This is a genomic window from Streptomyces sp. NPDC047022 (assembly GCF_040644155.1).
GTDB lineage: Bacteria > Actinomycetota > Actinomycetes > Streptomycetales > Streptomycetaceae > Streptomyces.
This window is the reverse complement of the sequence record NZ_JBEYVV010000010.1, coordinates 1-56152: the sequence shown is the minus strand read 5'-3', so window position 1 is coordinate 56152 and position 56152 is coordinate 1. Positions and strand designations below refer to the sequence as shown.

Here is a 56152-nt window from a genome sequence, read left to right as displayed (position 1 = left end):
ACCACGGCCTTCTCCGGCGTGGTCTCCAGGAAGTCCAGGTTCAGGGTCCTGGCCATAGGCACCGTGGCGGCGAGCATCTCGCCGATCGACATCTGGTCTGCGCTCATGGCGCGATGTTACCCACGAGTAGTCACCTCTGGCCAGAGCCGCACGGTCGGCCGCCGTATCGTTACCGCCCATGTGGCCAGGAGAGCAGCCGCCGGGGGGCGGGCAGAGCCCGCAGCAGCCCACGGACGGACAACAGCCGAATCCGTATCAGCAGCCCGGCTATCACCAGCCGAATCCGTATCAGCAGAGCCAGCCGTGGAACACACCGGGCTGGACGCCTGGAATGCCCGGACCCGCTCCGGCAGGCCGCGGCCCGAACCGGACGAAGATCGTCTCGCTTGTCGGGGCGGCGGCCGTCGTGATCGCCACCGGTGTGACCGGTTTCGTCCTACTGGGCGGGCAAGGGCGCGGCGGCGTGGACCCCGGCCCCACCAAGTCCCCCTTGCCCTCCCCGAGCCGGAGTACGGACAACCCTCGTCAGGCGGACGGCAAGCACCCCATGATCAAGGGCTGGAAGGTCGTGGTGAACCCGGACGCCGGTATCGCGTTCGACGTTCCGCCGCAGTGGGCGCTCAAGGCCCCGAGCTGGGTCGACTATGTCACCAAGAACGGGGACTCCAGCGACAATCCGCTGATCGCCATGCAGGCCCCCGCGGCCCTCGAGGAGAAGTGGTGCGCCTCGGACGAGAACAAGGACGGCACCATGGAGTACACGCCGCTGGCCGAGGCGGGATCCCGGGGCAACAGGGGAGCCAACAGCCCCGAGGAGATAGCGGGCAAGGACCCGGAGACCTGGGTCTACGGGGCCTACACCCAGCCTGACAGGTCGAAGGTGAAAGCGGGCCCCGTGAAGTCGTTCACCTCCGCTTCCGGCCTCACGGGCAGCCTGGGCTCGGCCTGGTCCGTGGGCGTGAAGAAATCGAAAAAGTGCCAGACGGACGGCAAGGCTTGGACGTTCGCCTTCAAGACCCCTCAAGGTGACCTGTCCTCCTGGTCGTTCGTCGGGGTCAAAGGTGCATCCGAGGGCGTACCGGACGCGACCGTGGAAGAGATCGCCTCCACGGTGCGTCTCTTCAAGGACACCTCGGGCGGCTGAACACCGGTTTCCGGTACGGGTCTGACGATGGGCAGTGACCGAAACGTGTCTCAGGCGGCACTAGGGTTACTGCCCATGTGGCCAGGACAGCAGCCGCCCGGGGGCGAGCAGAACCCGCAGAACCAGAACGCGCAGAACCAGAACCCCTATCAGCAGCCGGGGTATCAGCAGCCGAACCCGTACCAGCAGCCGGGGTACCAGCAGCCGGGGTACCAGCAACCGAACCCGTACCAGCAGCCGGGGCAGGCGCAGTGGGGCTCGCCCTCGCCCCTGGGAGCGCCTCAGCCGCCGAACGGCCCGGGGGGCGGGAACCGGACCAAGTTCATAGCCATCGGGGCGGCAACGGCCGTGGTCGTGGCCGCCGGTGTCACCGGCGCCCTCGTTCTCGGCGGCAAGAAGGACGACAGCGCCGGCGGCAACAAGCCCTCGGTGTCCGCCAGTTCCTCGAAGCAGGCGTCGCCGTCCTCGACGTCGCCGTCGGCCAACCCGCGCGGGGACGAGACGGACAAGCCGACGGTCGCGGGGTGGAAGGTCGTCATCAACCCCAAGTGGGGAACCGCCTTCGATGTGCCGCCGGACTGGAACGTGCAGTCGCCGGACACGCTGATGGGCTTCGACGACTCCAAGAAGAAGTCCGGCAACTCCGCGATCGTCATGTCGGCGCCCGCGGTCCTCAAGGAGAAGTGGTGCACGTCCGACGAGGACAAGAACGGACGGGTCGACAACACCGCGCTCGCCGTCTCGGGCACCAAGGGCGCCAGCGGCGCGAAGAGCACCGATGAAGTCGCCATGAACACGGTGCCCTGGTGGGTGTACGGCGGCTACACCCAGCCCGACACGAAGAGCATCACCGTCGACAAGAAGACGAAGCCGTACACGACCGCGGCCGGCATCAAGGGCAGCCTCGCCTGGGCCCGTTCCAAGAACACGCCCCAGAAGGGCAAGTGCGACAGTGACGGCAAGGCCGTCTCGTTCGGCTTCAAGAACTCCAACGGCGACTTCGTCTCCTGGAACTTCTACGGTGCCACAGGCGTGAAGGACGAGGTCGCCGACGCGACGATTCTGAAGATCCTCAGCACGGTACGCCTCCACGGCACCCCCACGGAGGGGTGAGCACGCGCCGGGTGCCGCGAGGGCTCGGCACCCGGCAGAAGCGTCCCCCGCCTCAGATGTCCCCGTCAGCCGATGGTGAAGGCCCCGTCGGGCGGTTCGGGTGACGGGACCGCGTTCTCGTCGTACACGGGGTCGGCCCCGCCGAGGAGCCGCGTCAGCGCGGCGCCGTGCTCGACACGTGCGGGGAAGACGTCCGCCGCGGTGCGCCGGGCGACGGGGGCGATGTCCAGCGGCCGGTGGGCGGCGATCAGCACGGCGTTGCCGAAACGGCGGCCACGCAGCACGCCGGGTTCGGCGATCACCGCGAGCTCCTCGAACACCTCGGCGAACGTGGCGAGTTGGGAGCGCAGGAACGCGAAGGGCGCGGCGTCGGCGAGGTTCGCCAGATAGACGCCGCCCGCGCGCAGCACCCGGTCGACGGCCCGCGCGTAGGGCACCGTCGTCAGGTGGGCGGGGATGCGGGCGCCGCCGAAGACGTCCGCCAGGACGACGTCGGCGAAGTCCGGCGCGGCGGACTCCAGCCAGGCCCGGGCGTCGGCCGCGTGCAACGTGACACCGGCATCGGCGGGCAGGGGCAGATGCTCCGTCACCAGTTCCAGCAGACCCCGGTCGGCCTCGACCACATGCTGTCGTGAGCCCGGCCGGGTCGCGGCCACATAACGCGGCAGGGTGAGGGCGCCACCGCCGAGGTGCAGCACGTCCTGCGGCAGCCCCTCGCCCGCCACCGAGTCCAGGACATGGCCGAGCCGTCGCACGTACTCGAACTCCAGATGCGTCGGCGCGTCCAGATCCACGTAGGACTGCGGCGCTCCGTCGACCGTGAGCAGCCACGCCCTGTCGCGGTCCACGTCCGGCATCAGTCTGGCGGTGCCGTGGTCGACGGTGCGGATGACGGGTATGGGCTCGCTCACCACTCCATTGTGCCGGGGCCGGACGGGTGGGAGGCGCACCCCCTCCCCGTCCAGCCCCGGACCGCGCCCTCAGCCCACGGACGTCACGGTGCCCGCGCCGACCGTACGGCCGCCTTCGCGGATCGCGAAGCCGAGGCCGGGCTCCAGCGGGACCTCACGGCCCAGCTCCACCGTCACGGTGACCGTGTCGCCGGGCCGCGCGACGGCCGTCTCGCCGAGGTCGATGTCGCCGACCACGTCCGCCGTACGGATGTAGAACTGCGGCCGGTAGCCCGTGGACACCGGCGTCGTACGGCCGCCCTCCCGCGCCGACAGCACGTACACCCGAGCCGAGAAGCGGCGGCTCGGCACGACGCTGCCGGGCGCGGCGACGATGTGTCCACGGCGCACCGCGTCGCGCGGGATCCCGCGCAGCAGCAGCGCCACGTTGTCACCGGCCTGTGCCTCCTCCATGGGCTTGCCGAAGGTCTCCAGGCCGGTCACCACGGACTCGAGACCGGCGCCGAGCACCTCGATCCGGTCCCCGACGCGGACCGTGCCGCGCTCGACCGCGCCCGTGACGACCGTGCCGCGGCCGGTGATCGTGAGCACGTTCTCCACCGGCAGCAGGAACGGCGCGTCCAGATACCGCTCGGGCAGCGGCACATAGGTGTCCACCGCGTCCAGCAGTGCCTCGACGGCCGCGGTCCAACGGGGGTCCCCCTCCAGGGCCTTGAGCCCGGAGACCCGTACCACCGGCACGGAGTCGCCCGGGTAGCCCTGGGCGGTCAGCAGGTCGCGGACCTCCAGTTCGACCAGGTCGGTGAGTTCCTCGTCGCCCGCGTCGGCCTTGTTGAGGGCGACGACGATGTGGTCCACGCCCACCTGCCGGGCGAGCAGCACGTGTTCGGCGGTCTGCGGCATGATCCCGTCGAGCGCGGAGACGACGAGGATCGCCCCGTCGAGCTGCGCGGCCCCGGTGACCATGTTCTTGACGTAGTCGGCGTGACCCGGCATGTCAACATGCGCGTAGTGCCGGGTGTCGGTCTCGTACTCGACGTGCGCGATGTTGATGGTGATGCCGCGCGCCGCCTCCTCCGGGGCCCGGTCGATCCGGTCGAAGGGGACGTAACGGGTGTCGCTGCCGGTGCCCCGCTCGGCGAGGACCTTGGTGATGGCGGCGGTCAGGGTGGTCTTGCCGTGGTCGACATGGCCCATCGTGCCGATGTTCAGGTGCGGTTTGGTGCGTACGTATGCCGTCTTGGGCATGGCTGTACCTCAAAGCCTGTCAGTGGTACTGCGTGACAGCCCCGGCGACGGTTCGATCCGGCCGGGACGGGGACCCCGAGTTCTCACCGACCCTCCCCCTGCGGGGTCCGCCGGACGATCCGGGAAGGGTCAGCTTCGGGCGCCGTCGGCGGCGGCCATGAGGAACAGGACGGCAGCCTTCGGAGCATCCGCGGCGGCGGATGCGGCGTGAAGGAAGGCGTACCGGAACATGTCGTAGATCTTCGCCGAATCGCCCGGCCGCGTCGAATGGTTTTTGACGCGCCTCAGGCATCCAGGATTCAAGGGCGCCGGCTGAACCGCGCACCGCGGGCCCCGGTCCCGCGGGAGTCGGCCGGCGGGACCGGGGCCCGCGGTGCGCCGGGCGTCAGGTGAGCATCAGTTCCGGCTTGTACATGTCCAGCCACAGTGCCAGGTTCACGGTGCGCTCGAGACCGCGCCGTGAAGCCAGTGTGACCTGCGGGGTGTCCCGGTGGGCGGCCTGGTGCACCCGTTCGCGGTCGAGCAGGTCGAAGACCGGGTGGGAGGGGCGGGCGAGGATGTCCTTGACGTGTTCCTGGATGGCGACGGCGTACTTCGGGTCCTGGGTCGACGGGTAGGGGCTCTTGGTCCTGTCGTACACGGACCGCGGGATCAGGTCCGCGGTCGCCTCCCTGAGCAGGCTCTTCTCCCTGCCGTCGAACGACTTCAGCGACCAGGGCGTGTTGTAGACGTACTCGACGAGCCGGTGGTCGCAGAACGGCACCCGCACCTCAAGACCGGCCGCGATGCTCAGGCGGTCCTTGCGGTCCAGCAGGACCCGTACGAACCGGGTCAGGTGCATATGGCAGATCTGCCGCATCCGGTACTCGAAGTCGCTCTCACCGTCGACGCGGTGGACGTCCAATTCGGCGGTCCCGTAGCTGTCGGCGACATACGACTTGAGGTCCAGGGCATCGCTCAGCGCGCGATTCAGTACGTCTGAATCGCTGCCCCAGCGCTCGGCCTGGGCCATCCAGGGGAAGGTGTCGGCGCGCCGGGCATCCTCGTCGAAGAACTGGCGGTAGCCCCCGAAGACCTCGTCGGCCGACTCGCCGGACAGCGCGACCGTGGAATGTTCACGGATCGCCCGGAACAGGAGATAGAGCGAGGAGTCCAGATCGCCGATGCCCACGGGCAGATCACGTGCGCGGATGGTCTCCGCCCTTATGTCGAGGTCGGCGAGGGACTTCGCATCGAGGACGATGTCCTGGTGCTCGGTGCCGGAGGCGAGGGCGACGTCGTGCACGTACGGGGTGTCGGGCGTGGCGCGCAGTTCGTCGGCGATGAAGTTGTCGGTCTGCCCCACGAAGTCCACGGCGAAGCTGCGCACCTTCTCGCTGTGCTCGGCCAGTTGGCGGGCGGCCAGGGCCGTCATCACCGAGGAGTCCAGACCTCCCGACAGAAGAGTGCACCGGGGGACGTCGGCCACCAGTTGGCGGCGGACGATGTCGTCCAGCAGTGAACGCACCGTCGCGATGGTCGTGCCGCGGTCGCCGGTGTGCGCACGCGTCTCCAACTGCCAGTAGACGTGTCGGCGCATGCCCTGCCGGTCGACGGTGACGACGGTGCCGGGCTCGAGTTCGCGCATGCCGTCCCAGATGGCGTGGCCGGGCGTCTTGACCATCGTGAACATGTCCCGCAGTCCGTCGAGACGGATCCGGGAGGGGGCCAGCGGATGGGCCAGGATCGCCTTGGGCTCGGAGCCGAACAGCACGCCGTCGGAGGTCGGGTAGTAGTAGAAGGGCTTGACACCCATGCGGTCGCGGACCATCACCAGCCGGTCGCGGCGGCCGTCCCAGACCGCGAAGGCGTACATGCCGTTCAGCCGTCCGGCGAGCGCCTCGCCCCATTCGAGGTAGGCGTGCAGGACCACTTCGGTGTCGGAGTCGGTCAGGAAACGGTGGCCACAGTCGGTGAGCTCGCGGCGCAGCTCGGTGAAGTTGTAGGTCTCCCCCGAGTAGACCAGCACCACGGTGCCTTCGGGTGTCGAGACACTCATCGGCTGCCGGCCGCCGGGAAGGTCGATGATCGCGAGCCTGCGGTGGCCGAGGGCCGCGGGTCCCTCGGCCCAGGTGCCGTGGTCGTCCGGACCCCGGCAGGACATGGTCTCGGTCATCGCCTCCAGGGTCGCCCTCTCGCTCCGCAGATCACGATCGAAGGACACCCAGCCGGTGATCCCGCACATGTGGCACCTCCCGCGTTCGGACTCCGGGGCGAGCCCGATCACCTGCGGCTTCCTGCGGCCTCAGCCGCTCCCGGCGAACCAGTCGTAGTAAGCAGCCATGTCGAGCGTGCGTCACGCGCGGAAGGCGGTCTGTCCGTCCGCACGGGCCTCGCCCTGGCGGCGGCCGCCGAATTCCGTGCCGCGGCCGTCGGATCTCGGCCCGCTGCAGAGAAGTACCCAAGATCACGGGCGGTGCGTCCGGCCCGGCTGCTTTCGCCTTCTTTCGGCGGATGCGTCGGAGCCTGGATCCGGGAGAAAGGCACCGGATCCTTCGGCCGCCCCGGCCGCGGTACGGGCTTCGACACGCGGGAGTTCACCGATCACATGGATCACGGCCACAAGAATCACGGCCACAAGAATCAACCGTCCCGTACCGCCCGCGACGCGGACCATACGGCGATCACACACCCGTGTCGGTTAGGGTCGCCGAATGCTCGATGCCACCACCCTCCCTGGGGGCACCGCCACGGCCCCTGCCCGGGCCGCCGCCACGGAGCTCACCGCTACGCCGTCCGCCGACACCACTCCCGGAGCGACGCCCGCCGAAGCCGTCGCACCCGGTTTCCTGGCACGCAGGACCGGAGCACTGCTCTCCCCCTGGTCGCGGCTCGCGCTGCTGGTGCTGCTGCTCGCCACCGCCGCCTCCTGCGTGCTGCTGTTCCAGCCGCAGAGACTGCTGACGCAGGGCTGGCCGCCCCAGCTCGGGGGCACCGCGGCGGCCGTGGTCTTCGCGGTGGCGTACGGGCTGTGCACCGTCGCGTTCGTGCCGCGTCCGCTGCTCAACCTGGCGGCGGGGGCGCTGTTCGGCTCGCAGCTGGGCACGGGCACGGCGCTCGCCGGCACCGTGCTCGGGGCCGGGGCCGCCTTCGGGCTCGGCCGGGCGCTCGGCCAGGACGCGCTGCGCCCGCTGCTGCGGGGCCGCTGGCTGAAGGCAGCGGACGGGCAGCTCAGCCGGCACGGGTTCCGCTCGATGATGGCGGCCCGGCTGTTCCCCGGGGTGCCGTTCTGGGCGGCGAACTACTGCGCGGCCGTCTCGCGGATGCGCTGGAGTTCCTTTCTGCTGGCGACGGTGCTCGGGTCGATTCCGAACACCGCCGCCTACGTCGTCGCCGGCGCCCGTGCCTCCCGTCCCACCTCACCGGTGTTTCTGCTCGCGATGGCCTGCATCGCGGTGCCGGCGCTGGCCGGGGCGGTGGTGGCGTGGCGGGGGCGCCACCACCTGCGCGGCGACTGAGGCGGCCTGGTCGAGGGCCTCGTCAGCGAAGAGCCTCCAGGATCATCGCGTTGGCGAGTCCGCCCGCCTCGCACATCGTCTGAAGGCCGTAGCGCGCTCCTCGCGCGCCCAGCGCGTGGACGAGGGTGGTGGTGAGGCGGGTGCCGCTCGCGCCCAGCGGGTGGCCGATGGCGATGGCGCCGCCATGGACGTTGACCTTGGAGAGGTCGGCGCCCGTCTCCTGCTGCCAGGCGAGCACCACGCTGGAGAACGCCTCGTTCACCTCGAAGAGGTCGATGTCGTCGATGGTCAGTCCGGCCTTGCGCAGCACCTTCTCGGTGGCGGGGATGACACCGGTGAGCATCAGCACCGGGTCGGAACCGGTCACCGCGAAGCTGTGGAGCCGGGCGAGGGGGCGCAGGCCGAGGCGGGCCGCGGTATCGCCCGACATGATCAGAACGGCCGAGGCGCCGTCGTTGACGGGGCTGGCGTTGCCCGCCGTGACGTTCCACTCGATCCCCGGGAACCGCTCGGCGAAGCCGGGGTCGTAGTACGCGGGCTTGAGTCCGGCGAGGATCTCGGGGGTGCTGGAGGGCCGGATGCTCTCGTCGCGCGTGAGGCCCTCCAGGGGAGCCGTCTCGGCGTCGAAGAGGCCCGCGTCCCAGGCGGCTGCCGCCTTCTGGTGCGAGGAGACGGCGAAGGCGTCCATCCGCTCTCGGCCGATGGACCACTTGGAGGCGATCAGTTCGGCGCTGATGCCCTGCGGGACCAGGCCGTCCGGGTAGCGCGCGGCGACGCCGGGTCCGAAGGGGTCCTTGCCCGCGGGCACGTTCGACCACATCGGCACGCGGCTCATGGACTCCACGCCGCAGGCGACGACGATGTCGTACGCGCCCGAGAGCACACCCTGCGCGGCGAAGTGCACCGCCTGCTGGGAGGAGCCGCACTGGCGGTCCACGGTGGTCGCGGGCACGGTCTCGGGGAAGCCCGCGGACAGGACTGCGTACCGGGTGGTGTTCATGGCCTGCTCGCCGACCTGGTCGACGGTGCCGCCGATGACGTCGTCGATGAGCGCCGGGTCGATGCCGGAGCGCTCGACGAGGGTGCGCAGCGTGTGCGCGAGGAGTTCCACGGGGTGGACCTGGGCGAGGGCGCCGTTCGGCTTGCCCTTGCCCACCGGGGTGCGTACGGCTTCGACGATGACGGCGTCGCGCATGGTGCGGGCCTCCTTGTCCGGTGTGCCACTGCGGCGGTTACCAGTGAGTAGGAAATCTGGATCCACCATAACGCGAAGGGTTGGAAAAGCAAACCCTCGCTAAGCTGGGCTCATGGCCGCCTCAAAAGACCCGCGCCCCTGCTCGATCGCCGACACCCTGGCTCTCGTCGGCGAGAAGTACTCCCTGCTCGTGCTGCGCGAGGTATCCCTCGGCAACGGACGCTTCGACCAGCTCGTGCGCAACATCGGCGCCCCGCGCGACATCCTGGCCGCGCGCCTGAAGCGTCTGGTGGACGCGGGGATCTTGACGAAGAAGATGTACAACGAGCGCCCGCAGCGCTACGAGTACCTGCCCACGGCCGCGGCCTGGGAGCTGTATCCGGTCCTGATGACCCTCATGGCCTGGGGCGACCGCCATCTGCGCGACCACGGCGACCGCCCCATGGTGATCGAGCACGCCTGCGGCAATGACCTGGTCCCGGTCATGACCTGCTCCGCGTGCGGCGACGCGGTCCATCACTCGGACGTCACGGCGCACCCGCAGGCACCGGGCTGGACCGTCTCGGGCCCGGCTCCGACCGCGGCATAGCCATGGCGGAGCGGAAAAGGGCGCGCTGCGCACGCGGTCCTCTCGCTACACTCAGCCTCATGATCACGCCTTCGCCTCAGCACCGCATGATGCCCCGCCGACGGGGCTGCTGAGCACGGACGCGTACCGAATCCGAGGCCCCGGGACGGGGCCTCGGCCGTTGTGCGACGACGGGCCCCGCCACCCGGCAAGGAGGACCGATGACCGCACGACGCCACTACATCACCACGACCATTCCGTACGTCAACGCCCGCCCGCACCTGGGCTTCGCTCTCGAACTCGTCCAGGCGGACACGCTGGCCCGTCACCACCGCCACCGGGGCGAGCGGGTCCGGCTGCTGAGCGGAACCGACGACAACTCCCTCAAGAACGTCCTGGCCGCCGAATCGGCCGGCGTCGACGTGCAGTCGTTCGTCGACCGCAACGCCGACGCCTTCGCCGCGCTGCGCGACCCACTGGCGCTCTCACTCGACGACTTCATCCGCACCAGCAGCGACCCGCGTCACCGCGTCGGAGTCGAGCGGCTGTGGCGCCAGTGCGCCGCGTCCGGCGACCTGTACCGCAAGGAGTACGAGGGCCTGTACTGCGTCGGCTGCGAGCAGTTCTACACCCCCGGTGAGCTGGTCGACGGGCGGTGTGCGGAGCACGGCACCGAACCCCGACTCGTGGCGGAGGAGAACTGGTTCTTCCGGCTGTCCCGCTACGCCGACCGCCTCCACGAGCTGATCTCGACCGGCGGCCTGCGTATCGAGCCCGCGGCCCGCCGCAACGAGGTGCTCGCGCTGATCGAAGGCGGCCTGCACGACTTCTCCGTCTCCCGCTCCCACGATCGCGCCCGCGGCTGGGGCATCCCCGTGCCCGATGACCCGGGCCAGGTCATCTACGTCTGGTGGGACGCCCTCGGCAACTACGTCACCAGCCTCGGACACGGCACCGGTGACGGTGCGTACGACGAGTGGTGGGCGACCAGCGAGCGCCGCGTCCACCTGGCCGGCAAGGGAGTGGTGCGCTTCCACGCCGTCTACTGGCCGGCCATTCTGTTGTCGGCCGGGCTCCCACTGCCCACCGACATCCTGGTCCACGACTACCTCACGGTCGACGGTCGCAAGATCAGCAAGTCCGGCGGAGCCACGGTCGACCCGGCCGCGCTGGCCGCGGCGTACGGGACCGACGCGGTGCGCTGGTGGCTCCTGCGCGACGTACCCCGGGTCGGGGACGCCGACTTCACGCCCGACCGCCTGACCGCACGCGCCGACGCGGACTTCGCCGGAGGGCTGGGCAACCTGGTCCACCGCATCGTGACGATGGTTCACCGCTTTCGCGCCGGGACAGTGCCCGCCTCGGCCGTCGGCTCCTCCCCCGTGAAAGAGTTGGCGGACGCCTGCCGCAAGGCTCCCGCCCTGGTCGATGCCGCCCTGGCCGACTTCGACTTCCGGCGCGCCATCGGCGCCGTCTGGACGATCGTCGAGGAGGCCAACCGGTGCATCGACACAACCCGGCCCTGGGAACTGTCGCGGGAGGAACGGCGGGGCGACGGTGAAGCGGCGAAACGCCTCGACGCCGTGCTCCTCACCCTTGTCACCGCGTGCCGCGCGCTGGCCGACGAGCTGAGCCCGTTCGTTCCCGACGCCGCCGGCCGGATCACCAGTCAGCTGACACCGGCGGCCGACGGGCGCCTGCCCGCCTCACAGCCGCTCTTCCCCCGCCTTCAGGACGCGCGGCCGGACTGAGGGCCCGGAGGGGGTGCCGCCGACTGCGGCGGGGTGGACGACCGGCTTCCCCACTAGACCGATCGTCTGATTATGCGGCGTGTCTGCCGTCAGGGCCGCCGAGCGCGGCGAGGGCTGCCTGAGGGTGCCCGAAGAGGACATCCCCGTCCATCCATTCGCTTTCTCCGAGGAGTAATTGGACATGAGCGCTGAGAACCGCGCCCGGACCGGCATGGGGCCGCTGCCCAGGCAGGGCAGGTGGCGCGTCGTCGGTGCTGCGGCGTCGCTGGCTGTCGTGGTGCTTGGTTGTGCCGAACCCGCGCTTGCGACCCCGTTGGGCTCTCTGCCGGCGCACACGACCTCGGTCCGTGGCGGCGGCGATGACTGCCGGGACGGCAGGAGTGATCGCGGTGGCCGCGGAGACCACGACAAGTGCAGGGTCGGACCGACCGGGCCGACGGGCACCACCGGAACCGCCGGACCGACCGGAGCAACGGGCGTCACCGGACCGACGGGCACCACCGGAGACACCGGACCGACGGGCGCAACCGGAACCGGAGAAACAGGTGCCACCGGAGCGACAGGCGTCACCGGACCGACGGGACCGGGAACCGGAGCAACAGGTGCCACCGGAGCAACAGGCGTCACGGGACCGACAGGCGTCACCGGACCGATGGGACCGGGATCATCCGAACCGGTCCTGGGCCAGTTCCTCTCGACTCAGATCGTGCATGGCGTGACGCTTACTTGTACGAGCACCAACACGACCGCGACCACTTCCGAATGTGCGGGGCCAAGCGCCAACGGTGCCGAGATCGGGCTCACGAATGCCACATTCATGGAAATCTGCAATGCCGTCACCGGCATGAACTTCTTTAGCGTGGGCGGGGACGGTCCCCCCACGAATCCCTACTTCGTCTGGACCGGCACGACGTGGGCGCTCAGCTCGGCCGCCGGCCCCTCGCAACTCACAGACCTCACCTGCAGTCGTTGAGCGGCGAGGCCGGCGGTCGGCAAACCGCCCGTCGGTCGTCTCCGACGGGCGGGCCCGGCTGCCGACGGCCCGCGCCGGTCGCCCCGTCCGCGGGTCCAGCCGGGCCGCGCGGCCCCGGGGTCGGCACCGGGACCTCGGTCCTCGCCGGGAGGTTCGCTTCGGCCTTTGCCGGGTCCGGCGCGATCGGCGTCTTGCCTGCCCCCTCCACACGAACGACCGTGACCGAACCCATACCGTGCGCGTAGCCGTTCGGTAGCGCACTGTCAGCCCTTGCCCCTAGGCTGTCCGCATGTTCCCCGACGCAATGCGCCCTGGTTCCGCGCTGTCTGCCGACGACTTAAACGAGCGGATTCGTGCGCTGTGGCTACGCGCGGGTGGCTCTCTGTCGGCGCAGGAGCGCGCGGAATACGAGCTGTTGGTGGTGGAGTGGGCCGCGGCGATACGCTGCCAGGTCATCGAGGCGGCCTGAACGCCCGGACTTGACGTACCGTCGAGGCAGGCAGGGGACGCGATCAGGCCGTCATCCCTGGAAGTCACCGCCCACCTGCGACTCTGAGCACCGCTCCCGTCGCATACGAGGACTCCGGCGACAACAGCCACGCGATCGCCGCCGCGATCTCCTCGGCCCGGCCCGCCCGGCCCAAGGGAATCGTGGCGGCTGCCCGCCGTGGCCGGTCCGCATCGCCCATCGCCGCATGGATCCCGGTGTCGATCACCCCTGGGGCGACCGCGTTGACGCGGATCCCTTCCGGGCCCAGCTCCTTGGCAAGACCCACCGTCAAGGCGTCCACCGCGGCCTTGCTCGCCGCGTAGTGGACGTACTCCCCGGGGCTGCCCAGCGTCGCCGCCGCCGAGGAGACATTCACGATGGCACCGCCCCCGCGCTCGGACATCTCCTGCGCGGCACGCCGTGAACACAGCAGTGTGCCCAGAAAGTTGACCTCCACGACGCGGCGAAGCGCGGCGGGGTCCGTGTCCACGAGCCGGCCCAGCCGTCCCGTCACCCCGGCGTTGTTCACCAGGCCGGTCAGCGGTCCGAGCGCGTCGGCGGCCGTCGTGAAGAGCCGGTCGACGTCGATGTCGTCGGAGGTGTCCGCCTTCACGGTGAGACACCGCGCGCCGGTGGCGCGCACGGCAGCGGCGGTCCGTTCGGCCGACTCGTCGTCGCTCACGTAGACAAGGGCGACATCGTGGCCGTCAGCCGCGAGCCGCAGGCATGTCGCGGCACCGATCCCCCTGCTGCCACCCGTGACCACGGTGACGGGGCGCGTCATGGTTGTCTCCTTCCGCCGCCGCCCGTTCTTGAGGTGGATCTTGCCAGAGACCGCGGGCGTCAGCCCGGCACGCGGAATCGGGGCACGCACCTCGACACGCCGTAGGGATTCACGATTACACCCGTCCGGCCCACTGTCATCACTCCGCAGCCATATGCGATATGACAGTAAAAATGGCTATCAGTACCTTAGTTGGAGATCGGCTGCACGGCCGGCGTCTCAGCGACAGAAGGAACCGACATGCCCACGCGTACCATCGCCGTGAGCGCCGCAGTGAGCGCGGCGATCCTTGTCACCACCGGCATCACCTACGCCTCGACCCTCGAATCCACCCACGCCGCCCCGGCCGTGAAGCAGATGGCCAAGGCCGCGCCCAAGGCAGCCGCCCCCGCCCGGAAGACCATCCCCGTGTCCGCGAGCCCGCTCGAGGCGGCCCCGCTCGGAAACGGCAGTTCTCAAGGGGGAGGAGACCAGAACCAGGGAGAACAGGGAGACCGCGGCGGAAACGGCAGCAAGGGGGACCGTGGCGGAAACGGGAACCGCGGCGAAAGCGGGGACCGCGGCGGAAACGGGGACCGCGGCGGCAACGGGGGCCATGGAGGCGGGGACGGCTACGAAGGCGGCCGTGGAGAGGGCGGCTACGACGGAGGCCACGGAGGCAGGATCTACTTCAACGACCGCGAGTTCTCGGCCTGGTCGGACGGCTGCATCGTCGCGGCGAGCGGCCTGGGCTCCAGCAGCTTCAGCATCGACAACGACAGCGACAGGATCGTTGAGGTCTTCCGCGGATTCACCTGCGACAACGGCGCCCCGGTCGCGACCGTCGGCCCCCACGGCAGCACGTTCGGCGTCGTGACCGGCGGCAACCGGGACGACGGCCTACGCCTGGGCGGCGTGCGCTTCGACGACGCCGCCGTGGGCAGCTTCCGGGTGGTCGGCCGCGACGAGTGGTGACGGCGGCCCAGGAGCACACGGACCGCCGACCCGCCGGAATCGGGCCCGCGGCCGCGTCTCCCGGACGGGGTGGCCGCCTCCGGCCGACCACCCGGAACCGAAACACCTCGCACACCCCTTGGCGCCGCGCCTCCCGTCCCCAACACTGAGCCGATGACCCAGCGTGTGGAGCTCGCCACCATGATGGACCGGCTGGCCGTCGACGGACTCGTCACGGAGTACGCGGTCACCGTGGACGACGGTGACTGGGACGCGTACCGGGCGCTGTTCACCGCGGACGGGCGCGCCGACTACCGCTCGGCCGGTGGTATCCAGGGTGACGCGGGGCAGGTCGCCGACTGGCTGGCCGAGACATTGCAGCTGTTCCCGATGCGTCAGCACCTCATCGTCAATCGCCGCACCCGGTTCGGTGTCCTGGAACACGACGTCGGCGACACCGCCCGGATCCAGGCCGACTACGTCAACCCCATGCGGTTCGCCGCGCGGGAGGGGCAGGACGGCGGCACGTCCGAGCCGGACTTCGTCTGCGGCGGCCGGTACACGTTCGCGTTCTTGCGTACGGACGACGGCTGGCGGCTGCGCGAGGTGGCCGTCCACGAGAAGTGGCGCCGCCTGCCGCTTCCGCCCGCAGCGGACACCTAGGGTCCGACAGAACACCGGCGTCCGAGGAAGCGCCGCTCCCCCTCACACCTCCACACCCCCTGTCGTAGATCGTCCGGGGCGCGCACACTGGAGATGTGTACCGGGGAGGGAGGCGTTCAATGAGGATGCCCGGCGACTGGCTCACCCACCGCTGGAGGCGTGCTCTCGTCGCCGTGTTCGCGGGTGCCCTGCCCGTGTTCGCCTTTCCGGCACCGTCCTGGTGGTGGTTCGCGTATGTCTGCCTGGTCCCGTGGATCCTGCTCATACGGTCGGCGCCGACGGGACGGAGGGCCGCCTACGACGGCTGGCTCGGCGGCTTCGGCTTCATGGTGGCCGTGCATCACTGGCTGATCCCGAGCCTGAACGTGTTCACGTTCGTCATAGCCGCGCTGCTGGGCGCGCTGTGGGCGCCCTGGGGCGGGCTGGTGCGGCACTTCCTGGCCGGGGCGCCCAGCCGCCCCCGTGTGGCCGCCGCTCTCTTCGTGCTGCCCTCGGGCTGGCTGCTGGTGGAACTCGTACGCTCCTGGCAGGGGCTCGGCGGCCCCTGGGGGCTGCTCGGGTCGAGCCAGTGGCAGGTGCACCCCGCGCTGCGGCTCGCCTCGATCGGCGGGGTGTGGCTGCTGAGCTTCCTGGTGGTGGCCGTCAACGTCGCTCTCGCGGTGCTCGTGTCGGTGCGCGAGGCGCGCGTCCCCGCGCTGGCCGGGCTCGTCGCCACGGCCACCGTGACCTCGTCCGCCTGGGCGTGGGCGCCGAGGCCGGACGTCGACGGCCGGGTGCGGGTCGCCGTCGTCCAGCCCGGCATGGTCGACGGTTCCGACAGCGCCATGCGGCGCTTCGGCCTCGAGGAGTCACTCACCCGCCGGCTCGCCGGACAGCATGTGGACCTGGTCGTCTGGGGTGAGAGCAGTGTCGGGTTCGATCTCGCGGACCGGCCCGATCTGGCACGCCGCGTCGCGGAGCTGTCCAGGGTGGTGAAGGCCGACATCCTGGTCAATGTCGACGCCCGCCGCTCCGACCGACGCGGCATCTACAAGAGTTCCGAGCTCATCGGCCCAGGCGGCCCCACCGGCGACCGGTACGACAAGATGCGACTCGTGCCGTTCGGTGAGTACATACCGGCGCGGTCCGTGCTCGGATGGGCCACCTCGGTCGGCAGGGCGGCCGGTGAGGACCGCAGGCGCGGCAGCGAACAGGTGGTCATGGACGCCGGGCACGGGCTGCGTGTGGGGCCGTTGATCTGTTTCGAGACCGCGTTCCCCGACATGAGCCGTCATCTCGCCGAGGACGGCGCGGACATGCTGGTCGCCCAGTCCTCCACATCGACGTTCCAGCACAGCTGGGCGCCCGAGCAGCATGCCTCGCTGGCGGCGCTGCGCGCGGCGGAGACCGGCCGCCCGATGGTGCACGCCACGCTGACCGGCGTCTCCGCCGTCTACGGCCCGGACGGTGAGCGCATCGGCTCCTGGCTCGGTACGGGTCGCAGTACGTCGGCGGTGTACGACGTCCCGCTCGCGCACGGCGTGACCCCGTACGCCCGCTTCGGCGACTGGCCGGTGTACGGTGCCCTGCTGATCCTGGCCGGCATGTGCGCGGCGGAGGGGCTGCGGGCGTTCAGAGTACGACGGGGCGCTCCTGTACCGCAGTCACCACCCGCTCGCACAGTTCATGAGTCTCCAGTGCGTCACGGGCACTGAGCACCTTTCCCGCACGCGCCGCGTCGAGGAAGGCGAGCGCGGCCTGTTCGATGCCCCGCTGCCGGGCCACCGGGACCCAGTCCCCGCGCCGCCGCAGGGTCGGCTGGCCCTTGTGGTCGATGATCTCGGCGAGGTTGAGCACCTGCCGCTTGGTGTCCTGACCGGAGACCTCCAGGATCTCCTCCGCGGACCCGCTCAGCCGGTTCATCACGCCCAGCGCGGTGAAACCGTCGCCTGCCAGTTGCAGGACGACGTGGTGCAACAGCCCGTCCTGGACCCGGGCCCGTACGGTCACGTCGTCCACCGGGCCGGGCACCAGGAACCGCAGTGTGTCTACGACGTGGATGAAGTCGTCGAGGATCATGGTGCGGGGTTCCTCGGGCAGTCCGATGCGGTTCTTCTGCATCAGGATCAGCTCGCGGGGGTGCTCGGCACAGCGCATGTATCCGGGAGCGTGACGCCTGTTGAAGCCGACCGCCAGGCTGACACCACGGTCCTCCGCGAGCCGCACCAGCCGTTCCGAATCGGCCAGCTCGTACGCGAGGGGCTTGTCGACGTAGGTGGGTACGCCCGCCTCCAGCAGACGTGTGACGATCTCCGGGTGGGAGGGGGTGGGCGCGTGCACGAACGCCGCGTCCAGGTTCTGGGCGATGAGCGCGTCAAGGCCGACGTGCCGCTGTGGTCCGGGGAGGCGCAGAGTGTCGGCCACGCGGTGGAGCGTGGCGGGGGTCCTTGTCTGCAGGTGCAGTTCGAGCCCCGGCTGCATCCCCAGCACCGGCAGATACGCCTTCTGCGCGATGTCACCGAGTCCGATGCAGCCGACCTTCACGGGGCCTCTCCTGGGAATTCTGGGAATCGCCGACGGGTGCCTCGTCGGAAGCATGCGGCTGTCGCGGGGGCCGCCAGTCGGCGATGCCGTCGAAGCCGCGCAGCAGCAGCGCCGGCGCGGCCTTGGAGACAGCGGTGATCGAGGCGTTGCGTACGGCGATCGGCACCCGACCGGTCGTCATGGTCAGGCGGGCGGCCCGCACGGCCCGACGGGTGATGGCGGTCGTCCGGGGCAGCCGGTCCGCCGTGTAGGCGGCGAGACCGTCGATGACGGACGTCCCGTCCCCTTCGCCCGGACCAGGCCGGGGCCCGCGCAGGGCGAGCACGATCGCGTCCTCGATGGCCTGGTTGCCGCCCTGGCCCAGCGTCGGCGGCATGGCGTGCGCGGCGTCTCCCACCAGGGCGACCCGGCCCCGGTGGTAGGCGGGCAGGGGCTCGGCGATGTGGTGCACGTCGTGGCGCAGTACGTCCGTCGGACGGGCGGCGGCGAGTACGGCCGGAACCGGATCGTGCCAGTCACCGAATAGTCGTACGAGTTCGGCCTTCTCGTCGTCCGGTGCACGGCGCCCGGCGGGCACGACGGCTGCGGCGTACGCGTAGACCCGGCCGTCGTTGAGCGGGTGCGTGCCCCACATACGCCCCCTGCCCCAGGTCTCGTGCGAGTCGAACTCCGCGCCGGGCACCGGTATCACGACCCGCCAGGTGGTGAACCCGGAGTAGACGGCCCCGGGGTGGCCGGGGAACAGGGTCCGGCGGACCCCGGAGTGGATGCCGTCGGCGGCCACGACCAGGTCGGCCTCCAGTTCGCCGTCCGCCACGGCGACCCGGGCCGGGCGGTCCGCATCGCCTGGATCGATGAGTTCCGCCCGCGCGTCCGTACGGATGGCGGCGGGCGGGATCCGGGACATCAGGCTGTTCACGAGTGTGGCCCGGTGCAGCAGGACGAGCGGGCCGCCGAAGCGCTCGGCCGCCGCGGCGGCGCTGGTACGGGAGAGCCAGTGGCCGCGCGGGGTGCGCAGCCCACCGCCGCCCCGCCAGGCGGCGAGGTCGCGGATCTCCTCCCCGACGCCGATGACGTCCAGGGCGCGCAGGGCGTTCGGGGCGAGCGAGATGGCGGCGCCGACCGGCTCCAGGGAGCGGGCCCGCTCCAGCACGGTGACCCGCAGCCCGGTCTGATGCAGGGCCACGGCCGCGGTGAGCCCTCCGATACCGCCGCCGATGACCACGGCGTGCGACGGCTGTGCCATGACTCCTCCTGAGTGCGTCGTCGGCCACCACAACGGCACTACAGATGTAGTCGACCGTCGCGCCGACTGTACTACGGATGTAGTCGCACGGGTAGGTTGAGCTCCATGTCCGCACGCACCACGGGCGCCTCCCGCGCCGACCTCATCGCCGACAGCGCACTCGCCCTGCTCGCGGAGCGGGGCATGCGCGGGCTGACGCACCGGGCGGTCGACGAGGCCGCGGGGCTGCCCACGGGCTCGACCTCGAACCTCGCACGGACCCGCTCCGCACTTCTGGAACTCGCGGTACGACGCCTCGCCGACCGGGAGGCCAGGGTCCTCGGTCCGCTCGAGACCCCTGGGCCCGGCGACGGGCTGGGCGCCGTGGTGGACGGCCTGGCTCTGGCCGCCTACCGCTCCCTGACGCGTAACCGTGAACTGACCCTCGCCCGCTACGAGTTGGCGCTGGAGGCGACGCGCAGGCCAGAGTTGAGGCGCTACTTCGACGCGACGGGCGCCCGCTTCCGTGACCAACTGGCCGCCCTGGTCACGGCCTTGGGGTCGACCGCCCCGGATCGCCATGTGCTGTCACTGGTGGCCTGGCTGGACGGCCTGATGTTCTCCTGCGTGGCCGGTTCCTTCACCGCGGACGTGCCCAGCCTCGACGAGGTACGCACCGGCCTGCGGGAACTGCTCGACGCCATGCTCCGCACATGACGGCCCACCACAAGCGCGCGGCGCCCAGCGTGGCGCAAAACGTCACCTCCGGCGAATTCGCGTCCCTCCGTCCGGGGCCGTAGATCACCCGTGCGGGGCATCCTCCGCCTGTCCGCTCCCCAAACCGACCCTGACCCAGCAAAGTTGCGCAGGTGCATCGAACGACGACGACCGCAATCCTCCTGGTCACCGTGGCCGTCTCGGCCCTTACCGGCTGTGTGAGCGTCGAGGGCCCGCTCGCTCCCGACCCGCCGCCGGCGCCCTCGAAGCCCTCGGCGCCACGTCCCGACGGGAGCTCGAGTCCCCGAGTCGTGCAGGCCCCGGCGCGGGAGGCACTGGGGATGGTGCCGCCCTCCGCGGGCTCCTCGCCCGCAGCTGACGCCCTGGACGGCGATCACGCTCCCCTGACCGGCCCCGGTGCGGGGCCTCGAGCGGGAGGGCGCCTGCCGGAGGCCCTGCCTCCGGAGCAGCCCCCGTCCTGGCCGCATGTCGCGGTTCCGCCGACCGTGTCCGGGAGAGTCCCGAGGAATGCGGATGTGTGCGCGCTCGGCCGCCGATACGGCGGGTGGCGGCCCGACAGCCCCGCGGCGGTCATCTGCGGCAGGGTCTACCGGCGTTGAACCCGGGTCCTTGAAGGCCCGGCCGATTCCCGGGCGGCGCCCCTTCCGGAGGCCGGACGGATGACCCCGTCCTACGGGTACCTGCCATACGGGTATGGTCCTACTCCCTACGGGTAATGCCTCTGCGGCCCCAGACCGTCCCCGCCCGGGCCGTCCGCCGGCCCTGGCCGGCCCCCGGGTGTGCCGCCCCCCGCCGGCCACTCCTCGACCAGCCGCCGCTCCAGGCGTGCGATCGCCGCCCTGATGCCGTCGCCGTAACGGTCGTCGCCGAGGATGCCGACCGCACCGCGCGCCTGGCACAGATGGACATGGGCGGCGTCGGAGCGGCCGAGCTTCACATAGTCGGCCGCGAGGTTGAGATGCAGCGAGGGGTAGAACGCGCGTATGGCGAGCGCGCCGTCATGGTCGGCGACGCCCTCGTCGGTGAATTCCTCGGCGGCCGAGAGCGCCCGGAGATCCCAGGCGAGCTCGTCCGCGGGGTCGTCCTGGGTGTCCGCCATGTAGTGCGCGAGGGTGCAGCGATGCAGCGGGTCGCCGTCTTCTCCGATCTCCGCCCACAGGCGCAGGAACCGGTCCCGGGCCTCCTCCCGGTCTCCGCCGTGGTGCAGCATGACACCCTGACCGATCCGGGTCAGGACGGCGTCCGGCACCGCCTGCTCCTGTCGCTCCACCATCGCCGCCTCCGTGCTCGTCGCCCTCCCCCACTCCCGGCTTCGCACGAGCCACGAGCGGGGGACGCCATCCACGACGCTAACCGCCGCCACCCACTCTCGCGATCAGAGGGCTCCGTACGCGCGCTGGGCCAAGACGGTGACGGAGCCGGGCTGGCGGCGCCGAGCGTGCGGGTCCGGTCCCGGCCTGCTGTGCGGCCCGGACCCGCCGAGGGGCCTCAGCCGAGGTCGGGGATCGTCCAGTCGACCCGCTCGTGCCCCTGCCGGGCCACCGCCTCGTTGATCTGCGTGAACGGACGGGAACCGAAGAACTTCTTCGCCGACAGGGGCGAGGGGTGGGCGCCCTTCACCACGACGTGGCGCGTCTCGTCGATCAGTGGCAGCTTCTTCTGCGCGTAGTTGCCCCACAGCACGAACACCGCCGGGTCGGGGCGGCCTGCCACGGCACGGATCACCGCGTCCGTGAACTTCTCCCAGCCCTTGCCCTTGTGCGAGTTGGCCTCGCCGGCGCGGACCGTGAGCACCGCGTTGAGCAGCAGCACGCCCTGCTCGGCCCACGGCATCAGATAGCCGTTGTCCGGCACCGGTGTGCCCAGCTCGTCCTGCATCTCCTTGTAGATGTTCCGCAGCGAGGGCGGGGTCTTCACTCCGGGCCGCACGGAGAAGCACAGGCCGTGTCCCTGGCCTTCGCCGTGGTACGGGTCCTGGCCGAGGACCAGGACCTTCACCTTCTCGAACGGCGTGGCGGCGAGTGCGGCGAAGACCTCCTCACGCGGAGGATAGACGGGACCCTTGGCGCGCTCCTCCTCTACGAACTCGACGAGTTCCTTGAAGTAGGGCTGCTGCAGTTCGTCGCCCAGGACGCCGCGCCAGGACTCCGGCAGCATGGCGATGTCGGTCACGTCAAGTTCCTCCGATGTGCGGTCACTTCCAGGCCTCAGAACCTACAGGTGGCCACTGACAACGGGGGCGCGAACCCGATCGGGAGGGTGCCTACCAGCTGGTCTTGCGGGACAGCTCCCACATCAACATGATCGTCGAAGGGTCGAGCGCCCGCTCCCCGCCGGAGATGTCGTCGCTCTCCGCGACGAACTGCTTGCCCTGCCACAGCGGGAGCAGCCGCGCGTCGTTCACCAGTATCTGCTGGGCCTGCTCGAACGGCTTCACCACCTTGGCGCGGTCGCTCTCGCGCCGGGACTGCGGCAGCAGCACGTTCGTGATCTGCGGCGACTGATAGGGGGTGCCGAGTGCGTTCTGCTGCCCGACGAACGGGGAGATGTAGTTGTCGGGGTCCGGGAAGTCGGGGAACCAGCCGCGCCCGAACACCGGGTACTCGCCCTTCTGGTAGCCCTCCACGTACGTCTTCCAGGGGCGGCTCTTCAGCGTGATCTGGAAGAGCCCGGAGCTGTCGAGCTGCCGCTTGATCTCCTGGAACTCGGGAGCGGTCTCGGAGCCGTACCGGTCGGTGGTGTACCAGAGGGTCAGCGGGACACGCTGGTGGATGCCCGCGTCGGAGAGGATCTTCCGGGCCCTGGAGGTGCTGGGATCGCCGAAGTCGTCGAAGAAGTCGGTGGTGTGCCCGGTGAGCCCGGCCGGGACCATGGAGTAGAGCGGTTCGACGGTGTCCTTGTAGACGTTGTGCGCTATCGCGCCCCGGTCCAGGAGCTGGGACACGGCCCTGCGGACGGCGAGCTTGCCGGCCCACGGGTCCTTCGGATTGAACACCAGGTAGTTGATCTCGATGCCCGAGTTCTCCACGAGCTGGATGGAGTTGCCGGATGAACGGCTCTGCAATGCCACGATGTCCCCCGCGCCCAGACCGCGGTAGGTGATGTCGATCTTCGCGCTCTTGAGGGCACCGACCATGCTGGCGGAGTCCTGGAAGTACCGGATGGTGACCGCGTTGTTCTTGCGCTCGGCGTACCCCTTGTAGCGGCTGTTCCCGACGAGCCGGGCCTCCTTGCCCTCCTGGTAGGACTGGAGTGTGTAGGGCCCGGAGCCCGTTGTTCTGCCGTCCTTGCGTATCTGTGTGGCGGAGTAGTCGGCCGGGTCGACGATCGACATGGCGGGTGTGGCGAGGATGAACGGGAACGTGGCGTCGGGCTCCTTCAGATGGAAGACGACCTCACGCTCCCCCTTCGTCTCGACGCTCCCGAGGCTGCCCAGGAGGCCGGCCGGCCCACCGGGCACGTTGATCCGCTTGATGCGGTCGATGGAGTACTTCACGGACCGCGCGTCGAGCTTGTCGCCGTTGGAGAACGTCAGACCCGGGCGCAGGACACAGCTGTAGGACAGGCTCGTCCCGTCGGTGAAGGCACAGTGCTGAGCGGCGTCGGGGCCGGGCTCGGTGGCGCCGTCGGGGTAGTTGAGCAGGGTCTGGTACACATTGCGGAACAGCTCCCAGGAACTGTCCCAGGAGGCCGCCGGGTCCAGCGTGCTCGGCGAACTGGTGGTGCCGACGACGATCGGTCCCTTGTCGTCGGAGGACCCCGAGGAGAGCGCACCACAGCCGGCCACCAGGGACAGGGACGTGATCGCCGCCAGCTGACGCAGACAGCGGTTCCGGTTGAACACCCGCGCACTCCTCGATCTGCCGTTCCAGGGGTTGGCGGCAGACCCTACCGCAGCCCAGGGCCGAGAGGCCTGGTTCACGGAGGGGTACTTGACCAGGGTGTGGATGACGTCGTTGTCAGTTGTCCTTTTGTCCGGTACGCCTCGACACGGGCGCCGCTTCTGTCCACGCGGCGCCCGTGTCACGGGTCCGGCTCAGCCGACCCCGGCGTTCAGGAAGATGCCGCCGTCGACGACGAGCGTCTGGCCGGTGATCCAGTCGGACTGGTCCGAGGTGAGGAACGCGGCGGCGCCTCCGATGTCGGAGGGCACGCCGAGCCGGGCGAGCGGGTAGGCCGCGGCGGCCTCCGCCTCCCGGCCCTCGTAGAGCGCCTGCGCGAACTTGGTCTTCACCACGGCCGGTGCGATCGAGTTGACCCGCACCATGGGCGCGAACTCGTGCGCCAGCTGCAGGGTCAGGCTGATCATGGCGGCCTTGCTGATGCCATACGCGCCTATGAACGGCGAGGCCGAGAGGCCGGCCACGGAGGCGATGTTGACGATCGCCCCGCCGTTCTCGCTCTGCCAGGCCCTCCAGGTCTGCTGGGCGAAGCCGAGTGCCGAGACGACGTTCGTCTCGAACACCTTGCGGGCCACATTCAGGTCGAGCTCGGCGATCGGGCCGAACACCGGGTTCGTACCGGCGTTGTTGACCAGGAAGTCGACGCGGCCGAATGCCTCCATCGTGGCTTCCACGGCAACGGCCTGGTGGGCCTCGTCGTGGGCCTTGCCCGCGACGCCGATCACGCGGTCGGCGCCGAGGGCCTCGACGGCCTCCTTCAGGGCGTCCTCGTTGCGGCCGGTGATGCAGACGCGGTCACCGCGGGCGACGAGCGCCTCGGCGATGCCGTAGCCGATGCCGCGGCTGGCGCCCGTGACGAGGGCCACCTTGCCGGAGAGTTCGGGCTGTGCGGTCATGTTCGTTTCCCGGCCCTAGTCGAGCGGTCCGCCGGCGACGTACAGCACCTGGCCGGAGACGAATCCGGCCTGCTCGCCCGTGAAGAAGGCGATCGCGTTGGCGATGTCGTCGGGCTCGCCGACGCGCTGCACGGGGATCTGGGTGGCGGCGACGGCCTTGAAGTCGTCGAAGCCCATGCCGACGCGGTCGGCCGTGGCCTTGGTCATCTCGGTGGCGATGAAGCCCGGGGCGACGGCGTTGGCGGTGATGCCGAACTTGCCGAGCTCCTTGGCGAGGGTCTTGGTGAAGCCCTGCAGGCCCGCCTTGGCGGCGGAGTAGTTCACCTGGCCGCGGTTGCCGAGCGCCGAGGAGGAGGAGAGGTTGACGATACGGCCGAAGCCCGCGTCCACCATGTGCTTCTGGAGCGCGCGCGACATCAGGAACGCACCGCGCAGGTGCACGTTCATGACGGTGTCCCAGTCCGAGACGCTCATCTTGAACAGCAGGTTGTCGCGGAGCACGCCCGCGTTGTTGACGAGGATCGTCGGCGCGCCCAGTTCCTCGGCGATGCGCGCGACGGCCGCCTCGACCTGCGCCTCGTCCGAGACGTCGCAGCCCACGGCGATGGCCTTGCCGCCGGCGGCGGTGATCTTCTCCACGGTGTCCTTGCACGCGGCCTCGTCGAGGTCGATCACCGCGACGGAGCGGCCCTCGGCGGCCAGTCGTACCGCGGTCGCGGCGCCGATGCCGCGCGCACCGCCGGTGACGACGGCGACCCGCTGCTCAGTGGTGGACATTGCTGGTTCTCCTCGCCCTTGGAAAGCGTGGAACGCCTTCGTAAAAGTCTGCGGCTCCCACGGTACGCCCAAAGGTGAGCGACCGCTTAGTACCTTCAATAGACGTGACGCTAGAAGCCCTGGCACCCGGTGTCAACGGTGCATGCGGTCCATGTGATCCATTACCTCACAAGGAGGTCCAGCAACCGCTCCGCCTCGACGGCCGGGTCCGCGGTCAGTCCGGTGTGCACGGGCCCGGGCTGCACGACCGTCGAACGGGGCGCGATCAGCCAGCGAAAGCGGCGCCCGGCGTCGTCGTGGGCCGCCTGACCGGCCGCCGCGCCACCGGCGCACACGCCCTCCACGGCGCTCAGCGCGGCGCGCACGCCGGCCACGTCCGCGCCCGGATCCAGCGCCAGCAGCCTGCCCTCGTCCAGATGCGTCCGGGCGGCGACGTACGACCTGGCCCGGCAGTACACCAGCACGCCCGCGTTGATGCACTCGCCCCGCTCGACCCTCGGCACGATCCTCAGCAGCGCGTACTCGAAGACGTCACGCCCGCTCACTTGTCCCCCTCGAGGGCCTCGACGCCCCGGATGCGTTCATGGATGTCGGCGGCACGGGCCAGCAAGGGCCGCGCGTAGGCACTGCGCAGCTCGTCAGGGGTGCCGAAGCCCGGCTCGCCGGTCAGCCACTCGTCCGGGATCGCGGCGGTCACCTCGGCGAGCAGCTGCTCGGTCACGAGCGGTGCCAGCTCGGCGGCGGCCCCGGCCACGTCCGGCGCGAACGGAGCGAGGGCGTGGTCGGACGCGTCGTAGGGCCGGGCGGCGGATACCTCGGCACCGGGCCAGTTGTGGTGCCAGATCATGGTGGCGCCGTGGTCGATGAGCCACAGGTCACCCCGCCACATCAGCAGGTTGGGATTGCGCCAGGAGCGGTCCACGTTGTTCACGAGCGCGTCGAACCAGACGATCCGTCCGGCCTCCGCGGAGCCGACCGTGAAGGCGAGCGGGTCGAAGCCGATCGCGCGGCTGAGGAAGTCCATGCCGAGGTTGCGTCCGCCGCTCGACTTGAGCAGCTCCTGTACCTCCTGGTCGGGCTCGCCGAGGCCCAGCACCGGATCGAGGCCGATCGTCACCAGCCCTGGCACCCGCAGGCCCAGGCGGCGGGCGAGCTCCCCGCAGACGACCTCGGCGACGAGCGTCTTGCGGCCCTGCCCGGCGCCGGTGAATTTCATGACGTACGTCCCGAGGTCGTCGGCCTCGACAAGCCCCGGCAACGACCCTCCCTCACGCAGCGGCGTGATGTAGCGGGTCGCGATGACTTCCTTCAGCATCGCCCCAGGTTACTGACGCGTCGACGGTCCCGGGACACGGCCAGGGGATCGGTTGTGTCCCCCTGACAGCCGAACGGCAGGCGTGTTTGACGGATCCCCCATGCCGGAGAGGCCAAGATCACGACGTTGCCTGAACGGCCACCGGCCCCGGTCCGTACCACCGGACAGACAGATCTGCGAAGGCAGTTCGAGAAGTATCCGTGGAAGGGAACGTCAGCATGACCAGCGAATCGCTCCAGCCCGCTCCGGGACCGGCCCGCCGCACGGTCATGGCGGCGGCAGGCGCTTCGGGCCTCGCCGTCGCGCTGACCGCGTGCGGGAACTCCGACGACGCCACGTCCACCGGCTCCTCCCAGAACGACAGCACGGCGACCAAGGGCAGCGCGCCCAGCGGCGGGACGCAGGGCAGCAGCAGTCCCGGCGCCGGCTCCGGCGGCACCGTGCTGGCGAAGACGTCCGAGATCCCCGAGGGCGGCGGCAAGGTCTTCGCCGACCAGGGGGTGGTGGTGACCCAGCCGACCGCGGGGTCGTTCAAGGCGTTCTCCTCGAAGTGCACCCACCAGGGCTGCGCGGTGAAGGACATCGCCGACGGTGTGATCATCTGCCCGTGCCACATGAGTGAGTTCTCCGCGACCGACGGCAGTGTGAAGAAGGGCCCGGCGAACCAGCCGCTGCCCACCGCGAAGATCACCGTGTCCGGGGACGAGATCAAGCTCGCGTGAACGCGGGTGTGCCGCTGCTGAGGTCCGCCGCGTCCGGCGCGGCGGCTCAGCGCTCCGCCTGGTGCCGCGGTCCGAGACAGGCCAGGACCTGGTCCGTCGTCGCGACCGTGGCGACCAGTGCGAGAGTGTTGCTGATCATCGCGTGTGTGTAGTCGGAGGGCACCCCCGCGATGGCATCGGCGGGCACGACGGCGGTGTAGCCGTGGTTGACCGCGTCGAACACCGCGTTGGGGATGGCCACATTGGCGGAGACGCCCGTGACGACCAGCGTACGGCAGCCCAGGTTGCGCAGGAGCGCGTCGACCTCGGTGCCGGCGAGGGGCGACAGGCCGTGCAGTCTGCGCACGACGAGGTCGTCCCCGGTCACCTCGATGGGTGCGGCGACGCGTACCGCCGCGCTGCCGGACAACTGCTGGACGGGAAGCCGTTCCGCCGCGCGGAAGAGGCGCGCGTTGCGGCTGGCGCCCCTGCTGTCAGGGCGGCGCTCGGCGACCGCGTGGATCACCTGCACCCCGCAATCGTGGGCGGCGGCGACCAGCCGGGCCACATTGGCGAGAGCGCCCGAGGAGCGTGCCTCACCGGCGAGTTCGGGCAGCGCGCTGTCCGGGCCGACGACGCCCTGCTGGCATTCGACGGTGAGCAGCACGGTACTCGGCGGGTCGAGCAGTGCGCTGAGACGTTCCTGCGACGGCATGGCACCCCTTGTCGCCGACGGTCGGGGCGGCGAGATTAGCGGGCGTCGCGTGCGGAAGGAAGAACGCTGTTGCGGGCGGACGACGGACGGCTCATTCTTCTCTGACGTGGTGTCAAACAGGAAGAGCGAGGGGGATGACCGGATGACCGGTACACAGCGCCGAGGGCGCAAGATCATGATGACGCCCGGAGAGCTGGACGACTTTCTCACCACTCAGCGCACCTGCCGTGTGGCGACCGTGTCGGCCGACGGCTTCCCGCACGTGAGCGCACTGTGGTTCGCCTGGGACGGGGTCTCGCTGTGGCTGTACTCAGTGGTGCGCAGCAAGCGCTGGGCCGATCTGCGCCGTGATCCGCGCATAGCCGTCGTGATCGACACGGGCGAGGAGTACGAGCAGTTGCGGGGCGCGGAGCTGTCCGGCAGCGCGGAGTTCGTGGGCGAGAGCCCCCGCACCGGAGAGCTGTGCGCGGAACTCGACTTCCCGGAAACCCTGTTCGCACGCAAGAACTTCGGGCTCGAGGAGATGCCTCACGACGGCCGCCACGCGTGGATCCGGCTGAAGCCCGAGAAGATCGTCTCCTGGGACTTCCGCAAGCTGGGGCTGGGATAGCCCGCCGCCGCCGTACCTTTCGTCGCCGCTCACCCGCCCGGCTCGGCCGACATGTCCTGTCCGGCCGACCGCAGCGCATCCACTGCGGCACGGATGGAGGGGCGGCGGTCGGCGTCGGCCCTCCAGACGACGTAGACGTGCCTACGTACCCGCTGCCGCACGGGCACGGTCACCACGCCCGAGGGCATCGGATGGCGCCCGAGCAGCGGGGCGATACACACCCCGAGCCCGGCGGCGACCAGGTTCAGCTGCGTGTGCGTCTCGGCGGCGCGATGGGCGATGCGCGGCTCCACGCCCTTGGAGCGCAGGGTGAACATCAGCCACTCGTGGCAGAACTCGCCCTCGCCCCAGGTGATCCACTCGTCGTCGGCGAACTCCCCGAGGTCCACCTCGGTCCTGTCCGCGAGCCGGTGCCCCACGGGCATCGCGACTTCCGCCGGGTCGTCGAGGATCGCCGCCTTCACCAGGCCCTCCGGTAGCGGCATCGGCTTGTTGTACCAGTCGAGGACCACCGCGAGATCGAGGTCGCCGCGCACCACCGCGGCCACCCCTTCCTCGGGCTCCAGCTCACTGGAGCGCAGCCGCAGGGCCGGGTGGTGATTTCGCAGCGCGGCCAGCGCCTTGGGGAAGAGTCCGCGTGCCGCCGTCGGGAAGGCCGAAAGCCGCAGCTCGCCGGCCACCTGCCCACGCTGCGCCTCGAGGTCCGCCTGGGCGAGAGCGGCCTGTGACAGGATGCGCGCCGCATGCTCGGCGAGCAGCCTGCCGGCGTCCGTGAGCCGCACTCCGCGTCCGTTCTTGGCCAGGAGCTGCTGCCCGACCTCCCGCTCCAGCTTGGCCATCTGCTGGGAGACGGCCGACGTCGTCACATGCAGTCCTTCCGCCGCGCCGCTGACCGAGCCGTGCCGGGCGAGTGCGTCGAGCGTGCGCAGGCGCTCCAGATTCAACATATAAGCAATACTACGAGATATCGCATGGAAACTCTCGATTGTGCTACGGGGTTGTGGGCGTCATCGTTGGTGTCATGCGCCATGTCGCCCCCGGGCGGGTCTCCTCCGCCACCGCCGCCGATTCCGACTCCGTCTCCTCCCCCGTCCCCGCTCCGCGCCCGCGCGCTCCCCTCTCCCTCGGCTGGCGGGCCCGCTTCGGCGTTCTCTCGCTGATCTGGGGCTTCAGCTTCCTGTTCATCAAGGTCGGCACCGAGGCGTACGCCCCGTTCCAGGTCACGCTCGGCCGTCTGGTGTTCGGCACGGCGGTACTCGGCGCGGCGATGGGCGCCCGGCGTGAGCGCCTCCCGCGTGGTGCCCGTACCTGGGGCCATCTCGCGGTCGCCGCGTTCCTCCTCAACGCGTTGCCGTTCTCGCTCTTCGCGTATTCGGAGCTGAAGATCCCGTCCACGCTCGCGGGCATCTGCAACGCGACCTCGCCGCTGTGGGGCATGGCCCTCTCCCTGGTCGCGCTCTCCGAGGACCGGCCGACCCGGCGCCGGGTCGCGGGACTCGGCCTCGGCTTCCTCGGCGTGCTGACGGTGCTGGGCGCCTGGCAGGGATTCAACGGCGTGAACATGGCGGGTACGGCGCTGGCTCTGCTGGCCTCGCTCAGCTATCCGGTCGGCTGGATCTACGTCCGCCGCACCATGAGCGGCACCGGCAATTCCCATCTGTCGCTGACCGGGGCCCAGTTGCTGCTCGCGACAGCGCAGCTTGCCCTCGTCACACCGCTGTTCACCGCGATGCCGAGCCGACTTCCGGTCGTACCGCTGCTCGCGGTCATGGCACTGGGTGCCCTGGGCACCGGGCTGGCGGTGCTCATCCAGTACGGCCTGGTCGCCGAGGTCGGCCCCACGACGGCGCAGATGGTCACGTACTTCATCCCGGTCATCGCCACCGTGGCGGGCGTCGCCGTCCTCGGCGAGTCGCTGACCTGGGCGACCCCCGTCGGCGCGATCGTCATACTGGCCGGCGCGGCCCTGACGCAGACCCGCCCGAAGGGCGGCCGAGGGGCCTGACTCACACATAGCCCCGGGCCGGCGCCGGGCCCACGGCCGAGGCGACGGCGTCCGCCAGCCGCCGGATCTCCTCCTCGGTCAGCGTCGAGACGGTGATCCTGATGCCCGGCGGGGCGCTCAACCGGAAGCGCGCGCCGGGAGCGACGGCCCAGCCCGCGTGCAGCAGCCGCGCCACAGCGCCGGTCTCGTCCGGGACGGGAACCCACACGTTCATCCCGCTGCGCCCGCGGGCGTCGACACCGCGCCGCGCGAGCGCCTCGATCAGCGCGTCCCGGCGCCTGCCGTACTCCGCCGCGACCTTCCGCGCGTCCACGGCGCCATCGGCCCACAGCCGCACCACGGCCCGCTGGAGGATCAGACCGACCCACCCCGGGCCCAGCCGCTGCCGTCCGCGCACCCGGTCGACGGTGACGGCGTCGCCGGTGAGCACGGCGAGTCGCAGATCGGGCCCGTACGCCTTGGCGACCGAGCGCACGAAGGCCCAGTGCCGGGTGGCGCCGGCGAGGGGGTTGAGCGGAACGTCGACGATCCGGTGGCCGTGATCGTCCTCGATCAGCAGGGTCTCCGGGTGCTCCCTGAGTACGGAGCGCAGGGCACGCGCGCGTGCGGCGCTCACCGCGGCCCCGGTCGGATTCTGGGCCCGGCCGGTGACGATCAGGGCGCGCGCCCCGGCTGCCAGCGCGCCCCGCACGTCGCCGGGGAGCGGCCCTTCGTCGTCGATGCCGACCGGGAGCGTACGCAGGCCGAGCGCCGGGACGAGGTCGAGGGTCCTGCCCCACCCCGGGTCCTCGACGGCCACGGAGTCCCCCGGTTTGAGGTGGGCCGCAAGAACGCGCTCCACGGCGTCGAGCGACCCGGACACGACGACGAGGGGGCCGTCCGGCACCCCGTCCGCGTCCATGTCGGACCGCGCGATCCGTGCCAGTTCCGGGTCCACGGCGACGTGGCCGTACAGCACGGGCTCCCGGTCACCCTGGGCGGCGGCCTCGGCGAACGCCGGAGCCAGTGGCGGCAGCAGCGCGGGATCCGGATTGCCGCCCGCCACATCCCGTACGCCCTCGGGTACGTCCACTCTGATGCTGTCCCGCCCGGTCGTGGCGGGCGCGGGCCGCACCCGGCTGCCGCGGCGTCCGGCGGTCTCGATGACCCCACGCTCGCGCAGGATGCGGTACGCGGCGGCGACCGTGTTCGGGTTCACCTCGAGTTGAGCCGCCAACTCCCGCATGGGCGGGAGCACTTGCCCCGGGTCCAGCTCGCCGGAACCCACCGCGCGCTCGACGCTCGCGGCGATCTCGGCTGCACGCCGCCCCTCGATCCGATATCCTCCTAGCACAAAGCATATTATGCACTAGTGCAATCGGGAGCGCCAATGCAGGGAACCCGGCAGCCGACACCGCCGTCCGCCACCGCCTACACACCGAGCGACCGCACCGTCCCCACGCGCTCCGCGCAGCGGGCTTCGTACGACCGGGAACTGGTGCACTCGATACTCGACGAGGGCCACGTCTGCCATCTCGGCTTCGTGCGCGACGGCGCACCCGTCGTGCTGCCCACGCTGTACTGCCGCGTCGGCGAACGGCTCTACGTCCACGGCTCGACGGGCTCCCGCCCGCTGCGGATGACCGGCGGCGAGACGGACCCCGGTCTCGCGGTCTGCCTGACGGTGACACACGTCGACGGTCTCGTCCTGGCCCGCTCGGCCTTCCATCACTCGATCAACTACCGCTCCGTGGTGGTGCACGGCGTCGCCCGCCAGGTAACCGACCCCGAGGAGAAGCGGACCGCCCTGGACGCGCTGGTCGACCAGGTGGTCGCGGGCCGCTCACGCGACTCGCGTCCCGCCGACAAGAAGGAGCTGGCGGCCACCGCCGTGATCCGCCTCGACCTGGACGAGGTCTCCGCGAAGGTGCGCACGGGCGGCGTGAGCGACGAGCCCGAGGACCTCTCCCTGCCGCACTGGGCCGGCGTCGTCCCGGTCCGCGTCCAGTACGGCACCCCGCTCCCGGATCCTGGTCTCGCGCCCGGCACCGAGCTGCCGGACTACCTCGGAACGCTGTGATGCTGATCCACCCCTGGGACGCTGCACACGAGGACACCGAATGGCAGGACTGGCTCGCCGTCCACGACTTCGGGCAGCTGGCGGTGAACGGCAGGCCGGGCGAACCGCCGTATGTACAGCCGATGCACTTCGCCTACGACGCGGAGCGCGGCGAGGCGGTGACCCATCTGGCGCGGCCGAACCCACTGTGGCCCGCTCTGGAGGCGAACCCGGATGTGCTGCTGACCGTGGTCGACGACTACGTGTACGTGCCCGGTCCCTGGCAGGCGGCGCCGGAGGGCCCGTCCGAAGACGGTGTGCCCACGAGCCTCTACGCGGCGGTCCAACTCCGCTGCAGGGCCCATGTCGTGGACGATCCCGCCGAGAAGGCGGAGCTGCTGAACCGCCAGGTCGGCCACTTCCAGCCGGAGGGCGGCTCGGCCCGGGTCGCCGCGGGTGAGGCACCTTACGGCCGCCGGCTCTCCGGCATCCGCGGGCTACGGCTGGAGGTGGCGGAGGTCCGGGCGAAGTTCAAGTACGCCGGGAAGAGGCCGACAGAGGTCCAGGACCGCATCGCGGTCGAACTGTCCCGGCGGGACGGCCCGCGCGACGGCGTCGCGCGTGAGCATCTGCTGCGCAGGCGCAAGGCGTGAACAGGCGGTCCGCCTCGACCCGCGGACGCGGCGCAGGCGGACCGTTGCGCCGCCGGGTTCCGCGTCCGCGTCGGACTCGGGCCGACGGAGAGGGCCCGCGGCGGACGGGAGGCGTCAAGGACGGACGTGGACTACGCGGTTGTGCGGGCCGTCGGCTCCCGCTCCTTCCCGCCGGCCGCCACCGGCTCGGCGGAGACCTTCGCGGGGGCGGACGACTGCGCCGTGAACGCGCCCACCAGGACGACCGCTCCGCCGATCAGCTGCGGCGCGGAAAGATGCTCGCCCAGCAGCACCCATGCCAGTACGGTCGCGATGACGGCTTCGAGGCAGGCCACCACGCCCGCCACCTGGGGCGAGAGCCGGCGCACGGAGAGCACGCCGGTGATGTACGCGAGGACGGTCGCGACCAGCACGATCCAGGCCAGCAGCAGTACGGCCGGTACGGATGTGCCGTTCATGCGCGCGGTACCCGTGAGGACGGACCAGTCCAGGTTCCAGGGACTGGCGACGGCGGTCAGCACGGCGGCCCCGACGAGCAGCCCGTAGGCGATGACCCCGAGCGGATCCGGGGCCTCGTCGCCCGCCCCGGTGCCCTGGTCCGACAGGACGAAATAGCCGACCTGGCAGCATGCCGCGCCGAGCGCGAGAAGCAGTCCCAGGGCGTCGAAGCTCAGACCCGACCACACCTCCACCACACAGGCGAGTCCGCCGACCGCGAGGACCACGCCCACCGCCGCCGCCCGCGTCACGGGCCGCCGCTGGACGAAGCGCACCCAGCCGAGCACCAGTGCGGGCGCCAGGTATTCGACAAGCAGCGCGACGCCCACGGGTATTCGGGACAGCGCGGCGAAGTAGCAGGCCTGGACACCGGCCACGGCGAGCAGGCCGAATCCGGCGAGCAGGGCGGGACGGCTGCGCGGCAGCCCGCGATGGCGTACGGCGAACGGCAGCATCACGAGCGCGGCACCCGTGACCCGTAGCCACACCACATGGAGCGGGTCGAGTCCCGCCTCGATCAGCGGCTTGGCCGCGACACCGGATCCACCGAAGGCGACCGCCGAGGTGAGTGCGAGCCCCAGCCCGACACCCCTGCCACCATCGCTCGCCCTGCCCTGAGACGTCTGCACCGGCACATGATGACAGGCCGAGACATGAGCGTCACCCCCGAACGCACCTGTCTCAGAGGCTGGAATCCGTCCGGCGGCCCGCCGCCGCGTCCGCCGCCGCGCCCTGCGCCTCGATGCGCCCGAAGAGAGTGCGGATGTCGACACCGGCCCGGTCGAGGACATCGACCGCTCGCGACCCGGGATCCGCGACGACCGCCGCCAGGAGGTCCAGCCCGCACGCGCGCCCGTCGCCGCGCAGCACCGCGCGTCCGTACGCCGCGTCGAGGGCGCTCGCCGCCGCCGGCGACCAGCCCTCCGGTTCACTCACCACCGGCAGGGCACCGGAGTCCTCGACGGTGCCCTGCCACCGCAGGCCGTAGCCGATGGCGCGCTGCACGAGATAGCCGAGGAGCCGCGCGATCCCCGGGCCGTCGAAGACCGCGCGCACCTGCGGGTCGGACTCCAGCAGCGTGTGCAGCAGATGAGCCGTGTCGAGCTGACGGTCGCCGTCACGCACCGCTCGTCTGCGCGCACCCGAGACAACCGCCGCCAGCTCGGCGGTGAGCCTGGTGTCCAGGCCGGTGTGGTGTGCGCCGCGTTCCGCGGCCGGATGGTGGGGCTGATGGGGTGGCACGGCTCCCACCCCATCAGCTCGTACGACGTCGGGCATCCTCGGCGGGCAGCATTCTCGCCTCCCACGCAGGTTGGGCACGGCGGTGCCGGCTCTCATCCCTGCGGATGACTTCCACAATTCCTGACGGTTCATCAGTATTGAATGTTGCGACCCCCACGACTACGTTCCGCACACCGTAGCTGCGCCCGGCGCAGCGCCCGACGAAGGGGTGGTCGCATGGCCGAAGTCAGCGCGGAAGCACGCATCGACGCGCCCACCGAGAAGGTGTGGGCCCAGCTCACGGACTGGTCCGCGTACGGCGAGTGGAACGCCACCCACACCAGCTTCCCGAAGGGCGGCCCCGAAGCCCTGGAGGTAGGCGGGACCTTCGAGGAGAACATGAAGCTCATGGGCTTCCCGGCCGACGTCCTGTGGACCATCGAGGAACTGGAGCCGGGACGCGTTCTCGCCATCCGCGGCAAGGGCCCGATGGCCGTGAACGTCGCCACCCGCTACACCCTGACACCGGACGGCGGGGCCACCTCGGTGCGCATCGACGGCGAGTTCACCGGCGCCGCGGTCTCTCTCATGGCGGGCAAACTGAAGGACTCGGCAACGGCCGCGCTCAACGAGTCGCTCCGCAAACTGGGGGCCCTGGTGTCCTGAACGAACCGGCCCCCTCGGACATGAAGGCGCCCCGCGGCCATGATGCAGGATGCCGCGGGGCGCCGCCGCCTCACCTCTCAGCCTTCCGTCAGTGCTCGTCGGCCAGGATCAGGTACAGCTTCTTGCGCGCTTCATTGATGACCGCGAGGGCCTTGTCGCGCTGGTCCTTGCTACCGGTCTTCCAGACCTGGCCGAACGCCTCCATCAGACCGAAACCGGCCTGCCGGATCTCATGCAGGGCCTCCCAGTCGACACCACGGGACGCCTCCTCCCAGGGAGCGTCAGCGCCTTCCTCGGCCGCGGCACGGCCCGCCTCGGTGAGCGAGAAGAGCTTCTTGCCCCCCTCGGTCTCACTGCTGATGAGCCCCTCGTCCTCCAGCAGCTGGAGGGTCGGGTAGACCGAACCCGGGCTGGGCTTCCACGCCCCGCCACTGCGCTCGGCGATCTCCTGGATCATCTCGTAGCCATGCATGGGCCGGTCCTTGAGGAGAGCCAGGATCGACGCACGGACATCACCGCGCCGCGCCCTTCCCCTCGGACCGCCTCGGCCGCGCCCGCCCCAGGGGCCGCCGGGCCCGAAGAAGCCAGGACCGCCGAATCCGGGTCCACCCGGGCCGCCGGGTCCACCCGGCCCGAAGGGGCCGAAGGCCTCCCGCCGCCCGTCGAAACCACCCCGGCCGCGACGACCGGGTCCATCGTGCCGTCCACGGTGCCCACGCTGTCCGTGACCCTCAAATCCAAAGTCTTCCGCACGGGAACGCATCGCCATCACTCCATTCACTCGTTGATCGATCGCGATGCCTCAACGATATATCGGGACTGTTCTTATGACAAGCCCCTTGCCCGATGGCCGGCGGTGGACGGTCCACTGCCCCGCCCGGGTGCGTGATCCACTGCCGAGCGCGAACTGCCCGCCACCGACATCGCGGGCGCCGGTGCGCCATCAGGGCCCCGGGACAGGGCACCACCGGGAAGACCGCGACCAAGGCCAGACACCTGCGATTGGCCTTGGTTCCTCGCCCGCATCAGCCTCTAGCGTCGGTGCATGCGGATTCGAATCGTCGACGCCTTCACCGACCGCCCCTTCGCCGGCAATCCGGCCGGCGTCCTCCTGCTCGACTCCTTCCCGGACGACAACTGGCTGCAGCACGTGGCCCGCGAGGTCAATCACGCCGAGACCGCGTTCGCCCACCCGCTGCCCGACGGCGGCGAGGCGGACTGGGCGCTGCGCTGGTTCACACCCGCGACCGAGGTCGCCCTGTGCGGCCACGCCACCCTGGCCACAGCCCATGTGCTGCACACCACCGGAGTCCACCAGGGGCCCGTACGGTTCGCCACCCGAAGCGGCGTGCTCAGTGCCACGCCCCGCGAGGACGGCCTATTCACCCTTGACTTCCCCACGGCACCGCTCACTCGCGTGGAGATCCCGGAAGGCGTGGCCGAGGCCCTCGGCGCGCGGCCCCTCACCGCCGTCGACACCGGGCCGAACGTCGGCGACCTGATCGTGGAGCTCGCGGACGAGAAGACGGTGCTGGGGCTCAGCCCCGACCACAAGGCGCTCGGACGGCACTCGGCGCGCGGCATCATCGCCACGGCCCGTGCCGAGGATCCCGGCCGGGGCTACGACTTCGTCTCGCGCTGCTTCTTCCCGAACGTCGGCATCGACGAGGACCCGGTCACCGGCAGCGCCCACACCGCCCTGGCCCCCTACTGGTCCGAGCGCCTGGGCAGGCCCGACCTCACCGGCCTGCAAGCCTCACCCCGCTCCGGCCACGTCCGCACGGAGCTACGCGGCGACCGGACCCTGCTCGGCGGACGCGCGGTCACTGTCATCGAGGGCGAGCTTCTCGCCTAGGGTCTTTGGGGGCGTAGGAGGTCTGGTCCCGTACGCCCCCGCACCGTGCCCCGCCGCCCGTCCAGGAAGGCCGTGCGCTACGCCGTCGGCAGCCAGCCCACCTTGCCCGCCAGCAGCGCGTATCCGACGAACGCCCCGATGTCGAGGAGCGAGTGGGCCACCACCAGGGGACCGACCCTTCCCCAGCGCCGGTAGAGGTAGACGAAGACCACGCCCATCACCATGTTGCCGAAGAACCCGCCGATGCCCTGGTAGAGGTGGTACGAGCCACGCAGCACCGCGCTGGCCACCAGGGCCGTGCCGGGTGTCCAGCCCAGCCGACCGAGCCGGCGCAGCAGATACCCGACGACGATGACCTCCTCCAGGACCGCGTTCTGCACCGCCGACAGAACCAGCACGGGGAACTTCCACCACACGTCGGGCAGCGCCTCCGGCACCACCGTCAGGTTCGCGCCGAAGCCGCGTGCGGCCAGGTAGAAAGCGATACCCGTGGAGCCGATCACCGCGGCGATCGCCGCCCCGCGCCCCAGATCGGGCCAGGGGCGTGTCCGGTCGAAGCCCAGCGTGCGCAGTGACGCGCCCTCCCGCATGAGGAAGTGCGCGACGAGCGCGACCGGCACCAGAGCCGTCGCGATCCCGAAGAGCTGCCAGGCGAGATCGAGCCAGGGCCGTCCCGGCGCCGCCGAGGCGTTGAGGGTGGCCGCCTGGTCCTTCAGACCACCCGGTTTGGTGACCGATCCGACAAAGCTGATCAGTGCGGATACCCCGCTGGCGCCGAGCGAGAGGCCCAGAACCAGCAGTGTCTCGTCCCGGAGAATCCGTCGCGTCGGCCGCTGATCCGGACCGGAATCCGTCACCGACTCTGCCTCCACCTGCACTCCCGCCTCCCTTGAGCGATCCCGCGTCGTCCCATCTTCGCCCCGTCGGGGCCTCGAAAGAAGTTACGAAGATCGCATACCGCGAGCCGACCGGGAGAAAGCCACGGGCCACCAGAGCATCGGGTGCCGGTCGTTCACCCCAGCGGCACCGGTTCCGGTGACCCTACCGGCCAGGTGTGCACCGGCTCGCCGACGTACATCAGCTCCCGGTACCTGCGGGTCGTAGCAGCCAGCGCCGCCTGCCGGTCCAGTCCCTGTTCCAGGGCCCGGTGGAAGGTGGCGGCCTGCCAGCTCGCGCCGTTCGTCCTCCGCCGGCACCGTTCCTCGATCACCGACAGGTACAGATCCCGGTCGGCGGGCTCGACACCCCAGGCGTCGAGGCCCGCCTCGGCCAGTGGCAGCAGTTCGTCGCGCACGAGGTCCACGGCGTCCACCTCGGTGGTCCCGCCATGGCGTCCGCGCCGCGGCCACCGCAGACGGGCCTCGATGCCGTAGCGGCAGGCGGCGTCGAAGTTGGACGCGGCGGCCTCGAACGGCAGCCGCGTCCACACCGGCCGCGGCTCCTCGGCGAGCGCGCGGACGACACCGTAGTAGAACGCGGCGTTGGCGATGACATCGATGACGGTGGGCCCCGCCGGCAGCACCCGGTTCTCCACCCGGAGATGAGGAACCCCGTCCGCGATGCCGTAGACCGGCCGGTTCCAGCGGTAGATCGTGCCGTTGTGCAGCACGAGTTCGGCCAGCTTGGGAGTGCCGCCCTCGTCGAGGACGCGCAGGGGGTCCTCGTCGTCGCAGATCGGCAGCAGCGCCGGGAAATAGCGGAGGTTCTCCTCGAACAGCTCGTGCGCCGAGGAGATCCAGCGTTCACCGAACCAGGTGCGTGGCCGTACGCCCTGCGCCTGCAGTTCCGGCGGGCGCGTGTCGGTCGACTGCTGGAACAGCGGCGGACGGGACTCTCGCCACAGCTCGCGCCCGAACAGGAAGGGAGAGTTGGCGCCCACGGCGATCTGGGCCGCCGTGACGGCCTGCGCGGCGTTCCACACATCCGCGAAGCGCGCCGGAGTGACCTGAAGGTGCAGCTGGACCGATGTGCAGGCAGCCTCGGGCGCGATCGAGCGCGAGGTGCACTCCAGCCGCTCCACCCCGTCGATCTCCAGCATGAAGTCTTCGCCGCGCGCGGCCACGATCTGATCGTTGAGCAGGGTGTAGCGGTCGACGGCGGAGAGGTTGGAGGAGACGAGATCGTCACGGTCCAGCGTGGGCAGAATGCCGATCATCACGATTCCGGCGTCCAGCTCCTGGGCTTTCCGGTCGGCATAGCCGAGCGAGGTGCGCAGTTCCTCGGCGAGGCGATCGAATACCCGGCCGCCCAGCCGGTGCGGCGCTATGTTCACTTCCAGGTTGAACATGGCGAGCTCGGTCTGGAAATCGCGACTGGCGATCTTTTCCAGCACTTGCGCATTCATCATGCGCGGCATGCCGTCGTACCCCGCGAGATTCAGTTCGATCTCCAGTCCCATCAGATTCCTGGGCCGGTCGAACCGCTCTTCCTCCAGCAGTCGCATGAACCCCACCAGACACTGCCTGAGCTTTCGGCGGTAGCGCTGGCGGTCGGACAGGTCGAACGGCCCTGCCACGACCTTTTCTCCCATCGGAGCGTCCCTCCTCTTGATGGGCAGGCCGATGATCGGCCGCTGCTGTCCTGGGTCACGATGGATGATGCCCCGGCAACGCGATCGATAACGTCCCGCGCGCCGCCACCGCGCGCTAGTCTGGTGGCTCGGGCCTCCCGGCACATTCACGCGGCATGGGGCAATACGCAGTTTCACCCCGAAGTCTTGTCGTGAAAAACGCCGATGACAACCGGCCGACCGCTACGGACGGATATTCCGAGGTCGCGGCCATGATACCCGCGGAACAGCAGGAGGAATGCCTCCGGCAGACGTCCGGATATCTCCTTGTGCACCCCATGCGGGACGACTACACGAAACAATGCGTGAACGCGTGTCGTATAAACTTTCCGCACGGGGTAGAGAGTTGGCACTCACGGTCACGAGCCCTGCCGTTCCAACGCTGCCATTCCTCCGGGCGCCATCCCCCGGCACCTCTGACCCCGAGAGCTGACAGCGCCGTCCGCCCGCCCCGCCACGCCCTCGCTTCACCGTGCCTGTCGAATGAGAGGCGACCCACCATGCAGCTGCATGTCCCCCCGGCTCCCGCGCCCGCCCTCCGCTCCGTCCTCACGGCACTCGCTTCCCCCACCGCGGTCCGCGAGGCCCCCACCCCGTCCCTGCGTACCGCCCAGGGGCCCGTGACCCCCGAACTCCCGCTGCCGGTCCATGTCCTGGACCAGATCGCCCCAGCGGGCACGGCGGCCACCCGGCTGGCCGGATGGCGCTTCCTCATCCGCTGCGGCGGACGCGCCGTGGCCGCCGCCGAGACGATGCTGACCCCGGACGGCTGGGCGTTCTCGCACTTCTTCGAGGGCCCCTACGTCACCTCGACCGAGCGGGCCCTGCGCCAGGCGGAGTCAATGGCAGGGCCCTACCAGGCCCGGCTGCTGTCCGTGCCCGAGCTGTACATGCTCACCCTGTGGCTGCACGGCGACTGCGAGGCCGACGGCGCCAGTGGCCATCCCGCCGCGACCGACCTGCTGGTACCGCTCGCGCCCGCGCCTCCGGGCATCGCCGCCCATCGCCCGCATTCCGTAGCGGACCTGCTCCCGGTGCTCATCCTCCGGGTCACCAGAACAGCACCGATGCTCGGCTCGCCGACACCCGCGTAGCGCCCCTGAAGCCTCCGTGCCCCGCCGCCCTCGACGACGGCGGGGCACGGCGCATGTCCCGGCCGTGGCCCCTCGGCCCTACGCGGCCGTCACCCATCCCGAGCGTGTCGCTCTTTCGTGCTCTCTCCCGCTCGTACGAGGGACATACCGCTGGTCGGCCCGCATGGACTAGTACCTTCCGGCCATGTCGAACCACCCAAATTGACCGTCGAGTTGGATTGAACCGTCCGCGCGGGTGATGCGTCATGAACCTGTGAGAAGCCGTACAGCGAAATCCCTGCGGATTGACGCCCGTGGGGCAACACTGGGTTCCTGACCGAAGCATCACCAACGGGGAGCGGCCATGAAGGACGCGAAGAGCCGCAGGACAGACACGACAGCCATACCGGCCACCTCACACACGACAGAGCGAAAGATCCCATCCACCATGTGCCAGCACCAGCCACTGTGCCCGACCGCCGAATCCGCCGACCGGGAGTCCGCCCGCCTTGTGGCGCACCACCCGGAGCAGGGATGGAGCCTGCTGTGCAACGGCGTTCTGCTCTTCGAGGACACCGGTGAGCTTCTGCCCGACGGCCAGATCATCGCCCCGCACCGCCCGATGGGCACCGACCAGGTGATGACGGCTGCTTAGGACACGCAGGGGGCGCGCGAAGCCCCCGCCGAGGGCGCCCATCGCCCTGGACACACCAGGGGCCGGCCCGGAGACAGACGCTCCGAACCGGCCCCGACGCATGTCCGAGGGTGATTACTCCTCGTAAGCGTCCAGCGGCGGGCAGGAGCAGACCAGGTTGCGGTCTCCGAACGCCTGGTCGATACGGCGCACCGGCGGCCAGTACTTGTCGGCGGCCGAGACACCGGCCGGGAAGACGGCCTCCTCGCGCGTGTACGCGTGCTCCCACGTACCGCCGAGCGCCGCTGCGGTGTGCGGAGCGCCCCGCAGCGGGTTGTCCTCGGCGGGCCACTCGCCCGAGCCCACCTTCTCGATCTCCGCGCGAATGGCGATCATCGCGTCGCAGAACCGGTCGATCTCGGCGAGGTCCTCGGACTCGGTCGGCTCGATCATCAGCGTGCCGGCCACCGGGAACGACATCGTCGGCGCGTGGAAGCCGTAGTCGATCAGCCGCTTGGCGACGTCGTCGACACTCACGCCGGTCGCCTTGGTCAGCGGGCGCAGATCGATGATGCACTCGTGCGCCACCAGGCCGCCGGGACCGGTGTAGAGCACCGGGTAGTGCGGTTCGAGGCGCTTGGCGATGTAGTTGGCGGACAGCACGGCCGTCTGCGTGGCGGCCTTGAGTCCCTCACCGCCCATGAGCCGGACGTACGCCCAGGAGATCGGCAGGATGCCTGCGGAGCCCCACGGAGCCGCCGAGATCGGTCCGACGCCGGTCTCGGGACCGGCCGCGGGCTGCAGCGGGTGGTTCGGCAGGTACGGCGCGAGGTGCGCGCGCACACCGACCGGGCCGACGCCCGGACCGCCTCCGCCGTGCGGGATGCAGAACGTCTTGTGCAGGTTGAGGTGCGAGACGTCGCCGCCGAAGTGACCCGGCTCGGCGAGACCGACCAGCGCGTTGAGGTTGGCGCCGTCGACGTACACCTGGCCGCCGGCCTCATGGACGGCCGCGCAGATGTCGGCGACGTGCTCCTCGAACACACCGTGCGTGGACGGGTACGTGATCATCAGTACGGAGAGCTCGTCGCGGTACTGCTCGATCTTGGCCCGCAGGTCCTCGACGTCGATCTCGCCGTCGCCCGCGGTCTTCACGACGACGACCTTCATGCCGGCCATCACGGCGCTCGCGGCGTTGGTGCCGTGCGCGGAGGACGGGATGAGGCAGACCGTGCGCTGCTCGTCGCCGTTGGCGCGGTGGTAGCCGCGCACGGCCAGCAGACCGGCCAGCTCACCCTGGGAACCGGCGTTGGGCTGGAGCGAGACCTTGTCGTAGCCGGTGACCTCGGCGAGCTGCTCCTCCAGCTCACGGATCAGGGTGAGATAGCCCTGCACCTGCTCGGCGGGCGCGAAGGGGTGCAGCTGCCCGAACTCCGGCCAGGTGACCGGCTCCATCTCGGTGGTCGCGTTGAGCTTCATGGTGCAGGAGCCCAGCGGGATCATGCCGCGGTCGAGCGCGTAGTCCCGGTCCGCCAGCCGGCGCAGATAGCGCAGCATCGCGGTCTCGGAACGGTGCGCCTGGAACACCGGGTGCATGAGGTAGTCGTCGGTGCGCAGCAGGGTCCCCGGGAGCGCGTCCGCGGCGCTCGCGTCCAGTGCCTCGACGTCGGCCTCGACTCCGAAGGCGGTCCACACGGCACCCAGCTGGGCGCGGCCGGTCGTCTCGTCGCAGGCGATGCAGACGTGGTCGGCGTCGACGAGGCGCAGGTTGACGCCGCGCTCGCGTGCCGTGGCGACGACCGTCTCGGCGCGGCCGGGCACCCGCACGGTGAGGGTGTCGAAGTAGGCGCCGTGGACGACCTCGACCCCGCCGGCCGTGAGACCCGCGGCCAGGATCGTGGCGTACCGGTGGGTACGGCGTGCGATGGCCCGCAGTCCCTCGGGGCCGTGGTAGACGGCGTACATGCCGGCCATCACGGCGAGCAGCACCTGGGCGGTGCAGATGTTGCTCGTCGCCTTCTCGCGGCGGATGTGCTGCTCGCGCGTCTGCAGGGCGAGGCGGTACGCCTTGTGGCCGTCCGCGTCCACGGAGACGCCCACGAGGCGGCCGGGCAGGCTGCGGGCGAACTTCTCCTGCACCGCCATGTAACCGGCGTGCGGTCCGCCGAAGCCCATGGGCACGCCGAAGCGCTGCGTCGTACCGACGGCGATGTCGGCGCCCAGCTCGCCCGGCGAGGTCATGAGCGTCAGGGCGAGCAGGTCGGCGGCGACGGTGACGACCGCGCCCAGCTCGTGGGCCTGGTCGATGACCGGCTTGATGTCGCGCACGGCCCCGGAGGCGCCCGGGTACTGGATCAGTACGCCGTTGATCTCCCGCTCGGCGACGTCGGCCGGGATGCCTTCGCTGAGGTCGGCGACGACGACCTCGACGCCGGTGGGCTCGGCGCGGGTCTCGATCACGGCGATCGTCTGGGGCAGCGCGTCGGCGTCGACCAGGAACAGGCCCTTCTTGTTGCGGCCCATGCGCCGCGACAGCGCCATGGCCTCGGCGGCCGCCGTGCCCTCGTCGAGCAGGGAGGCGCCGGAGGTCGGCAGGCCGGTGAGGTCGGCGACCACGGTCTGGAAGTTCAGCAGGGCCTCGAGGCGCCCCTGGGAGATCTCCGGCTGGTAGGGCGTGTACGCGGTGTACCAGGCCGGGTTCTCCATCACGTTGCGCAGGATCACCGGCGGCGTGAAGGTCCCGTAGTAGCCGAGGCCGATCATGGAGTCGAGGACCTGGTTGCGGTCGGCGAGGGAGCGCAGTTCGGCCAGCACCTCGGCCTCGGTGCGCGCGCCCGGCAGATCCAGGGCGTCGGCGCTCTTGATCACGTCCGGGACGGCGGCGGCCGTGAGTTCGTCGAGGGAGCCATAGCCGATGTGCGCGAGCATCTTGGCGCGCGCCTCGTAGTCAGGACCGATGTGGCGGCGCTCGAAGGGGGTCCCCCGTTCGAGCTCGGAGAGCGGGATGCGGTGGGCGGTCATTGCGGGGGCCTCCTGGTCAGACACGACCTTCGAGGGGCACCACGGCGTGGGTACCCCGACGGCCTCCCCCTCTGTCATCTCAACCTGAGAGCTTCACCGGTCCGCCCCAGGGCGCTCCGGTTTTCACCGTCGGTGAGAGCGGATGCCAATGGCATCCGCTCTGCTTTCCAGAGTGACCTCGTCCGTGCGGTACGTGTGCCTGAGAGATTCCGGGGAGGGTTTGCTCCTTCGGCGCCTCCGGTTCGCTCCGAAGGACTCTCCCGCACGGGGTCATCAGCCGTCTGCCAGCGTACCAGCGGGTGCAATCAGGGAGCCCTCGAGTGGCCGCCTTGACGAATGTGCTCTTTTGTAGTGGTTGTGAATGAGTTGCGACCAGTTGGAGGGACCGTGAAGACCGATATCGATCCGCGGAATCTGATCGGCCGCAAGGCGTTCGACCGCAACGGCAACAAGATAGGCACAGTCGACGAGGTCTATCTCGACGACGCGACCGGAGTACCGGAGTGGGCGGCCATACGAACGGGTCTGTTCAGCCGGGACGCGTTCGTTCCGCTGGAGCCCAGTGAGGTGGTCGAGGGAGCGCTCTACGTCCCCTTCGAACGCGCCTTGATCAAGGATGCCCCCGACTTCGGCGTCGGACGCCATCTGTCCCCCGAACAGGAACTGCAGCTCTACCACCACTATGGGCTCGACGTGGCCACACCCGCTCCTTCACCGGACCGGGACCGGGACTTCGGGCATCTGGCCGGGTCGGACGAGGCGTGACGTTGCGCCGTCACCCTGCCGTACTCCTCGGTCACGCGCCTCATCAGGACACCGTGCCCGACGGTGCCGCCCGCGGGTCCGCGGCCTCGGGTCTCAGCGGTACCAGGGGAAGCGGATCAGCCGGTTCCAGCAGGGGATCGTCGGTGCGGAGCGTACGGACACGCCCCGGCGGTGAATCGGGGGTCTCGAAGCGAACGGTCACCCTGCCGAGGCCACTGCCCTGCACCCATCCGTGCCCGTACTCGCTGTGCCGGACGTCCTGGCCCGCACGCCAGACGTGCTCCGGCGCCGTCGCCGGCTCGTCCTGCGTGATCCCCGCCGCCGGCTCCTGCGCCGGCTCCTCGTGCTCTTCGTCAGCCGTGTCCCCCGCGGCGAGCCGCGCCTGGGCGAAGAGGTCCTCCTGCGTGTAGTCGGCGAGCCCGCTGACACCGACGCCCAGCAGCCGCACGCCACCGGTCGTGTCCACCGAATCCAGCAGCCTCGCCGCTGCCTCCTTCACCACCGCCGGGTCGTCGGTGGGCCCGCGCAGCGTCTCGGAGCGGGTCAGCGTCGAGAAGTCGTATCGGCGGACCTTCAGCACGATGGTCCGCCCCGACAGGCCGGCGTCCCGCAGCCTGCGCACACACCGGTCCGCGAGACGCTGCACCTCCACGCCGACCCGCACCCGGTCATGGATGTCGACGTCGTACGTGTCCTCGACGGACACCGACTTGGCCTCACGCTCGGCCACCACCGGCCGCTCGTCATGGGCCAGCGCCATCGCGTACAGCGCGTGCCCATGGGCCTTGCCCAGAAGCCGTACGAGTTCGTCCTCGCCCGCCTCGGCGATCTCGTCGACCGTGGTGATCCCGGCCCGCCGCAGATGGTCCCCGGTGGCGGGGCCGACCCCGGGGAGCGTGCGCACCGGCATCGGGCCGAGAAGCGCTCGCTCGGTACCCGGGCGTATCACCACGAGCCCGTCCGGCTTGGCCTGCTCGGAGGCGATCTTGGCGAGCATCTTGGAGGCGGCGAGGCCCACGGAGCCGGTCAGCCCGGTGACGGACCGGATGTCCGCGCGCAGCCTCACGCCCGTCAGCCGTGCCGATTGCTCGTCCCAGGCCACTCCCCCGGCCTCGAGGTCCACGAACGCCTCGTCCAGGCTCAGCGGCTCCACCAGCGGGGACAGAGCCCGCAGCAGGCCCATCACCCGCTCGCTGACCTCCCGGTAGAGCCCGAAGCGAGGCACCAGATAGGCGGCGTTCGGCGCCAGCCTGCGGGCCTGGGCCATGGGCATGGCCGAGTGCACCCCGAAGACCCGGGCCTCGTACGACGCCGTGGCCACCACTCCGCGCGGTCCGAGCCCGCCCACGACGACGGCCTTCCCGCGCAGGCTCGGCTTGGATGCCTGCTCCGCCGAGGCGTAGAAGGCATCCATGTCGAGATGCAGGATGGTGGGCGCGGACCTCACATGTCCGATGCTGCCCTATGCCACTGACAACGCGGCACGGCGGCAGCGTCGCCGCAGCCCGCGTGCCGCGCGGCAGTGGCTCGCGGCCCGCATGCCGGGCCGCGCCTCACACGGCGCGGTTGCGTCGCCGTGCCAGCTCGTCCGCCGGATTGTTGCCGACGATGGTCTCGCCCGTGTCCACGCGTTCCCCGTGCAGCTGGGACAGCGCGGCCTCCACGTCACGCCACACGACCCCGACGGCGATGCCGAAGATGCCCTGCCCGCCCTGGAGCAGGGCGTGGACCTCGTCCGGTGACGTGCATTCGTACACCGTCGCGCCGTCGCTCATCAGCGTCATCCGCTCCAGGTCGCGGAAGCCGCGCTCTCTGAGGTGCTGGACGGCGGTACGGATGTTCTGCAGTGACACACCCGTGTCCAGGAACCGTTTGACGACCTTCAGGACGACGACGTCCCGGAAGCTGTACAGCCGCTGCGTCCCCGACCCGTAGGCGGGGCGCACGCTCGGTTCCACGAGCCCCGTCCTCGCCCAGTAGTCCAGCTGGCGGTAGGTGATGCCCGCCGCGGCACACGCCGTGGGACCGCGATAGCCGATCTGGTCGAAAGCCGCGTCTCCGTCGCCCGGCACGGCCACGGGCCGCCGAGGGCCGGAGCCGGTCGCGCCGCCATGAAGCGGGTGCGGGCCGTTCTCCCCCAGACTGCGTCCAGGGGCTCCCCCCGCCGTGCCGCCGCCGCTCATTCTCACGCCGACCTCCGTCCTTGAACTGCCTTCTCGACGGTAGGCAGTCACCAGGGGTGCGTCAACGATCGCCACACTCGGCACGCCGAGTGATAATCACCCTAAGGGTGGTTTCCCGTGCCCATCCGCGGGGAAAGGCTAGCCGAATGCTCTGGCAGCGGTCCTTCAGACGCTCGCAGTGGCCCCCGGCAAGTGCCCGTCCGTGCATTCTTCACCCGCTGTACCGTCGCGTGCTCCGTCGGTATGGCTGAGGCTTCCGATATCGCCCCCCTGGGCCGTCACTGACTGCTGGTGCCGAAGTCCTCGGGCGAGATCTGGTCGAGGAACTCGCGGAACTTCTCGACCTCGTCCTCCTGCTCGTCGGGGATCGCGATGCCCGCGTCGTCGAGGACGCCTTCGCTGCCGTAGATCGGCGTGCCGGTACGCAGAGCAAGCGCTATGGCGTCGGACGGGCGGGCGCTCACCTCGACGCCGCTCGCGAAGACCAGCTCCGCGTAGAAGACGCCTTCCCGCAGGTCCGTGATGCGTACTTCCGTGAGCTCCTGGCCGACCGCCTCCAGCACGTCCTTGAACAGGTCGTGGGTCAGCGGTCGCGCGGGGGCCATGCCCTGCTGGGCGAAGGCGATGGCGGTCGCCTCCCCGGGGCCGATCCAGATGGGGAGGTAGCGGTCGCCTCCCACTTCACGCAGGAGCACGATCGGCTGGTTGGAGGGCATCTCGACCCGGACACCTACGACATCGAGCTCGTTCACACAGCAACCCTAGGCCGTGCCCGGGACGTTTGGGTAGTCGGGCACCGAACGGCCGACCTGTCCGCCCACGGCGAACACCTCTCTCAGGACAGCCGAAGTCCGAGAGCGGACTGCACCAGGGCGGCGTGCAGCTTCACCGCGAGCCCCGCCAGCTCCCTCGTACGGGCCTCGGCGTGTGCCCTGGTCTGTGGATTGCGGTGCAGCCTGAGCGGGGCCACCACCTGATCCACCAGACCCGCCTCACGGTCCGCGGCGGCCTTCATCACCCGCAGATGGCGTGGCTCGATCCCATGCCGTCCCAGTTCGGCCACCAGAGTGGCCACGGTGACCGTCTCCGCGTCATACCCACCGCCGGGCAGCGGCACGACGAGCCCGTACGACTCCCACTCCTCGAGGTGCTCCGCACTGATCCCGGTGGCCGCGAGCAGCTCCTCACGGGCGAGCCGCGATCCCGTGCCCGCCTCGGACTCGCCGAGGACGTCGCCGAACCCTTCGGCCTCGCTCCCGTCACGCGGACGGCCCAAGGTCGGCAGCCGTACGTCCTCGCCCCGCTCCACGGCGTCGAGGTACTCACGGATGACCTTCAGCGGCAGGTAGTGGTCCCTCTGCATCCTCAGCACCTGGGCGAGGCGTTCGACGTCCCGTGCGCTGAACTTGCGATACCCCGCGGGGGTGCGCTGCGGCTCGATGAGCCCCTCGGTCTCCAGAAAACGGATCTTGGAGATGGTGACCTCGGGGAACTCCTCGCGCAGCACGTTCAGCACGGTGCCGATACTCATCAGCCCGCCGTCCGCTGCGGCGGTGCCACTGTCGGCACCGCCGCTCGGTGTGTGAAGCATGGGGCCTTCCCTGGGGTCTCCCCGGACGGAGTCTGGGGGAGGGTCAGATACTCCGCTGACTCGCGTAGAAGACCAGCCTGTACTTGCCGATCTGGACCTCGTCGCCGTTGGTGAGCGCGACCTGGTCGATGCGCTCACGGTTGACATACGTGCCGTTGAGGCTGCCGACATCGGCGACCGTGAAGGATCCGTCCGGGCTACGGCGGAACTCCACATGCCGACGCGAGACAGTCACATCATCCAGGAAGATGTCGCTCTGCGGATGACGCCCCGCCGTGGTCAGCTCACCGTCGAGCAGAAAGCGGCTGCCCGAGTTGGGACCGCGGCGCACCACCAGCAGCGCCGAGCCGAGCGGCAGCGCGTCGACGGCCGCCTGCGCCTCCGGAGACAGCGTCGGCACCGGCGTCTGGCCGGTCACCTCCGCGTCGTATGCCTCCAGACCCGAGATCGAGATCGTGGAGGTCGTCTCCGACGCGCGCTCCGGAACCGCCCCGGGACGAAGCGGCGCACCGCAGTTGGAACAGAAGCGGCTGTTCTCCGGGTTGTTGTGACCGCACCTTGTGCACACCTGGGCCGACATGTCCCCGAAACCTATGGGGCCGGACGCGGCGGGGTCAACCGACGACGCGCCGTGACCTCCCGAAATGCCACCACCCGGACCAGCGACCTGATCCCGGAACAGCGGGCGCTGGCCCCCCGCTTCTCCCGGCTGTGCGCGATGGCGGGCGGCCGCGTCGGCGCCGCCCTCTCGCGCGCTCTTGCCGAACAACTTCGCAAACAACTTCACGGGCGATTCCCCTTGACCGAAACAGACCCGCCCGTGGGGCAGGACGAACCCTGACTGCGTACACCGGCCGACCCGGACATCTTCACAACGTCCGTATCCACCAGACAGTTTCCACCACGCACCACCCAATCGGTGCGTCGACCCCCCGCAACCTCATGCCCCTGCCTGACCGCCTCCATGCACCCCCGGTTCACTGCGAGGACGACCGAGCGTAGTCAGGCCGCTTCGCTGCTCGCAAGGCATCCACGACGATCTTCGCAGAACTGTCCACGGTGACCGTGGCCTGCTCCTTCTCGACAGTCTGCACAACTCCTCCGGGGATGTTCAGTGCCGGCTCCAGATCCTGCGGCTTGCCGATGACCTTGAAACGGTATGGCTGAGCGATCTTGTTCCCGTCCACGCTCACGCTCTTGCCCGAGTCCGTCAGATAGGTACCGGCCACGACCCGCACACCGTTCACCTGGATCGCCTCCGCGCCCGCCGCGCGAAGCTCCTGGATCGCGTCGAGCAGCATGTCCGCATGCACCGTTCCCTTCGCGTCCTGGATGGTCATCGTGATACCGGGCCCCTGAGCCGCCAGCGTGCCCGCGAGAATGCCGAGTTGCTTCTCCTTCTCGGCGGTCTGCTTACGGGCCTCCTCCGCCCGGTCCGAACTGTTCTCGAGCTCGGACCGCTGATCCTCGAGACCCTGCTTCTCGTCCTGAAGACGCTGTGTACGGTCACCGAGTTCATCGAGAATGCGCACAAGATCTTCCTGACGCGCACCCCGCAGGGCACTGCTGCCGTCACTGTTCGAGGCGACCTGGACGGCCAGGCCGAAGCCGAGGCCGAACAGCAGCAGGGCGACGATGAGTTGGGCCCGCGACAGGCGCGGCGGCCACAGTCCCTTCACCAGTCGCTGCCGGCCGGACTGCGCACGCGAGGAGTCCCCGTCCCCTTCCTGTTCCCCGAAGGCGCCGACGGGTGCCGCAGGCACCTCCTCCGGCAGCTCCCTGCGCAGCCGGGGTCCGGGCGTCCCGGAGGCCTCCTGCGGCCCCGGTGGCCTGGGCGTCTCACGCGGCTCGCTCGGCTCGACCGGTTCGCCCGGCCGCGCGTTCTCGTTCTCCGGGAGTCCGGGCGTCGCGTCCTCGTTGCTCATCGGCCTCACGCCCGGAACACATGCCGCCGGATCGCGGCGGCGTTGGAGAAGATTCGGATGCCGAGGACGACCACCACGCCGGTGGACAGCTGCGCGCCGACGCCCAGCTTGTCGCCCAGGAAGACGATCAGCGCCGCCACCACGACGTTCGACAGGAACGACACCACGAAGACCTTGTCGTCGAAGATGCCGTCGAGCATGGCCCGGAAGCCGCCGAACACGGCGTCGAGGGCCGCCACGACGGCGATCGGAAGGTAAGGCTCGACGACCGCGGGAACTTCCGGCCTCACCAGCAGACCGACCACGACTCCGACGACGAGGCCCAGTACGGCGATCACGATGTGCCCTTCTCTGTGCTCGGTTGTGCTGTACGTACGATCACACTCGGTGCCGCGGGCAGCCGGACGTCACCCTCTACGGAGATGCCGGTACGGATCCCGTAGTTCTCCTGCAGCGCATGCAGGTACAGCCCGTCGGCGCTGTTCTGGAACCTGGTGCTGAGCCGTTCCCCGTCCCCCACCGCGAGCACGGTGTACGGCGGTACCAGTGGCCTGTTGTCGACGAGTATCGCGTCGCCCGCGGCCCGGATCGCGGACAGAGCCGTGAGCCGCTGCCCGTTGATCGCGATGGCCTCGGCGCCCGACTCCCACAGCCCGTTGACGACACGCTGCATATCGCGGTCCCGGACGCGTCCCGTGTCGGAGAAGTCGGCGGTCTCACGCGGATTGCCGTTACCGCCCGAGGTCGCCTCCTTGGCGTCGTTCACGACGAGCTTCACGCCGGGGCCGTGCACCGCGACGGCGCCTGAGAGGAGGTCGACAAGATCGGTTCCGTCGCCGCTCTTCTTGAGTGCCTCGCGCTGCCGTGCGCTCACATCGTCGCGCAGCTTGTCGACCGTGCCCTCCAGCTTGTCGGCGGCCGCGTTCTCCCGCTGGATACGGTCGATGAGCTCCTGGCGCTCCTTGGCGACCGTCGGGGCCGCCACACGCGCCTGCGCCGCGCCCAGCGTCACCACGAGGGCGGCGAGCACGAGTCCCGCGGCGAGGCCGAGCTTCGCCCGTACCGTTTTCGGCATGCCACCGGCGCCCTCGCTCTTCCTCCGGGCTGCCGCCTCGGCGTAACCGTCGTCGAGGCTGTGATCCATGACGTTGGTGAGCAACGACATGGAGGCATCCGGACGCACGGGGCGAGCGGGCATGCTCCGAACGGGGGGCGGCTGCGGCATGCCGCACATCGTCGCACGTTGCGCGCGCATACTCCGAATGGCCCCACCGGCGTGCCGGACGGGCACCCCTGGGGGTACCGGTCCGGCACGCGCGTGTACTGCGCGTTCACGCGGCTCCGGGCCTACCGGCCCGCGCTGTCCACGACCGCCGCCCACTCGTCGAGCAGGGCCTGGGCGGAGGCGTCGTCGGGCCCCTCCGCCCACAGATGCGTGACGGCCTCCGCGGGGTCGGGCAGCACCAGCGCCCACCGGCCGTCGGCCTCCACCACGCGCACACCATCGGTCGTGTCGACAAAGCGGTCACCGGCCGCCTCCACGACCCGCCGCATCACCAGTCCCTTGACGGCCCAAGGGGTCGCCAGATCCCGCTTGAGGACGTGAGCCCGCGGAATCCGCGCGTCGATCTGGCTGAGAGTGAGCTGCGTCCGCGCCACCAGACCGATGAGCCTGACGAAGGCGGCCGTGCCGTCGAAGACGCTGCTGAACTCGGGGACGATGAACCCGCCGCGCCCGTCCCCGCCGAAGATGGTCGATTCCTCCCGGCCCACACGCGTGAGATCGTCCGGCGAGGTCGTGGTCCACTCGACCTGCGTCCCGTGGTAGGCCGCCACCTGTTCGGCGATCCTCGTCGTCGTCACCGGCAGCGCGACCTTCCCGCTGCGGCGCTCCGCGGCCACCAGGTCGAGCATCACCAGCAGCGCCCGGTCGTCCTCGACGATCCGGCCCCTCTCGTCAACGAGCGACAGGCGCTCGCCGACGGGGTCGAAACGCACTCCGAAGGCGGCCCGTGAAGAGGCCACGATCTCCCCGAGCCGCACAAGCCCCGCGCGCCGGGCGTCCGCGCTCTCCGTGGGCCGGGCCTCGTCCAGACCGGGATTGATCGTCAACGAATCCACGCCCAGCTTGCCGAGCAGGCTCGGCAGCACCAGTCCCGCACTGCCGTTCGACGCGTCTACGACGACCTTGAGCTCCGCTTCGGCTATCCCGGAGGTGTCGACGCTCCGCAGGAGCGATCCGGTGTACGAGTCGAAGACACTGGACGGGAAGTACAGGTCGCCGATCTCACCGGGGAAGGCACGCCGGTACTCCTGCCGCGCGAAGATCCTGTCCAGCTTCCGCTGACCAGCCTGCGACAGGTCGGCGCCCTGGCCGTCGAAGAACATGATGTCGACGGAGTCGGGCACACCGGGTGATGTCCTGATCATGATGCCGCCCGCGCTGCCCCGCGCGGTCTGCTGCCTGGCGACGGGCAGCGGTACGTTCTCCAGGTCGCGTACGTCGATGGCGCTCGCCTGGAGCGCCGAGATGACGGCGCGCTTCAGTGCGCGGGCACCCCGGGAGTGATCGCGCGCCGTGGTGACCGTGGATCCCTTCTTCAGGGTGGTGGCGTATGCGCCGGCGAGCCGTACGGCCAGCTCCGGGGTGATCTCCACGTTCAGGATTCCGGACACGCCGCGGGCGCCGAACAGATGCGCCTGGCTGCGGGACTCCCAGATGACGGAGGTGTTGACGAAAGCGCCGGCCTCGATGGTCTTGAACGGATAGACCCGCACATTGCCCTGGACGATCGATTCCTCGCCGATGAGGCATTCGTCGCCGATGACGGCGCCGTCCTCGATCCGCGCCGCACGCATGATGTCGGTGTTCTTGCCGATCACACAACCACGCAGATTGCTGTGCTGCCCGATGTACACGTTGTCATGGACAACGGCCCGGTGCAGAAAAGCCCCGCTCTTCACGACGACGTTCGATCCGACGACGGTGTGTTCGCGGATCTCGGCGCCCGCCTCGACCTTCGCGTAGTCACCGATGTAGAGCGGTCCGCGCAGCACGGCGTCGGGGTGGACTTCAGCGCCCTCCGCGACCCATACGCCAGGGGAGATCTCAAAGCCGTCGATCTCGACGTCGACCTTGCCCTCCAGGACGTCGGCCTGCGCCTTCACATAGCTCTCGTGCGTGCCGACGTCCTCCCAGTAGCCCTCGGCGACATAGCCGTAGATCGGCTTGCCCTCCTTCATCAGCTGCGGGAAGACGTCGCCGGACCAGTCGACGGGCACATCGGGATCGACGTAGTCGAAGACCTCGGGCTCCATGACGTAGATGCCCGTATTGACCGTGTCCGAGAAGACCTGACCCCAGGTGGGCTTCTCAAGGAAGCGCTCGACCTTTCCTTCGTCGTCGACGATGGTGATGCCGAACTCCAGCGGATTGGGTACACGCGTCAGACAGACGGTGACCAGTGCACCCTTTTCCTTGTGGAAATTGATCAGTTCGGTGAGGTCGAAGTCGGTCAGAGCGTCACCGGAGATGACAAGGAATGCGTCATTCTTCAGTGCTTCCTCTGCGTTCTTGACACTCCCGGCGGTACCGAGTGGCTTCTCCTCGTTGGCATACGTGAGCTCCATTCCGAGCTCTTCACCGTCACCGAAATAGTTCTTGACGAGCGAGGCCAGGAACTGCACGGTGACGACGGTCTCGTTGAGCCCATGCCTTTTGAGCAGCCGCAGCACATGCTCCATAATCGGCCGGTTGACCACCGGCAGGAGCGGCTTGGGCATGCTCGAGGTCATCGGACGAAGGCGGGTGCCCTCGCCTCCGGCCATCACGACGGCCTTCATGTCGGAAGCGTCCTCCTCTAAGAGACGACGGTTCAGCCGACTTCACCCGTCTAGATTGTCCCGCAGTTTCCCCGCGCGGGCCATCGAGCCGCTACGGCCCCCCATCGGCGGGCTCAATCGGTCATGGAGTCCGCCCTGACAAGGCGGCGAACCTGAACCACGTAGAGGACTCCTGCCCACCAGTACAGGGTTGTACCCCATCCGGCGAACGCCCATCCGAAAATGGCAGCCAGTGACGCGATCCATCCGGTGCCATCGCTGAGGAGCAGCAACGGGAAGGCGTACATCAGGTTGAACGTGGCTGCCTTGCCAAGGAAGTTCACTTGCGGGGGCGGATAGCCGTGCCGTCTGAGGATGCCCACCATCACCAGCAGAACCAGTTCCCTCGCGACGAGTACTCCGGTCAGCCAGAGAGGCAGAATCCCGCGCCAGGTCAACCCGACCAGGGTTGACGCAATGTAGAGCCGGTCGGCTGCCGGGTCGAGGAGCCGGCCGAGACTGCTGATCTGGTTCCAGCGCCTGGCGAGCTTGCCGTCCAGGTAGTCGCTGATGCCGCTCAGCACAAGGATGAGCAGGGCCCAGCCGTCGCAATTCGGCCCGCCGAACTCGGGCCAGAGGATCAGCCACAGGAAGACGGGCACGCCGAACAGCCGTGCCATGCTGAGGATGTTCGGGATGGTGAGGACCCGGTCTGTCTGGACGCGGGTCTCCTGGACCTCCACCCGGGGGCCTCCTGCGGAAACGAGCCGATGATGCCCCCTGACCTTACCTGCATGGTTCACGGCCCGGTATACAGGGGGCGGGAAGGGCCTCCTGAAACGCGCTGAAACGCACCAGAAAGCAGAAAACCCCGCACCGTATGGTGCGGGGTTTCCCTCAAAATTTGTTCGGCGGCGTCCTACTCTCCCACAGGGTCCCCCCTGCAGTACCATCGGCGCTG

At 70.1% G+C, this 56152-nt stretch carries 54 protein-coding genes and 1 riboswitch (1 of these 55 cut by a window edge); of the genes, 20 read left to right on the top strand and 34 right to left on the bottom strand.

The features are described from left to right. On the bottom strand, window positions 1-107 hold the 5' end (the start) of the coding sequence (locus ABZ845_RS13625) for a DUF4442 domain-containing protein (protein WP_360977686.1). 346 nt of this gene lie to the left of the window's left edge; 107 of the gene's 453 nt are visible here — the first part of the coding sequence; the start codon lies at window positions 105-107; its stop codon lies beyond the left edge, outside the window. A 71-nt stretch (window positions 108-178) separates the two neighbouring features. Here ABZ845_RS13625 and ABZ845_RS13620 point away from each other — a divergent pair, with 71 nt between their 5' ends. Both ABZ845_RS13620 and ABZ845_RS13615 read left to right on the top strand, forming a co-directional pair. Beyond that, complete coding sequence (locus ABZ845_RS13620) at window positions 179-1144, top strand: hypothetical protein (protein WP_360977684.1); 966 nt, start codon at window positions 179-181, stop codon at window positions 1142-1144. Window positions 1145-1219: 75 nt separating this feature from the next. Continuing rightward, window positions 1220-2257: a hypothetical protein gene (locus ABZ845_RS13615; RefSeq protein ID WP_360977681.1), complete on the top strand. Its 1038-nt coding sequence runs from the start codon at window positions 1220-1222 to the stop codon at window positions 2255-2257. 65 nt (window positions 2258-2322) lie between these two features. On the opposite strand, the gene ABZ845_RS13610 is transcribed toward ABZ845_RS13615, so the two are convergent. The 3 genes from ABZ845_RS13610 to asnB form a co-directional block, all read right to left on the bottom strand. Then, window positions 2323-3168 (bottom strand): fused MFS/spermidine synthase, encoded by an 846-nt coding sequence (locus ABZ845_RS13610; RefSeq protein WP_360977678.1) that lies wholly within the window; start codon window positions 3166-3168, stop codon window positions 2323-2325. A gap of 69 nt (window positions 3169-3237) precedes the next feature. Further along, window positions 3238-4416: an elongation factor Tu gene (tuf, locus tag ABZ845_RS13605; protein WP_360977675.1), complete on the bottom strand. Its 1179-nt coding sequence runs from the start codon at window positions 4414-4416 to the stop codon at window positions 3238-3240. Between the two features lie 385 nt (window positions 4417-4801). Then, window positions 4802-6640: an asparagine synthase (glutamine-hydrolyzing) gene (gene asnB / locus ABZ845_RS13600; protein WP_360977672.1), complete on the bottom strand. Its 1839-nt coding sequence runs from the start codon at window positions 6638-6640 to the stop codon at window positions 4802-4804. Between the two features lie 469 nt (window positions 6641-7109). On the opposite strand from asnB, the gene ABZ845_RS13595 reads away from it, so the two are divergent. Continuing rightward, complete coding sequence (locus tag ABZ845_RS13595; RefSeq protein WP_360977669.1) at window positions 7110-7913, top strand: TVP38/TMEM64 family protein; 804 nt, start codon at window positions 7110-7112, stop codon at window positions 7911-7913. Between the two features lie 22 nt (window positions 7914-7935). Here ABZ845_RS13595 and ABZ845_RS13590 read toward each other — a convergent pair whose 3' ends face one another. Continuing rightward, window positions 7936-9108, bottom strand: coding sequence for a thiolase family protein (locus ABZ845_RS13590; RefSeq protein ID WP_360977666.1), 1173 nt, complete (start codon window positions 9106-9108; stop codon window positions 7936-7938). 112 nt (window positions 9109-9220) lie between these two features. Here ABZ845_RS13590 and ABZ845_RS13585 point away from each other — a divergent pair, with 112 nt between their 5' ends. The 3 genes from ABZ845_RS13585 (at window position 9221) to ABZ845_RS13575 (ending at window position 12869) form a co-directional block, all read left to right on the top strand. Beyond that, window positions 9221-9697: a helix-turn-helix domain-containing protein gene (locus ABZ845_RS13585; RefSeq protein ID WP_360977663.1), complete on the top strand. Its 477-nt coding sequence runs from the start codon at window positions 9221-9223 to the stop codon at window positions 9695-9697. 200 nt (window positions 9698-9897) lie between these two features. Further along, on the top strand, window positions 9898-11427 hold the full coding sequence (locus ABZ845_RS13580; RefSeq protein WP_360977660.1) for a methionine--tRNA ligase: 1530 nt from the start codon (window positions 9898-9900) through the stop codon (window positions 11425-11427). A gap of 1262 nt (window positions 11428-12689) precedes the next feature. Continuing rightward, the gene (locus ABZ845_RS13575) at window positions 12690-12869 is read left to right on the top strand and encodes a hypothetical protein (RefSeq protein ID WP_360977657.1); all 180 of its coding nucleotides are present in this window, start codon (window positions 12690-12692) and stop codon (window positions 12867-12869) included. Between the two features lie 64 nt (window positions 12870-12933). Here ABZ845_RS13575 and ABZ845_RS13570 read toward each other — a convergent pair whose 3' ends face one another. Beyond that, window positions 12934-13674, bottom strand: a complete 741-nt coding sequence (locus ABZ845_RS13570; RefSeq protein ID WP_360977654.1) for a glucose 1-dehydrogenase — start codon at window positions 13672-13674, stop codon at window positions 12934-12936. A gap of 240 nt (window positions 13675-13914) precedes the next feature. Between ABZ845_RS13570 and ABZ845_RS13565 the strand changes: the two genes are divergently transcribed. The 3 genes from ABZ845_RS13565 to lnt all read left to right on the top strand — a co-directional run bounded on the left by ABZ845_RS13565 (window position 13915) and on the right by lnt (window position 16964). Then, entirely contained in the window at window positions 13915-14628 is a 714-nt protein-coding gene (locus ABZ845_RS13565) for a hypothetical protein (protein WP_360977651.1), read from the top strand. A 153-nt stretch (window positions 14629-14781) separates the two neighbouring features. Further along, complete coding sequence (locus ABZ845_RS13560) at window positions 14782-15270, top strand: nuclear transport factor 2 family protein (RefSeq protein ID WP_360977648.1); 489 nt, start codon at window positions 14782-14784, stop codon at window positions 15268-15270. Window positions 15271-15389: 119 nt separating this feature from the next. Next, a complete protein-coding gene (gene lnt / locus ABZ845_RS13555; protein WP_360977645.1) occupies window positions 15390-16964 on the top strand; it encodes an apolipoprotein N-acyltransferase in 1575 nt (524 codons plus the stop codon). Here the strand turns inward: lnt and ABZ845_RS13550 are convergent. Both ABZ845_RS13550 and ABZ845_RS13545 read right to left on the bottom strand, forming a co-directional pair. Then, entirely contained in the window at window positions 16882-17793 is a 912-nt protein-coding gene (locus ABZ845_RS13550) for a Gfo/Idh/MocA family oxidoreductase (protein ID WP_360977642.1), read from the bottom strand. The genes lnt and ABZ845_RS13550 overlap by 83 nt on opposite strands. Beyond that, complete coding sequence (locus tag ABZ845_RS13545; RefSeq protein ID WP_360977639.1) at window positions 17765-19039, bottom strand: FAD-dependent monooxygenase; 1275 nt, start codon at window positions 19037-19039, stop codon at window positions 17765-17767. The genes ABZ845_RS13550 and ABZ845_RS13545 overlap by 29 nt, the downstream gene beginning before the upstream one ends. A 105-nt stretch (window positions 19040-19144) precedes the next feature. Here ABZ845_RS13545 and ABZ845_RS13540 point away from each other — a divergent pair, with 105 nt between their 5' ends. Next, the gene (locus tag ABZ845_RS13540) at window positions 19145-19735 is read left to right on the top strand and encodes a TetR family transcriptional regulator C-terminal domain-containing protein (RefSeq protein ID WP_360977636.1); all 591 of its coding nucleotides are present in this window, start codon (window positions 19145-19147) and stop codon (window positions 19733-19735) included. A gap of 727 nt (window positions 19736-20462) precedes the next feature. Here the strand turns inward: ABZ845_RS13540 and ABZ845_RS13535 are convergent. From ABZ845_RS13535 to ABZ845_RS13505, 7 genes are all read right to left on the bottom strand, one after another. Further along, window positions 20463-21029: a hypothetical protein gene (locus ABZ845_RS13535; RefSeq protein WP_360977633.1), complete on the bottom strand. Its 567-nt coding sequence runs from the start codon at window positions 21027-21029 to the stop codon at window positions 20463-20465. A 215-nt stretch (window positions 21030-21244) separates the two neighbouring features. Continuing rightward, window positions 21245-21928, bottom strand: a complete 684-nt coding sequence (ung, locus tag ABZ845_RS13530; protein ID WP_360977630.1) for a uracil-DNA glycosylase — start codon at window positions 21926-21928, stop codon at window positions 21245-21247. Window positions 21929-22019: 91 nt separating this feature from the next. Then, complete coding sequence (locus ABZ845_RS13525) at window positions 22020-23600, bottom strand: ABC transporter substrate-binding protein (RefSeq protein WP_360977627.1); 1581 nt, start codon at window positions 23598-23600, stop codon at window positions 22020-22022. A 192-nt stretch (window positions 23601-23792) separates the two neighbouring features. Then, a complete protein-coding gene (locus ABZ845_RS13520) occupies window positions 23793-24554 on the bottom strand; it encodes an SDR family oxidoreductase (RefSeq protein ID WP_360977624.1) in 762 nt (253 codons plus the stop codon). Between the two features lie 15 nt (window positions 24555-24569). Next, window positions 24570-25331, bottom strand: a complete 762-nt coding sequence (gene fabG / locus ABZ845_RS13515) for a 3-oxoacyl-ACP reductase FabG (protein ID WP_360977621.1) — start codon at window positions 25329-25331, stop codon at window positions 24570-24572. A 161-nt stretch (window positions 25332-25492) separates the two neighbouring features. Next, a complete protein-coding gene (locus ABZ845_RS13510) occupies window positions 25493-25876 on the bottom strand; it encodes a DUF3037 domain-containing protein (RefSeq protein ID WP_360977618.1) in 384 nt (127 codons plus the stop codon). Then, a complete protein-coding gene (locus ABZ845_RS13505; protein WP_360977615.1) occupies window positions 25873-26646 on the bottom strand; it encodes a HipA family kinase in 774 nt (257 codons plus the stop codon). The genes ABZ845_RS13510 and ABZ845_RS13505 overlap by 4 nt, the downstream gene beginning before the upstream one ends. Window positions 26647-26864: 218 nt before the next feature. On the opposite strand from ABZ845_RS13505, the gene ABZ845_RS13500 reads away from it, so the two are divergent. Then, window positions 26865-27368, top strand: a complete 504-nt coding sequence (locus ABZ845_RS13500; protein ID WP_360977612.1) for a Rieske (2Fe-2S) protein — start codon at window positions 26865-26867, stop codon at window positions 27366-27368. Window positions 27369-27414: 46 nt separating this feature from the next. Here the strand turns inward: ABZ845_RS13500 and ABZ845_RS13495 are convergent, their stop codons facing one another. Then, on the bottom strand, window positions 27415-28062 hold the full coding sequence (locus tag ABZ845_RS13495; protein WP_360977609.1) for a cysteine hydrolase: 648 nt from the start codon (window positions 28060-28062) through the stop codon (window positions 27415-27417). Between the two features lie 142 nt (window positions 28063-28204). On the opposite strand from ABZ845_RS13495, the gene ABZ845_RS13490 reads away from it, so the two are divergent. Then, complete coding sequence (locus tag ABZ845_RS13490; RefSeq protein WP_360977606.1) at window positions 28205-28672, top strand: pyridoxamine 5'-phosphate oxidase family protein; 468 nt, start codon at window positions 28205-28207, stop codon at window positions 28670-28672. A 29-nt stretch (window positions 28673-28701) separates the two neighbouring features. Here ABZ845_RS13490 and ABZ845_RS13485 read toward each other — a convergent pair whose 3' ends face one another. Further along, window positions 28702-29619, bottom strand: coding sequence for a LysR family transcriptional regulator (locus ABZ845_RS13485; RefSeq protein ID WP_360977603.1), 918 nt, complete (start codon window positions 29617-29619; stop codon window positions 28702-28704). Between the two features lie 74 nt (window positions 29620-29693). Between ABZ845_RS13485 and ABZ845_RS13480 the strand changes: the two genes are divergently transcribed. After that, window positions 29694-30677, top strand: coding sequence for a DMT family transporter (locus tag ABZ845_RS13480; RefSeq protein ID WP_360977600.1), 984 nt, complete (start codon window positions 29694-29696; stop codon window positions 30675-30677). Between the two features lies 1 nt (window position 30678). Here the strand turns inward: ABZ845_RS13480 and ABZ845_RS13475 are convergent, their stop codons facing one another. Beyond that, a complete protein-coding gene (locus ABZ845_RS13475; RefSeq protein ID WP_360977597.1) occupies window positions 30679-32010 on the bottom strand; it encodes an aminotransferase class I/II-fold pyridoxal phosphate-dependent enzyme in 1332 nt (443 codons plus the stop codon). A gap of 36 nt (window positions 32011-32046) precedes the next feature. Between ABZ845_RS13475 and ABZ845_RS13470 the strand changes: the two genes are divergently transcribed. Together ABZ845_RS13470 and ABZ845_RS13465 are read left to right on the top strand one after the other, a co-directional pair. Then, window positions 32047-32736: a pyridoxamine 5'-phosphate oxidase family protein gene (locus ABZ845_RS13470; RefSeq protein WP_360977594.1), complete on the top strand. Its 690-nt coding sequence runs from the start codon at window positions 32047-32049 to the stop codon at window positions 32734-32736. Further along, window positions 32736-33368, top strand: coding sequence for an FMN-binding negative transcriptional regulator (locus ABZ845_RS13465; protein WP_360977591.1), 633 nt, complete (start codon window positions 32736-32738; stop codon window positions 33366-33368). Before ABZ845_RS13470 ends, ABZ845_RS13465 begins: the two co-directional genes overlap by 1 nt. 131 nt (window positions 33369-33499) lie before the next feature. On the opposite strand, the gene ABZ845_RS13460 is transcribed toward ABZ845_RS13465, so the two are convergent. Continuing rightward, entirely contained in the window at window positions 33500-34501 is a 1002-nt protein-coding gene (locus ABZ845_RS13460) for an EamA family transporter (RefSeq protein WP_360977588.1), read from the bottom strand. A gap of 46 nt (window positions 34502-34547) precedes the next feature. After that, window positions 34548-35051, bottom strand: coding sequence for a Clp protease N-terminal domain-containing protein (locus tag ABZ845_RS13455; RefSeq protein WP_360978155.1), 504 nt, complete (start codon window positions 35049-35051; stop codon window positions 34548-34550). A 273-nt stretch (window positions 35052-35324) separates the two neighbouring features. Here ABZ845_RS13455 and ABZ845_RS13450 point away from each other — a divergent pair, with 273 nt between their 5' ends. After that, a complete protein-coding gene (locus ABZ845_RS13450; RefSeq protein ID WP_360977586.1) occupies window positions 35325-35753 on the top strand; it encodes an SRPBCC family protein in 429 nt (142 codons plus the stop codon). Between the two features lie 88 nt (window positions 35754-35841). On the opposite strand, the gene ABZ845_RS13445 is transcribed toward ABZ845_RS13450, so the two are convergent. Then, window positions 35842-36525, bottom strand: coding sequence for a PadR family transcriptional regulator (locus tag ABZ845_RS13445; RefSeq protein ID WP_360977583.1), 684 nt, complete (start codon window positions 36523-36525; stop codon window positions 35842-35844). Between the two features lie 273 nt (window positions 36526-36798). Here ABZ845_RS13445 and ABZ845_RS13440 point away from each other — a divergent pair, with 273 nt between their 5' ends. Next, complete coding sequence (locus tag ABZ845_RS13440; RefSeq protein WP_360977580.1) at window positions 36799-37608, top strand: PhzF family phenazine biosynthesis protein; 810 nt, start codon at window positions 36799-36801, stop codon at window positions 37606-37608. A 77-nt stretch (window positions 37609-37685) separates the two neighbouring features. Here the strand turns inward: ABZ845_RS13440 and ABZ845_RS13435 are convergent, their stop codons facing one another. Then, window positions 37686-38486, bottom strand: coding sequence for a type II CAAX endopeptidase family protein (locus ABZ845_RS13435; protein WP_360977578.1), 801 nt, complete (start codon window positions 38484-38486; stop codon window positions 37686-37688). A gap of 134 nt (window positions 38487-38620) precedes the next feature. After that, window positions 38621-40138 (bottom strand): glutamate--cysteine ligase, encoded by a 1518-nt coding sequence (locus ABZ845_RS13430; RefSeq protein WP_360977575.1) that lies wholly within the window; start codon window positions 40136-40138, stop codon window positions 38621-38623. A gap of 539 nt (window positions 40139-40677) precedes the next feature. Here ABZ845_RS13430 and ABZ845_RS13425 point away from each other — a divergent pair. Together ABZ845_RS13425 and ABZ845_RS13420 are read left to right on the top strand one after the other, a co-directional pair. After that, on the top strand, window positions 40678-41271 hold the full coding sequence (locus tag ABZ845_RS13425) for a hypothetical protein (protein ID WP_360977572.1): 594 nt from the start codon (window positions 40678-40680) through the stop codon (window positions 41269-41271). 427 nt (window positions 41272-41698) lie between these two features. Next, window positions 41699-41905, top strand: a complete 207-nt coding sequence (locus ABZ845_RS13420) for a DUF5999 family protein (protein WP_360977569.1) — start codon at window positions 41699-41701, stop codon at window positions 41903-41905. Window positions 41906-42019: 114 nt separating this feature from the next. Here the strand turns inward: ABZ845_RS13420 and gcvP are convergent, their stop codons facing one another. Next, entirely contained in the window at window positions 42020-44905 is a 2886-nt protein-coding gene (gene gcvP, locus ABZ845_RS13415) for an aminomethyl-transferring glycine dehydrogenase (protein ID WP_360977566.1), read from the bottom strand. A gap of 177 nt (window positions 44906-45082) precedes the next feature. Next, window positions 45083-45178, bottom strand: a riboswitch (glycine riboswitch). Between the two features lie 114 nt (window positions 45179-45292). Between gcvP and ABZ845_RS13410 the strand changes: the two genes are divergently transcribed. Further along, window positions 45293-45670 carry a PRC-barrel domain-containing protein gene (locus ABZ845_RS13410; protein ID WP_360977563.1) on the top strand — a complete coding sequence of 126 codons (378 nt, stop codon included), beginning with the start codon at window positions 45293-45295 and terminating at the stop codon, window positions 45668-45670. A 43-nt stretch (window positions 45671-45713) separates the two neighbouring features. Here the strand turns inward: ABZ845_RS13410 and ABZ845_RS13405 are convergent, their stop codons facing one another. From ABZ845_RS13405 to ABZ845_RS13360, 10 genes are all read right to left on the bottom strand, one after another. After that, the gene (locus ABZ845_RS13405) at window positions 45714-47117 is read right to left on the bottom strand and encodes a DNA polymerase IV (RefSeq protein ID WP_360977560.1); all 1404 of its coding nucleotides are present in this window, start codon (window positions 47115-47117) and stop codon (window positions 45714-45716) included. A gap of 106 nt (window positions 47118-47223) precedes the next feature. Continuing rightward, window positions 47224-47859: a MerR family transcriptional regulator gene (locus tag ABZ845_RS13400; protein WP_360977557.1), complete on the bottom strand. Its 636-nt coding sequence runs from the start codon at window positions 47857-47859 to the stop codon at window positions 47224-47226. 272 nt (window positions 47860-48131) lie between these two features. Then, the gene (locus ABZ845_RS13395; protein WP_360977554.1) at window positions 48132-48605 is read right to left on the bottom strand and encodes a bifunctional nuclease family protein; all 474 of its coding nucleotides are present in this window, start codon (window positions 48603-48605) and stop codon (window positions 48132-48134) included. A gap of 83 nt (window positions 48606-48688) precedes the next feature. Next, window positions 48689-49444, bottom strand: a complete 756-nt coding sequence (locus ABZ845_RS13390; RefSeq protein WP_360977551.1) for a MerR family transcriptional regulator — start codon at window positions 49442-49444, stop codon at window positions 48689-48691. 43 nt (window positions 49445-49487) lie between these two features. Next, complete coding sequence (locus tag ABZ845_RS13385) at window positions 49488-50360, bottom strand: FHA domain-containing protein (RefSeq protein WP_360977548.1); 873 nt, start codon at window positions 50358-50360, stop codon at window positions 49488-49490. Between the two features lie 61 nt (window positions 50361-50421). Next, on the bottom strand, window positions 50422-51369 hold the full coding sequence (locus ABZ845_RS13380; protein ID WP_360977545.1) for a DUF881 domain-containing protein: 948 nt from the start codon (window positions 51367-51369) through the stop codon (window positions 50422-50424). A gap of 5 nt (window positions 51370-51374) precedes the next feature. Next, window positions 51375-51707: a small basic family protein gene (locus ABZ845_RS13375; protein ID WP_360977542.1), complete on the bottom strand. Its 333-nt coding sequence runs from the start codon at window positions 51705-51707 to the stop codon at window positions 51375-51377. Beyond that, a complete protein-coding gene (locus tag ABZ845_RS13370) occupies window positions 51704-52603 on the bottom strand; it encodes a DUF881 domain-containing protein (RefSeq protein WP_360978152.1) in 900 nt (299 codons plus the stop codon). The genes ABZ845_RS13375 and ABZ845_RS13370 overlap by 4 nt, the downstream gene beginning before the upstream one ends. Before the next feature lie 113 nt (window positions 52604-52716). Continuing rightward, a complete protein-coding gene (locus ABZ845_RS13365; protein WP_360977539.1) occupies window positions 52717-55212 on the bottom strand; it encodes a mannose-1-phosphate guanyltransferase in 2496 nt (831 codons plus the stop codon). Window positions 55213-55325: 113 nt separating this feature from the next. After that, window positions 55326-55934, bottom strand: a complete 609-nt coding sequence (locus ABZ845_RS13360; RefSeq protein ID WP_360977536.1) for a CDP-alcohol phosphatidyltransferase family protein — start codon at window positions 55932-55934, stop codon at window positions 55326-55328. Between the last annotated feature and the right edge of the window lie 218 nt (window positions 55935-56152).

What these genes read in the sequence shown, in the direction of transcription:
- ABZ845_RS13565 (WP_360977651.1), top strand. Translation starts at nt 13,915, where the DNA reads ATGCCCACGCGTACCATCGCCGTGAGCGCCGCAGTGAGCGCGGCGATC.
- ABZ845_RS13430 (WP_360977575.1), bottom strand. Translation starts at nt 40,138, where the DNA reads ATGGGAGAAAAGGTCGTGGCAGGGCCGTTCGACCTGTCCGACCGCCAG.
- ABZ845_RS13615 (WP_360977681.1), top strand. Translation starts at nt 1,220, where the DNA reads ATGTGGCCAGGACAGCAGCCGCCCGGGGGCGAGCAGAACCCGCAGAAC.
- ABZ845_RS13390 (WP_360977551.1), bottom strand. Translation starts at nt 49,444, where the DNA reads ATGCTTCACACACCGAGCGGCGGTGCCGACAGTGGCACCGCCGCAGCG.
- ABZ845_RS13545 (WP_360977639.1), bottom strand. Translation starts at nt 19,039, where the DNA reads ATGGCACAGCCGTCGCACGCCGTGGTCATCGGCGGCGGTATCGGAGGG.
- ABZ845_RS13365 (WP_360977539.1), bottom strand. Translation starts at nt 55,212, where the DNA reads ATGAAGGCCGTCGTGATGGCCGGAGGCGAGGGCACCCGCCTTCGTCCG.
- ABZ845_RS13585 (WP_360977663.1), top strand. Translation starts at nt 9,221, where the DNA reads ATGGCCGCCTCAAAAGACCCGCGCCCCTGCTCGATCGCCGACACCCTG.
- ABZ845_RS13535 (WP_360977633.1), bottom strand. Translation starts at nt 21,029, where the DNA reads ATGGTGGAGCGACAGGAGCAGGCGGTGCCGGACGCCGTCCTGACCCGG.
- fabG (WP_360977621.1), bottom strand. Translation starts at nt 25,331, where the DNA reads ATGTCCACCACTGAGCAGCGGGTCGCCGTCGTCACCGGCGGTGCGCGC.
- ABZ845_RS13370 (WP_360978152.1), bottom strand. Translation starts at nt 52,603, where the DNA reads ATGTGCGGCATGCCGCAGCCGCCCCCCGTTCGGAGCATGCCCGCTCGC.
- ABZ845_RS13440 (WP_360977580.1), top strand. Translation starts at nt 36,799, where the DNA reads ATGCGGATTCGAATCGTCGACGCCTTCACCGACCGCCCCTTCGCCGGC.
- ABZ845_RS13490 (WP_360977606.1), top strand. Translation starts at nt 28,205, where the DNA reads ATGACCGGTACACAGCGCCGAGGGCGCAAGATCATGATGACGCCCGGA.
- ABZ845_RS13560 (WP_360977648.1), top strand. Translation starts at nt 14,782, where the DNA reads ATGACCCAGCGTGTGGAGCTCGCCACCATGATGGACCGGCTGGCCGTC.
- gcvP (WP_360977566.1), bottom strand. Translation starts at nt 44,905, where the DNA reads ATGACCGCCCACCGCATCCCGCTCTCCGAGCTCGAACGGGGGACCCCC.
- ABZ845_RS13580 (WP_360977660.1), top strand. Translation starts at nt 9,898, where the DNA reads ATGACCGCACGACGCCACTACATCACCACGACCATTCCGTACGTCAAC.
- ABZ845_RS13470 (WP_360977594.1), top strand. Translation starts at nt 32,047, where the DNA reads ATGCAGGGAACCCGGCAGCCGACACCGCCGTCCGCCACCGCCTACACA.
- lnt (WP_360977645.1), top strand. Translation starts at nt 15,390, where the DNA reads ATGAGGATGCCCGGCGACTGGCTCACCCACCGCTGGAGGCGTGCTCTC.
- ABZ845_RS13485 (WP_360977603.1), bottom strand. Translation starts at nt 29,619, where the DNA reads ATGTTGAATCTGGAGCGCCTGCGCACGCTCGACGCACTCGCCCGGCAC.
- ABZ845_RS13425 (WP_360977572.1), top strand. Translation starts at nt 40,678, where the DNA reads ATGCAGCTGCATGTCCCCCCGGCTCCCGCGCCCGCCCTCCGCTCCGTC.
- ABZ845_RS13570 (WP_360977654.1), bottom strand. Translation starts at nt 13,674, where the DNA reads ATGACGCGCCCCGTCACCGTGGTCACGGGTGGCAGCAGGGGGATCGGT.
- ABZ845_RS13595 (WP_360977669.1), top strand. Translation starts at nt 7,110, where the DNA reads ATGCTCGATGCCACCACCCTCCCTGGGGGCACCGCCACGGCCCCTGCC.
- ABZ845_RS13505 (WP_360977615.1), bottom strand. Translation starts at nt 26,646, where the DNA reads ATGCTGAAGGAAGTCATCGCGACCCGCTACATCACGCCGCTGCGTGAG.
- ABZ845_RS13620 (WP_360977684.1), top strand. Translation starts at nt 179, where the DNA reads ATGTGGCCAGGAGAGCAGCCGCCGGGGGGCGGGCAGAGCCCGCAGCAG.
- ABZ845_RS13450 (WP_360977586.1), top strand. Translation starts at nt 35,325, where the DNA reads ATGGCCGAAGTCAGCGCGGAAGCACGCATCGACGCGCCCACCGAGAAG.
- ABZ845_RS13495 (WP_360977609.1), bottom strand. Translation starts at nt 28,062, where the DNA reads ATGCCGTCGCAGGAACGTCTCAGCGCACTGCTCGACCCGCCGAGTACC.
- ABZ845_RS13465 (WP_360977591.1), top strand. Translation starts at nt 32,736, where the DNA reads ATGCTGATCCACCCCTGGGACGCTGCACACGAGGACACCGAATGGCAG.
- ABZ845_RS13590 (WP_360977666.1), bottom strand. Translation starts at nt 9,108, where the DNA reads ATGCGCGACGCCGTCATCGTCGAAGCCGTACGCACCCCGGTGGGCAAG.
- ABZ845_RS13420 (WP_360977569.1), top strand. Translation starts at nt 41,699, where the DNA reads ATGTGCCAGCACCAGCCACTGTGCCCGACCGCCGAATCCGCCGACCGG.
- asnB (WP_360977672.1), bottom strand. Translation starts at nt 6,640, where the DNA reads ATGTGCGGGATCACCGGCTGGGTGTCCTTCGATCGTGATCTGCGGAGC.
- ABZ845_RS13520 (WP_360977624.1), bottom strand. Translation starts at nt 24,554, where the DNA reads ATGACCGCACAGCCCGAACTCTCCGGCAAGGTGGCCCTCGTCACGGGC.
- ABZ845_RS13380 (WP_360977545.1), bottom strand. Translation starts at nt 51,369, where the DNA reads ATGAGCAACGAGGACGCGACGCCCGGACTCCCGGAGAACGAGAACGCG.
- ABZ845_RS13480 (WP_360977600.1), top strand. Translation starts at nt 29,694, where the DNA reads ATGCGCCATGTCGCCCCCGGGCGGGTCTCCTCCGCCACCGCCGCCGAT.
- ABZ845_RS13500 (WP_360977612.1), top strand. Translation starts at nt 26,865, where the DNA reads ATGACCAGCGAATCGCTCCAGCCCGCTCCGGGACCGGCCCGCCGCACG.
- tuf (WP_360977675.1), bottom strand. Translation starts at nt 4,416, where the DNA reads ATGCCCAAGACGGCATACGTACGCACCAAACCGCACCTGAACATCGGC.
- ABZ845_RS13575 (WP_360977657.1), top strand. Translation starts at nt 12,690, where the DNA reads ATGTTCCCCGACGCAATGCGCCCTGGTTCCGCGCTGTCTGCCGACGAC.
- ABZ845_RS13540 (WP_360977636.1), top strand. Translation starts at nt 19,145, where the DNA reads ATGTCCGCACGCACCACGGGCGCCTCCCGCGCCGACCTCATCGCCGAC.